Below are 57,671 nucleotides of genomic sequence, written 5' to 3' on the forward strand. Positions count from 1 at the left end.
CAGCGAGGCGTCGCTTGGCAACACGCTGCGGGCTTATGTGCAGCTCGCCTTCAATGGCAAACTGCTGGTTTATGCGGTTTCCGGTGGTTTCTACTATGGTGGTTGTTATGCATTTATTGCTGGCACACCGTTCGCCTATGTCGATTACTACCACCTCTCGCCACGCTACTACGGCCTGATCTTTGGGGCCAACATCATCGGCCTGATGGTGCTGAACTATTTCAATACACGCCTGTTGCGGCGCTTTGGTGCGAACGAAATCTTTCGTTTTGGTACCTGGATCGCAGCTGGCTCAGGCATCGTCCTGGCCATCAACGCCTACTTCGGCTGGGGTGGCATTGCGGGGCTCGCAGTTCCGATCTTCTGCTACATGTCTGTCAGCGGCCTGATCGTGGCCAACTCGGTAGCCAGCGCACTCTCGGCCTTCCCCAAGCAAGCAGGCGCTGCTTCGTCACTGGTGGGTGCCATGCACTACGGCAGCGGCGTGTTTAGCGCGGCCATGCTCGGCTGGTTTGCAGATGGCACACCCTGGCCAATGGGGTGGCTCGTGGCGGTCGCTGGCATAGGCTGCCTGCTAACAGCCCTGATGCAAGCCCGCCTTGCGCCTGCTGCTGACACCGTCAAGGAAACTGTCTTGACTCAACCCGTGCACAGCACATGAACTTGGAGAATCCAAACATGAAACTTATCGTTGCAATGTCATCCTTGCTTTTAGCGACCGTCTCTCAGGCTCAGGAAGCGCCCCGCAGCGCGCCAGCTCCCTCACCGGACGTCAAAATCGTCGCCCCCCAACTCGATACATATACACGGGAATTGTTGTTTGGAGACGTCTGGAAGCGTAAGGAACTCTCACCACGTGACCGCAGCCTGGTCACCCTCTCGTCACTGCTCGCCAACGGCCAATCAGCCCTGATGACGGGCCATCTCAATCTCGCACTCGACAACGGTCTGCTGCCGAAAGAGATCTCAGCGCTGATCACCCATCTGGCCTTTTACACCGGCTGGCCTAATGCCATGTCGGCAGTCGGCGTTGCCAAAGCGGTTTTTGCCCAACGCGGCATCCAGATCGCAACACCGTCCTCGGAACCGGCCAGCCTGCTGACACCGGACGCAGAAAGCGAGAAGCATCGACGTGCGGCTGTCGCAGCGGCCACCTCAGGTGTCGCACCCGATCTCGGGAACTATACGAATGAGGTGTTGTTTGGCGACCTGTGGCGCCAGAGCGACCTTACGCCGCGCGACCGGAGCCTGATCACCATGGCGGCGCTGATTGCACGGGGGCAAGCTGAGCAACTGCCCTTTCATCTCAATCGCGCGATGGATAGCGGTCTTACTCGCGAGCAGGCAGGCGAGGTCGTGACACATTTGGCGTTCTATGCGGGCTGGCCCAGAGCCATGTCTGCGGTGCCGGTGATCAAGGCCGTCTTCGAATCCCGCGAAAAATGAGTCGGGACGGACGGTGATGCAGCAAACAAGATGACCTTCGGAAAACGCTTGAGAACCAGTCTCATGGTCGCATTGGCGGCGCTTGCCCTGTCCTTCGGGCTCAGCCTGGCACGTGCGGCCATCCAGAGCGAGAACATCCAGGGACAGGGCTGGCAGACCGCGCCGCGGCATACCACCGGTTTGGCGCCGGACCCGCTGCAGTGGCGCGACACGGCTATCGTCCAGGTTTATGCCGCGCCCACCTATGGCTGGCGCGGCCTGTTTGCGGTGCATCCGTGGATCATCTTCAAACGTGCGGGGGAAAGCGACTACACGCGCTACGACGTGATCGGATGGGGTGGCGACAATGTTATTCGACGTGATTACGCGCTCCCAGATGGTTTGTGGTACGGCTCACAGCCCACATTGCTGGTTGATCAGCGCGGCGTTGGCGTTAACGGCCTGGTCGATCAGATTGAGGCCGCCATCACCAGCTACCCGTATCCACACAGCTACCACGCCTGGCCCGGCCCCAATAGCAACACTTTCCTTGCCCACATAGGCCGTGAAGTACCCGCGCTGGGGCTGGACCTGCCGGCCAATGCCATCGGCAAGGACTATCGGCCACTCACACAAGTGTTCGGTCGGTCCTCGTCAGGGCGCGGCGTGCAGGTCTCGTTGTTTGGACTTCTGGGCCTGAGCGTTGGGATTGAGGAGGGCATCGAATTCAATGTGCTTGGCCTGGATTTCGGAGTTGACTTCAACAGCCTCGGCCTGCGCCTGCCTTTCATCGGCCGCATTGGGATGGATGACACTACGCGCAAGATGAACAACTAGCCCGACATCAATGCCAATGCTCCTGGCTTGGGATGATTTCGAAAATCAACGACGCCGTTTTGATTTCACCTTTGATGCAGCGACTTGGTTCAATTCTGTTTCGCTCAGCACGTATGTCGGCGTATTCAGCAGACACTGTATGGCTAAGTCAATGAAGGCGCGTACGCGTTTGGGTTGCGCCGTACGGTTGCCATAGTAGATGTGCAGGCCGATGTGTTCACTCATGTGCTGCAACAGCACCGGAACAAGTTGGCCGCTGCGAATATGACCAGCCGCTGACATGTTCGAGATCTGACCAATGACCTGACCGGTCAAAACCGCCTGCATTTCCAACTCAGTGTCATTGCTTGAGAGCGTGGGCGAAACATGCTGATGGACAACTTCACCATTGATGTTGAGGTACCACGGCAGGATCTGACTTGTGGCTGGGTGCCGAAATACGCTACAGCGGTGCAAAGTCAGGTCTTCCAGGGTGTTCGGGATGCCAAAGCGCTCCAGATAGCTAGGTGCGGCGCAAATAATCAATTGGATCGGGAACAATCTGCGGGCAATCACCCCTTCATCTGGACTGGTTCCTATCCGAAAGCCAACATCTACCCTGTCTAGCACCCAGTTGCCGAGTCCATCGTCGAGTAGCACATCTGGTTGGATGTCAGGGTAGAGTCGACAGAACTCGTCGATCACCGGCATCAGGATACTCGCAAACGACGACCTCGGACCAACAATGCGAAGAGGACCCGCGATCTCGTCTTTGGATTCGCGTGCACGACTGAGTGCCCGCTCCAACGTTGCCAAAGCAGGCTGCGTGGCTTCCAGGAAGCGCTGACCCTCGTCTGTCAGTGCCAGACTGCGGGTCGTACGGTGCAGCAGACGCACCCCCAGATGCTGTTCGAGTTGTGCCAGTGACTGGCTGGCCGCTTGTGGTGACACACCTAACGCGATGGCCGCACGGCGAATACTGCCCAGGGCCACAGCCTTGGCGAAAGTGTCTATGGCACGAAGTTCATTGATAGGCATGTTGGCGTAAGTTCTATGAAGCTGGCATCAGTATCAATCCTTTATTGATTCTCGTGCAAGTATTTGCCATCTACTCAATTGACGGCCGTTCCCCTACATTCTGGCCTGTGGATGCCACCAATACAAAGGAATACAAGATGAAAGACGTGATTGTTGTCGTAGGGGCTGGTTCGATCGGCCAGGCCATCGCCAGGCGCGTGGGCGCTGGTAAACATGTGTTGCTTGCCAGCCTGACTGCTCAGGAAGCCAATCTGGCAGCCAAGGCTTTTGAAGACTCCGGATTTACCGTCAGCGTGGCCGCTGTCGATATCACTTCACGGGAATCTGTACAAGCGCTTGTCAACACCGCTACAGACCTAGGCAACGTCACGGGATTGATCCATGCCGCCGGGGTGTCACCCTCGCAGGCATCTCCTGCCACCATCCTGCGGGTTGACCTGTATGGCACAGCCCTGGTACTGGAACTGTTTGGCGAGGTCATTGCGCGCGGTGGCGCGGGGGTGGTCATCTCCTCACAGTCCGGCCATCGACTGCATGCGTTGAAGCCGGCCCAGGACAAGGCTCTCGCGACCACGCCGGTAGAAGAATTACTTCAGCTGGACTTTCTAAAAGCCGAGCACGTCACCGACCCGCTTCTGGCCTATCAGTTGTCCAAGCGTGCCAATTCGCTGCGCGTGATGGCCGAGGCAGTGCGTTGGGGACAGCGCGGCGCGCGGATCAACAGCATCAGCCCTGGCATCATCATCACGCCGCTGGCCAAGGATGAGTTGACCGGTCCACGTGGTATAGGTTATCGCCGAATGATTGAGGGTTGCCCCGTAGGACGCGCCGGTACACCCGACGAAGTGGGCCAGGTGGCTGCCTTGCTGATGGGGCCCGATGGTGCCTTCATCACCGGAAGCGACTTCCTGATGGATGGGGGCGTGACCGCCGCTTACCGTTTTGGCGATCTGGCATCCCCTGCCGCCACTAACGCATGACTTCGGTTGAAGGTTGATCAACGATTTCCGCAGATGGCCAATCGAATTGTCGAAACATTTCAAGGTGAATCCATGAAAGTCCCATACCGTCGCGTCGTAATGCGCACTCTCACATTTTGGACCCTCACTCTGACCGCAGGTTGGGTTATTGCCGAAAGCAATCGGGTCACGTTTCCAACTGCGCTAGACCAATTGGTGCACTACGCCACCGTCAAAAGGGGCCAGTCCACAGAACACATGTTGACCAGCCAAGCCGCCATCGACGCTGTCAAAAAGGGCCAGCCCGTGCCAAACGGCACCCACGTTGTTCTGGTGGATTACCGTGATGCCAAGGTCTTCAGATACTTCGTGATGGAAAAAGGCAGCAACTGGGGTGCCGACTACGAGCCCAAGCGACGCACGCACGACTGGCAGTTTCAGGCATTCAAACCGGACAGAACCATCAATCTGAGCGAGAACTCCGCCCGCTGTCAATCGTGTCACCAAAGCCAGGAAACCGAGCAGTACCTTTACACACTCAATGATCTCAGGCAATCCAAATAAAACCTGCGTCATCCAAGATGAAAACTACATTTCTAATGCGTCTGGGGTTTGATGTCGTGGCAGCTTGCCTGCTGCTGGTCGCACTGGCTTACTACTGGCTGGGCAACCTGTCGCATGAATGGATCGGTACCTGTTTCTTTCTGCTGATCGCCCTGCACAACATGTTCAATTGGCACTGGTATGGCGTCCTGCCCAAAAAGCGGCGTACAGCGTCTGGCAAGTTCGATATGGTGATGACACTGGCCCTCCTGATGGCCATGCTGGTGCTAATGGTCACCAGTGTGGTGGTATCACTCACCGTGTTCAGCTTCCTGCAGATCAAGGACAACTACACGGTCCGACAGATCCATGCGTTCTCTGCCTACTGGGCCATGATCTTTGTGGCCATTCACATCGGCATACGCTGGACAAGGGTCATGAATGCAATCCGAAGTGCGCTCCACCTCTCAGCGGAAAGCTCGACCCGCAAGCTGGTGTTGCGCCTCATCGCTGGTGCCTTTGCCCTCTCCGGCCTGCAAAGCGCAGTGGCCTTGGATATCAGCTCAAAGCTCACTCTTCAGGTAAGTATTGATTGGTGGGACTTTGAGGCGTCGACCGCCGGATTCTTCCTGGGTTGGGTATCGATTGTCGGCCTGTTCGCCTGCGTCTCCCACTACGGCTTCACGGGTATCCAACAACTGAATCGGTATCGCAAAGCGGCCTTGACATCCCGTGTGACAAACCCCTGAAAAAATTCAATCAATCACTTACACCCTAGAGAAGGAATAACACCATGACCTACCCCGTTCGCGCCTACGCTGCCCACTCTCCCACAGGCCGTCTTGGCCTGTTCAACTTTGACCGCCGCAGCCCACGGGAAGACGACGTGGTGATTGAAGTCCTCTACTGTGGCGTCTGCCACTCCGACCTGCACAACGTGCGCAACGATTGGGGCAATGCCAACTACCCGATGGTGCCAGGTCACGAAATCATCGGTCGTGTGATCGAGGTTGGCCCACGGGTGACTCGCTTCAAGGCCGGTGATCACGTTGGCGTCGGTTGCCTGGTGGACTCGTGCTTGCACTGCGGCGCTTGCGGTAAGGGCTGGGAACAATATTGCGAGAACGGCGCCACCTATACCTACAACGGTACCGATCCGGTAGACGGCAGCCGTACGCAAGGGGGTTACTCGGAGAAGGTCGTTGTCAAGCAGGAATTCGTACTTAAAGTGCCTGACGGTCTGGACCTGGCGGGTGCCGCGCCGCTGCTGTGCGCTGGCATAACTACATTTTCTCCGCTGCGCCACTGGAAGGTGAGCGCTGGCAGCAAGGTCGCTATTGTTGGCCTGGGCGGGCTCGGCCACATGGGCCTGAAGCTGGCCAAGGCAATGGGGGCTGAGGTGACACTGTTCAGCCGCTCACCCGGCAAGGAGCTTGACGCGCGCCGCCTGGGTGCCGACCACATCGTCATTTCTACCGACGCGGCGCAGATGGCTGCCGTGGCTGGGCACTTTGATCTCATCATCGATACCGTTCCCTATTTACACGACGTGAACCCGTACGTACCCACGCTGGCCACGGGCGGCACCATGGTGATGGTGGGCTACCTAGGCCCGCTGGAGGACTTCAACACGGGCCCGTTGGTCTTCGCTCGCCGGGCCCTGGCCGGCTCGCTGATTGGAGGCATCGCCGAGACGCAGGAGATGCTGGACTTTTGTGGCCAACACGGCATCACCTCAGACATCGAGGTCATCAACATCCAGGACATCAACGAAGCCTACGAACGGCTACTCAAGGCGGATGTGAAATACCGCTTTGTGATCGACATGGCGTCGCTGAAAGAAGAGGTCCCCGCATGAGTGGTGCGCAGATGAACGTGTTGGTGGTGGGTGCCACCGGCAGCATTGGCCGTCTGGTGGTGGAAGAAGCCATCCGTCAAGGCCATGCGGTGTGCGCTCTTGTGCGCGACCTGCGTGGTGCCAGCCGGTTACACGCTGCGGCACTGAGGGTGGTTGGCGACCTCACCCGGCCAAACACCCTGGTTGCGGCGGTCGATGGTGTCGATGCCATTGTGTTCACCCATGGTGCCGATGGTGGCGGCAAGCTCGGCGCCGAGCAGGTCAGCTACGGGGGCGTACGCAACGTGCTGACTGCACTGGATGGCCACCCGGCACGAATCGCGCTGATGACAGCCATCGGTGTCACCAACCGCACCGGGGCCTACAACCGCAGCACCGAAGCGCACGATTGGAAACGCCGCAGTGAACGCTTGCTGCGCGCCAGTGGACTGCCGTACACCATCGTGCGCCCAGGCTGGTTCGACTACAACAACGCCGACCAGCACAGGCTGGTGATGCTGCAAGGTGACACCCGCCATGCCGGTGACCCCCGTGACGGTGTTGTGGCGCGGGTCCAGATCGCCCAAGTGCTGGTGAACAGCCTCACATCAGCCAGTGCTACCCACAAGACCTTCGAACTGGTGGCCGAGCGTGGGCCTGCCCAAGAGGATTTCGACGGCCTGTTTGCAGACCTGGACGTCGACACCCCAGGAGTGCTTGACGCGGTGCACGACACGCACAATATGCCACTGGCACAGGAGCCCGAGCGCGTTCGCGATGACCTGAGCCGGTTGGCTACGCCTGAACCGCACGAGACCTGAGCGGACATAGAGCCCATTCGTGATTGACCGCGTCCCGTCGACGCATTCAATTTGGTATACCACTGCTGTGGACACGAAGCCAAAATCCGTGAGCTACAGTTGGTCTCACTTCAAACGCATGAAATTGGCTTACCGTGAAGCCGGCGGTCGTTGGTGACTGGTCACGCTGCAATCGAGTCTTTGACCCGAGGGCTCCAGCATTTAGGTCCAAATGAGGGTTTAGATGCCCGATAGCGGTCACTCACCAATGTCGGCAACTGGCCCGATGGAGCCGCTGGTTCCTGTCAGGTTTCGAGCAATTTCACTGAGGAAATTTAGACATCCAGTTAGCTGCCGTTCGTGAGCGTCAGCAACTGGCCCACAGCAGTTACTCCACCCTCCTGCTGAAAAAGACAGATAGTCGATGTTTATACGAACTTTGGAAATCGTCTCCGAGTTCCAAGACTCATCAAACCTGCTTATGTTGGGCTCTGGTTTAGGACTTCATTTGTGCGGACAAATGGTTTTTTTCGACGGACTTTAATCCACATCGACGGACTTTAATACTTGTAACAGGAATTATTCCGTGCAATTAAAGTCGTAAACACGGGCCTAGCATTCATGCGGGTTTGCGGGGTGCTGGATTTTGGAGACGTTATTTAAAGTCGTAAACACACACTGCTTCCCGCTTGAAAAGGCTGAAATTGGGCGTGCTTTAAGCTGTGGATGAAGCCATGTTTGGATGAGTTGATTGGAAGCTGCTGCTCTGGGGCAGCTTTTGGTCGACAGAGATCGCGCTGTTGTTGAGGAACCATAAAGCGGTTACTCAAATGGAATGTTGCAGCCGCACTTACGACATTGAGGCCGGAGAAGTCTGATTCTGGTGTTCGGAGTGCCAAGTCTACGGAGCTGAGATTTCCGATGACTCATGTGGGCCAGTTGCGGTCGTAGGTGAACGACTGGTTTCTGGAAGCCAATCGTGGGACAAGACAGGTCATCAGTCGAGCCCATGCAAAGACTCTGTTTCAGCGGGAGCGGTCATTCAGTCACATCCCACATTTGTGGGATGAGCTTTCATTCCACCGGACTTGCGTGAAGAACCTCGCAGCCCGGTGAATTCAGGCGTCAGCTTGTGCTCACTGACGTTTTTTGTCCATGCAGCTGGTACGCAAAAACTGGCCTGCGACAAAAATATCGCGCTCGATTGCGCGGCGCACGGCGCTGCTGTCGCGTTGTGCCAGGGCGCGCACCAAGTCGTCATGGGCGTCATTAAGCACCGCGCTGGCCTCGGGTGTGTCGAACAGGCGGTTGGAGATGGGCCCCGCACGCAGCCACAAAGTGTCTATCAGCTGAAAAAGCAGTGGTGATCCCGCCGCCTTGTACAGCAGCACGTGAAAGTTTTCGTTAATGCCCAGGTAACGCTTGGAGTCGCCAGCTTGCAAGGCTGCATCCATCTCCTGGCTCCAGCGCTGCATCTGCGCCACCTGCGCGGGCTCCAGGCGCAGGCAGCCGCGCTCGGCGGCCTCCCCTTCTAGCAGCATGCGCATTTGCAGCAGGTCGTCGAACTCTGGCACTGATAGGCGTGGCACCGCTACTCCGGCGTTCGGAATGTTGACCAAGGCCCCTTCCGCAGACAAGCGCTGCAATGCGGCACGTACCGGCATCTGACCCACGCCCATATCCGCTGCCACGGTGCGGATCTTCAGCCGCTCGCCCGGCAAAAAGCGCCCCACCGTGATCCACTGCCGCAAAGTGCTGTAGATCTGATCCTGGTGAGTGCTGGTGGCCGGGGCTTGGTAGGTTGTGGCAAGTAGTTCCGTATCGCTCATGGTGTGAGGATTCTGTAGCCTGCACGCAGGCTAAATTTCAGCATCATATGGGCTAAGGCGGATGCAGCATCGGCACTGAGGTAGAAAGGTCATTGCACGAGCAACTTCTTGGCGGGGTGACAAGTCAGGCTGGCTTAAACCAGAGTCAGGGCCCTTGCGTTCTTGCAGGCAGTGCCCAACGTCCACCACCATCATTTGGCCGGTGATGTAGCTCGCGCCCGGACTGGCCAGAAACGCCACCCTGCAAGCCATTTCAGCGGCGATGCTCGCGCGGCCCATGGGCTTGTGGCAGGAGGCCATGGCCTCTTCTGTGGTTTGTGAACCGGCAGCGCCAACTGGCCATGCAGGGAGAACAGCGGATACGTCGCGTGCAGGCGTTGCAGATCAGACTGCTGTGGTTTCACAGATAAAGCCGTCCACGGCAGCCACCAGCCGGTCCACGTCGTCTGCGGTGGTGTCTGGACACACTAGCATCATGTTGTGGAACGGCGTGATGATCAAGCCACGGTTGAGAAGGTAGAGGTGGATGTTGCGTTCCAGTGCCGGGTCCAATATGGCGTTGGCCTCGCTGCCGTTGCGAGGTGGCGTCGGGGTGAACTGGAACTCAGTGCGCGCCCCGATTTGCGTTACACACCAGCCCAGGCCATGGCGGGCAATCACCTCGCGAAGGCCATTCGCCAGACGTTCGGCCAGGCCAAACATATGTGTGTAGGCCGCATCTGTCATCACTTCCAAAAGATTGGCGCGCATCGCCGCCATGGTCAGCAAGTTGGCAGTCAGTGTGGTGCCAATGCCGCTGTGACCGGGAGGAGCGTTGCGCTTGGCCGCTTCGGCGCGCGCAGCGATCTCTGCGCTAAAGCCGTAGACCGCACAGGGTACGCCGCCAGCCACAGGCTTGCCCAACACGAACAAGTCGGGTTGCAGGCCGTGTGCACGGGTGTAGCCACCGGGGCCGGAGCTGATAGTGTGGGTTTCGTCGATCAGCAGCAAGGTGCCGTGGCGGCGGCACAAGGCTTGGGCAGCTTCCCAGAAACCGGACTCGGGCAGCACCATGCCAATATTGGTCATGGCGGGCTCAGCCAGCAGGCAGGCCACTTGGCCATCGGCCAGGGTAGCTTCCAACGCAGCCAAGTCATTGAACTCCACGCTGCTGGTGGTGCGGGTGATGTCCACCACCTGGCCCAGCAGGCTGTCACGGGTGCGCGGTAGGCCATCCACCAGGTCCACAAACACATCGTCGACGGTGCCGTGGTAGCAGCCGTTGAAGATCAGGATCTGCGTGCGCCCAGTTAGCGCTCGCGCCCAGCGAATGGCGAAACGGTTGGCGTCCGACGCCGACAGCGCAAACTGCCACACTGACATGCCAAAGCGGCGCGTCAGCTCTTCGGACACCCACACGCCGTCTTCGCCAGGCAGCATGGTGGTGATGCCGCGTGCGACCTGCGCCGCTACTGCGCGAGCCACAGGGGCGGGGCTATGGCCGAACATGGTGCCGGTGTCGCCCAGGCAGAAGTCCACATAGTGGTTGCCATCCACGTCGGTGAGGCGCGCGCCCCGCGCTTCGGCCACATGTAACGGATAAGGTGTGGACCAGTCGTTCATCCAGTGCATGGGCACACCGAACATCAGATGGTCTTTTGCACGGTCAGCCAGCGCGCGGGATACGGGGTTGCTCGCCGCATAGTGGGCGCGTTCCCGCGCATGCACGTCATTCAGACGTTGGGGTTCCAAGGTTTTGTAAGTGACGGTCATCGCAGGGCGCAAGAGTCAGAGGAATCAAGAAGAGGAGGCTTGCAATCACACCAGCAAGAGCAAGTGTTCGCGTTCCCACGAGCTGATCACGCGGTTATAGGTGGCGTATTCCAGCTCCTTAACAGCGCAGAAGGCGTCGACAAATCCGGCCCCCAGCACATCACGCAGCGGTGTGCTGGCGCGCATGGACTCGATGGCGTCTTCCAGGTGGCGTGGCAGCTCGTGGTTGACGTTCCACGCGCTGTCGGTGGTGGGCGCGCTGGGCGTTAGGCCCTCGGTCATGCCCAGCAGACCGCAAGCCAGGGTGGCGGCCATGGCCAGGTAAGGATTCACGTCCACGCCGGGCACCCGGTTTTCCACACGGCGGTTGGCTGGGCTGGACTTGGGGACGCGGATGCCGCAGGTGCGGTTGTCATGGCCCCAGCGCACATTGATGGGCGCCGACATAAAGGGAGAAAGGCGTCGGTAAGAGTTCACATAGGGCGCAAACATCGGCATGAGTTTGGGAATGTAGGTCTGCAGGCCTGCAATGCATTGGGCAAAGTGGGAACTGGCAGAACCATCGGGCAAACTAAACAGGTTGTTGCCATCCTTGTCCAAAATGCTTTGGTGGATGTGCATGGCGCTACCTGGCTCTTGTTCCATGGGCTTGGCCATGAAGGTGGCAAAAATGCCGTGGCGCAGGGCTGTTTCGCGTACGGCGCGCTTGAAAAGGAACACGCGGTCTGCCAACTCCAGTGCATTGCCGTGGCTGAAGTTGATTTCCATCTGGCCGGGGCCGGCCTCATGGATCAGCGTCTCCACGCCAAGCTGGTGCTGTCCGCAAAAGTTGGAGAGCTCCATAAAGAAGGGGTCGAAGTCATTGACCGCGTCAATGGAATAGCTTTGGCGGCCAGCCTCGGGCTTGCCGGTGCGACCCAAGGGCGGCTGCAGCGGCTCATGGGGGTTCTGCTGGCGCGCGACCAGATAGAACTCCATCTCGGGTGCAACAACCGGAGTCCAGCCGTGCTCTTCGTATTGCTTGAGCACCCGGCGCAATACGCCGCGCGGGGAAATTTCGACGGTACTGCCGTCCCATTCTTGGCAGTCGTGAATGACCACCGCCACAGGCTCTGCGGCCCAAGGCACGATACGCACGGTGCTTGCATCGGGGATGCAGAGCATATCCGGGTCGGTGTCGCCGACAAATGGGCCGTTGTCGGGTTGCTGGCCATTCACGGTATTGAGCAGCACGCTCTTGGGCAGGCGCATCTCACCCGCAGCCAAAAACAAGTCGCGCGGCAAAATCTTGCCGCGGGCAATCCCAGTCATATCGGGGATCACGCATTCCACCTCGTGGATGCGGTGCGTGACCAGAAAATCTTCAATGTGAGAGGTAGTCGACATGGCCGTATCTATTCATGGAGATACGGGCAATCCTATTCCGAAAGTCATATTTGTGATCACAAATGATATATATAATTCAATTTATATCAATAAAACGACAGTTGTGATCTCAAACTCACTATTGCAAGTCGATATAACCACTTCCAAGCTTCCGGATTTTCCGAATTCTTGTCATGCTGCCCAAGCTACTGCTGATATGGGTACTTGCAATCGCTTGGTGTTCGTTGACTGGCTGTGTCAAAGAGTCCTTTGTTGTCGTCATCCTTGGCGGTTGGGCCAACAACCATCATGGTCGTAAGCCTTCGGAAGTTGAAGCTATAGAGGCTGCAATTTTCTGTGCGGAAAACGATGTGTACCCAGCGACGCTTTTCGGGCGGTAAGCAGCGGTTGCTGACCTTGGACCGATGCTGCCCATAGGCCGCTGTGGGGCCGAAGAAGACGGCCGCAGACACGGTCAACGCTCGCCAGCGCGTTTTCTCGTACTGCTCAGTTAATACCGGAATGAATGGTCAACCGTACCGAAGTATGGATGAGCGCTGGAAAAAGGATGAGTCCTTTCAACAGATTGCCTAGCTATTTGACCGCAATAACTCGTCCGTCAGTCGCATCCTGGCTGAGACTGGAGGCATACGCCCGGCTCAACGCTGTCGTTTCAAATTTGCGTTGAGCCTGGCCGAGCGCGAAGAGATATCACGCGCATTGGCGACGAGACACTCAATCCGTTCAATTGCTTGCCAGCATGAACGTGCTCCCTCAATCGTCAGCAGTTCGCGACCGTGTTCGGTTTGGCGGCCACTGATCTTCTAAATTGAACGGAGCTTCCGGAGATCGCCTTCGTTGCACTGGCCAATGGTCAAGGCTACGTAGGCGTTCGGGTCGAGGTGCCGATACCTGGCGTGATAGGCTGTTGCAGGCGCTGAATTCGCCGGCACCCATTTTGGTTGAGATCGAAGTCGCCTGAACGGTTTGGTTTTTTCGGTGACTGACAGCGGTGTCGTGAATTTGGTACCTATCCATATAAATACAGGAGACAAACCATGAACACCATTTCCCTATTGATCAACGGTGAGCGGATGCAAGCCAGCAGCGGTGCCACTTTCGAACGGCGCAATCCGCTGGATGGCAGCATCGCCACCACGGCGCCGGTCGCGACCATCAGCGATGCGCGCGCGGCCGTTGATGCCGCGGCCAAGGCTTTTCCCGCCTGGTCAGCGCTTGGTCCAGGCGAACGCCGTAGCTTGCTGATGAAAGCATCCCATGCGCTTGAAGCCAAGGGCGCAGCCTTTGCTGACGCGATCGCCGCCGAGACGGGCGGGTCCGGCATGTGGGCGGGCTTCAATGTGCATCTGGCGGCCGGCATCTTGCTCGAAGCGGCGTCAATGACGACCCAGATCAGCGGCGAGGTGATTCCATCGGACGTCCCAGGCAGCTTGGCCATGGGCGTGCGCCAAGCCGCAGGTGTGGTGCTGGGCATGGCGCCGTGGAATGCGCCCGTCATTCTGGGTGTGCGCGCGATTGCCATGCCACTGGCATGCGGCAACACGGTCGTGCTCAAGGCTTCGGAACTGTGCCCGGCGACTCACAGCCTGATTGTGGAGGCGCTGCAGGAAGCGGGCATTCCAAAGGGCGTGGTCAATTTCATTACCAATGCGCCTCAAGACGCGCCCGCCATCGTCGAGGCAATGATTGCGCATCCGGCTGTTCGGCGCGTGAACTTTACGGGCTCCACCCGTGTCGGCAAGGTCATTGCGGCGGCTTGCGCCAGGTATCTCAAACCGGCTGTGCTTGAACTGGGTGGCAAGGCGCCGTTTGTTGTGCTCGATGATGCCGACATGGATGCCGCGGTCAACGGTGCCTCCTTTGGTGCATTTGCCAATTCCGGTCAAATCTGCATGTCGACTGAACGCATCATCGTCGACCACATGATTGCCGATGACTTTGTCGCGCGCCTGGCCGCCAAGGCCAAGGGGTTGCCAATGGGCGATCCGCGTCAGGGGCCGGTAGTGCTTGGCTCGGTGGTCGACATGAGCACGGTAGAGCGCTGTAACGCACTGATCGACGATGCACTCGCCAAGGGCGCGACTCTGGTTTGCGGTGGCAAGGCCAGTTCAACGCTGATGCCGGCCACGTTACTCGACCATGTGACGGCCGAGATGACTATTTATCATGAAGAATCGTTCGGGCCGGTGAAACCGATCGTACGCGTCAAGGGCGTTGAAGAGGCCATTGCTTGCGCCAACGACAACGAGTATGGTCTGTCGGCAGCGGTCTTCGGACGCGACATTGCGAGGGCGCTGAATGTGGCCAGGCGCATCGAATCAGGCATTTGCCATGTCAACGGCCCCACAGTACATGATGAGGCGCAAATGCCGTTTGGCGGTGTCAAAGGCAGCGGCATGGGGCGTTTCGGTGGCAAGGCCGGCATCGCTGAATTTACCGACCTGCGCTGGATTACGGTGCAAACCGCGCCGCGGCATTACCCGTTCTGATGTCGGTCTGAAGACAGGTAGAAAGCGCATCCAAGTTGAACCGTTCCAAAAGGTTCATGCAATTGGGTTGCGGAGATTTCGACGACAGTGATAGGCACGTTGTACCCGGCCATGAATGTGTTCTGACTGGAAGAAAATCGGGCAACCCCAATGCTGCTTGTCGCCAATGCCTAAATACGCCTCGTCCCGGGTATAGGCTTCGCTCTGGACCTGACGTTCAAATTTGACGGTTGACTTCGGGAAAAGTTGGCTGGCTCTTTCAGGCTGTGACACGACATCCAGCGTTAAGTTCGCTACGCCAGGTAACGGACATCAAATACAAAAACTCAACAAACTGACAAGAAAACGCGAGTCGGTCACAACCCTTTCGCATTTGTCCTCAGGCAACGTCGTCACGCGGCACAATTCCCGCATGCCCCCCTCTCGCCACAGCCCACAGAACCTGCCTCCCCGCGCTGACGCACCTGATCGCACCGTAGCAATGTGGGTGCACGCGCTGCGGAGCAAGGCAGATGCAGCCACTTTAAAGACGCTCCCTACCCTGGCCGATGCAGACGCGAGTCGAGTAATGGCCATCCTGCGAATGGACAAGCCGGCTGCGGCTGAACCCTCGCCTGTGATTGCATCCGATGGCAACAGCGTCATCGGCCACTTCCGCCCCCGCATTACCTTGCAAACGCTGGACCGTGGCCATGGGCTGCTCGGCCTCAAGCCCCAAGGCAAACTCGGCCCGCGTGGGGACAGTGTGACCCTGGCCCAGTTCGACTGGACCTATCAGACGCAAGCCGGGGAGCGCTGGCAAACGCCCGCCCCCACCTCCATCCTCAACAACCGTGCGCCTGCCACTGTAGAACTGTTCGACACCGGTGGCCCGGTGGTGCGCATGCAGCGCAATCTGGCCGCCGAAGCCGATGCCATGGACCTCGTGTGGGAGATGGGCTTTGTCCCCTTGGCAGAAAACGCCTTTCAATGGCGCAGTCGTGCTCACAGACCGGTGCTGGGCACGGTGTGGACATTACCGCAAGAGGAGTTCTTTGGCGACTTCTGGGCCGACCAGATACCGCAACTACAGACCAAAGGCTGGTCGGTGGTGGTACAGCCCGGCTTTGCGCACGAAAGCGTGCCGGTGCAACGCTGGAAGCTGGTGCTGAGCCCCGAGACCGGTGAAATACGGGGTAGGGAACTTGACAGCCGTCTGATCAAGCCCGCACGCGGTGTCGACAAGCTGCAACTCCCTGAACGTGAAGGGGCCTGGCTGTTGAGCCTGGGCATCGAGATCGACGGCCAGACACTGGACCTGGTCCCCATGCTGGCCGATCTGCTGCGCCGCGACGCCCGCTGGCTCAACGCGACGCAATTCGCTGCCATTGATGACCTGGCGATCGTGTCCTTGCGCGCGCCGGGTGGCAAGCGCATTGATGCCCCGGCCGCACCACTCAAAGCCATCATCGGCGCCATGGTCGATCTCCTGACCGACCCGACACGCAACCAACACCAGAGCTCGCTGCACTTGGGTGCCTGGGAAGCACGTCGACTCGACGCCTTGCGTGCCAGCCTGCTTGACACTCACCGCGTGGGTCCTCACAACACCTGGCAACTTGAGGGTGAGGCAGGCTTGACCAAGCTTGCCAAGCGCTTGAAGGCGATCGGTACACCTCAACCCGTGACTGCACCGGAAGGCCTGCAAGTGCAACTACGCCCCTACCAGGTCGAGGGACTGGCCTGGTTGCAATACTTGCGTGCCAATAACCTGGGGGGCATCCTGGCTGACGATATGGGTCTGGGCAAAACCGCCCAGGCCTTGGCCCATGTGCTGACAGAAAAGCACGCGGGGCGACTTGACCTACCAGTGCTGGTGGTGCTTCCCACCTCATTGATCTTCAACTGGCAGGCCGAATGCCGGCGCATGGCACCCGATCTGCGCCTGCTCACCCTTCAAGGGCCGCAGCGTGAAGATTTGTTTGCTCACATGTCAGATCACGATCTGGTGCTGACCACCTACTCACTGCTGTGGCGCGACGTGGATGCACTGGCTGCGCAGTGCTTTCACCTGGTGATTTTGGACGAGGCGCAGATGGTGAAGAACGCCGGTAGTCGCAGCGCCCGCGCCCTGCGCCGATTGCAAACCCGGCACAGCCTGTGCCTGACCGGCACCCCCATGGAAAACCATCTTGGCGAGTTGTGGGCGCAATTTGACTGGCTCATGCCCGGCTTTTTGGGCGACTCGCGCCAATTTGCAGCCAACTGGCGCAAACCGATTGAAGAGAACGGCGAAACCCTGCGCGCCGCCTTGCTCGCTCAACGCGTGCGCCCCTTCATCCTGCGCCGGCGCAAGCAGGACGTGGCCAGCGAACTGCCACCTCGCACGGAAATCATCAAGTGGGTGCAATTGCAGGGCCAACAGCGTGAGTTGTACGAGAGTGTGCGCGTAGCGGCCGACAAACAAGTGCGCAGGGTGCTGCAGCGCCAGGATTTCAACGCTGCACAGATCAGTATTCTGGACGCGCTGCTCAAGCTGCGCCAAGTCTGTTGTGACCCGCATCTGGTCAAAGGCAACAAGGCATGCCCCACTATGGAGCGCGCCAAGCTGGAACTGCTGGTAGACATGCTGCCCGCGCTGGTGGAAGAAGGCCGTCGTGTGCTGGTGTTTTCACAGTTCACCGAGCTACTGGACTTGGTTGCAGAACAACTGCAGATGCTGTCGTTGCCGTTTCTCAAGCTGACCGGCAAAACACCCTCAAAGGAACGTGGCAGCGTGGTGCAGCGGTTTCAGGCACAAGAAGCACCCGTGCTGTTGCTCAGCCTGAAGGCGGGTGGCATCGGATTGAACCTGACTGCTGCCGATACCGTGATCCATATGGATCCCTGGTGGAACCCCGCCGTGGAGGAACAAGCGACCGCTCGCGCCCACCGCATCGGCCAGGACCAGCCGGTATTCGTGTACAAGCTGGTGGTGCAAGGCAGCATCGAGGAACGCATGCTTGAACTTCAGGCCCGCAAACAGGCACTGGCCAACAGCGTGCTGGGACACGATGCTTCGGGCGCGCTCAAATTTGACGAAGCCGATCTGCAGGCCTTGTTATCACCGCTGGGGTTCTTGGTGGCCACTTCGCAAACGCCAGAAGAAGCTGCGCGCCGCTGGGGGCGCAGCGGGCGTCGGGCTTGATACCTACACTTCACACCAAGAGAATGTTTTCAAAAAGCTTGCACACAAGATGCCGCTTCTGATCATTGATGCGTTGAACATCATCCGGCGCATCCACGAGGCTGTTCCCGGTGAGGACAGTGAGGTCAAGGTGGCGGACACCATCACCTCCAGCCTGGCTTCATTCAAGCGCGCCCTCAAGACGCACCGACCCAGCCATGCTGTGGCGGTGTTTGACCATGGCGGTCGGACCTGGAAGCATGAACTCTATGCACCCTACCAAGCCAACAGGAAACCCATACCGTCTCTGTTGCGAGAGGGCTTGCAGACCATCAAGCAGGAACTCCAACACTTGGGTTTGCACTGGATTGCCATTGAGGGAATCGAAGCTGATGATTCCATTGCCACGTTGGTGGAGAAATGGTGTCTGGCCAGCCCGGGCCAGGTCACTATTTTGTCGACCGACAAGGACTTTTTGCAGCTGCTCAGTGACCAAGTCTGTATCTATGATCACTTCAAAGGCATTTGGCGTGACCAGGCTTATGTGATTGAGAAATTTGGTGTCAAGCCATCCCAGATTGGCGATCTGCTGGCCCTGATGGGTGATGCTGTGGACGGTGTGCCGGGTGTGAGCAAGGTCGGAGCCAAGACCGCCGCAGAATTGCTTCGCATCAATGGCCATCTTGAACGGGTGATCTCAAATGCCGACAAAGTCACAGGCCAAGTTGGCGCCAATCTGCGCAAAGGTGTTGAGATGGCAAGGCTGTCCAGGAAGTTGGTGTCGTTCAAGACCGATGTGCCGCTCGGACTGACCTGGAAGATGTTGGCACAGAATTCGGGCGTGTCCCACGGTGAATAGTTGCCCAAAATGAAAGACAAATTGGAAGAACGTGCCCAATGTTCGGTCATGCTGCAAATTGGGTGCCCGTTTCAGGCTGGAAGCGGGCCCACAGTTTGCCGATCTACCTGCCACATGCCTGCCGTTCAATCGAGCGACTCTGATTGCCAGCTTTAGACGGTTGTCGCCAACGGCATTTAACTGTGATTCAATCCCGGCCATCAATTGTTTGGGAACTGGTCTGTTTAAGAACACACTGTGCCTCTTACAGAGCATTCAGGTACTCGGAGTTTCATGTGCGTAAGGACAACTAGGGCATGGGCTTGTGACATCACAAACGACGTATCCCCATGCGCAAATTGCCACCGTTTAAAGTCCACCCATGCCGACCACCACTTACCTAACCGCTGCTTTCTACAAATTCGTCACCCTCCCGGACTACGAATCGCGCAAGGCTCCCCTGCTGGCGTTGTGCGAGCAGCGCCAGGTGAAAGGCACCATTCTTTTGGCCCGTGAGGGCATCAACAGCACCATTGCGGGTGCGCCCGACGACGTGCACGCGGTGCTGGCCTATTTGCGCAGCGACCCGCTCTTAGCCGACCTGCAACACAAGGAGTCGTTCGCTGAGACAGCACCGTTCCACCGCATGAAGGTGCGTTTGAAGCAAGAAATCGTCACCATGGGTGTCCCTGGCACCGACCCCACCCACATCGTTGGCACTTACGTCAAGCCGCAGGACTGGAATGCGCTGATTGCCGACCCCGATGTGGTGGTGGTCGACACGCGCAATGACTACGAGGTGGCCATTGGCACCTTTCGTGGCGCGATAGACCCTCAGATCCGTACGTTTTCGGCGCTGCCCGCGTGGACCGAACAGGCGGAACAACTGCGCCCCACAGCCGATGGCAAAAAGCCGAAAGTGGCCATGTTTTGCACCGGGGGCATTCGCTGCGAAAAGTCCACCGCGTACCTGCGCTCCCAAGGTTATGACGAGGTCTACCACCTCGAAGGCGGCATCCTCAAATACCTGGAAACGGTGCCGCCAGAGGAAAGCCTGTGGGAAGGCACTTGTTTTGTCTTTGATGAGCGCGTGTCGGTAGACCACGGCCTGACACCGGGTACCCACAAGCTGTGCCGGGGGTGCCGCATGCCACTGGAGGACGGCGCGCAGGAGTCGCCCTTGTTTGAACTGGGTGTGAGCTGCCCGCGCTGCCATGCCAGCACGAGCGATGTCCAAAAAAACCGGGCCCGGGAACGCCAGCGCCAATGGGTTCTGGCCAAAACACGCGGCAACACCCACATTGGCGAAACCACGCCACCCGTGCGCAGCAAACCCCTCCCATCCGACGTCGTCAGCGCCTGTTCCCCAACCAAAGCCGCTGACTGATGGCGCCATCAGGGCCAACTGCGGTACACCCGCTGCATCCGCCACTGCCCGTTCTGTATTCGTTTCGGCGTTGCCCCTACGCCATGCGCGCCCGCTTGGCACTGGCGGCCAGCGGTATGGTGTGCGAGCTGCGCGAGGTGGTGCTCGCCCGCAAGCCTGCCGCGCTGCTGTTGGCTTCGCCCAAAGGCACTGTGCCTGTTCTGGTGTTGCCAAACGGTACCGTGCTGGAGCAAAGCCTGGACATCATGCTGTATGCCCTGCGCCAAAGTGATCCGTGGCAGTGGCTACCCTCATCCGCACAGGATCTCAGCGCCACGCTCGCCCTCATTGCCCAGTGCGACGGCAGTTTCAAAGCGAATCTCGACCGCTACAAATACCCCAACCGCTATGCGCTGCCTGACGGCCTAGGCGATCGCGCCGAGGGCGCAGTGTTTTTGCAGATGCTCAATGGTGCGCTGGCGACTCAACGTTTTCTGCACGGCACGCACTTCGGTCTGGCCGATGCGGCCATCGCGCCTTTTGTGCGCCAGTTTGCGCACACCGATCTATCCTGGTTTGCCAGCCAGCCGTGGTCCGCGCTTGTCGCCTGGCTGACTGCGTTTGAAACGTCAAAGACGTATTTGCAGGTGATGGACAAGGTGCCAACTTGGTTGGAAGGCCAATCGCCATGGCGATTTCCAGCCCTGTAGCCGATACTTGTTCGATAACCAGGCGTACAGGCCTGACTCGTAACTCAGTGAAGAAGTATCTGCTGACCGATGAGTCTGAGCCCACTTACGCAAGACTGGCCGCCGTATAGGTGATCTAAACTGGGCGTTGCAGCCAGGTCGAGACCGCCACTTGCAGAGTTGAGACTTCCTGCGTTGCGTCCAACACCAAAACGTCGGTTTCTTCAAGGGGCGGTTCAAGCGTTGCAAATTGGCTGTCCACCAAAGTGGCTGAAAAGAAGTGCGCCGCGCGTGCTGCCACCCGCGACTGTGCCTCGTCCCGCGGTACATGCATAAATACAAAACGCAGATTGGGGTCTGCTGACCGCAATCGGTCTCGGTAGGCGCGCTTCAAAGCCGAACACGAGAGGACCAGCCCACCAGTCGCCGCCCGAAGTTCCTGGCCCAGTCGATCCAGCCAACTCCACCGGTCGTCATCGGTCAACGGGACGCCCTGTTTCATTTTGCTTCGGCTTTCAGGGCTGTGAAAGTCGTCACCTTCCAGGAACGGTAGGCCCTGGGCCTGTGCAATCGCTGCGGCCAGCGTCGACTTGCCGCAGCCCGACACCCCCATGACCACCAGTGACGGTTGCATGAACTCGACTCCCCCGTGGTTCAATTGACGTGCCAGCCTGCTTTTATTTGGCAGTAGCACGGAACTTGTCCAGATCAGCGTAGACGCTGCGAACGAAGTCAGCACCAATGGCCTCGGAATTTTTTTCGATCACAGGTTGCACGGCGCTTCGGATCTTGGCGAGCTCTGCGGGAGGCATCTCCGACACCGTCATGCCCTTGGCCTTGAGTTGCGAGACCACATCGCCTGCCTGGCGCAGCTCCTCGGCGCGCTCGAAAGTGCGGGTTTGCTCTGCCACTTTTTGCACCGCTTTCTGCTGGTCGGGTGTCAGGCTGGACCACCATTTTTTGGAGGCGAGGAGTGCCACTGGGGTGTAGACGTGGTTCGTGATGGTCAGGTACTTCTGCACTTCGTACATCTTGTAGGCGAACATATCGACCACCGGGTGTTCATAACCGTCCATGGCCTTGATCTCCAGGGCAGGGTAGACCTCTGGCCAGGCCATGGGGACTGCGTTGGCGCCCATGGCATTGAAGCTGGCCAAAGCCATCGGGCTTTGCATCACACGGAGTTTTAAACCTTTGAGGTCGGCCATCGTGTTGACCGGGCGTTTGCTGTTGGACATGTTGCGAAACGCACCACCGGCCCAGACCAGCCCCTGGAGGTTCATGTCAGCCAGACCGTCCAGAATTTTGCGACCATTGGGACCATCAAGCACATAGGCCGCTTCCGCATCGGTTCCAAAGAGGAACGGAAAATCGAATATCTGCAATTCTTTCTTGCGCGTCGCTATCGGTGCCAGTGCCCCCAGGTACAAGTCTTGTGTGCCGCTTTGCGCCGCAATCAGCATCTTCTCTTCGCCACCCAACACCGAGTTGCCGTAAACATCAATCACGACCTTGCCACCGGTTGCAGCTTTCACACCGTCAGCAAAACGCTTCATGGCGATGGCACGGGGATGGGTGTCGGTAAAGGCGTGTCCGAGTTTGGCGTGTATCGGCTCCTGCGCCAAGACGGGTGTCGTTGCGCACAGCGCGATGCCCGCACAGGCCAAGCTGGCAAGCTTCTGGCCAAAATTTCGTCGAGTGGTTGATTTCATTGAGGTCTCCTAGTTGATGTCACACAGTTAAATAAGTTGTCAGGAATGCGCCATGACAGGCCGGATCACGTGAAGCTCAAAACTACCTTCATCGACTGGGATCGGTCAGAGGCCAACGCGAAGGCCTTGCCAGCGTCCCGGTAAGGCAAGGTCGCGGACACCAAGGGTTTGAGATCCACCAATCGCTGATTGATGAGACTGACTGCAGTGGCAAACTCTTCGTGAAAACGAAATGCGCCGCGCAAGTCGAACTCTTTGGCAACCACGGTGTTGAACGGCAGTGTGAGCTCGCTGCCTGAGAGGCCGAGTTGCACCACGACGCCGCGTGGACGCACCACGTCAAACGCTGCACGCAGCGCGCGCTCGTTACCGCTGGCCTCGAACAACACGTCAAACTGGCCCTTCTCCGCTGCATACTGGGTCAACTCCTGGGGGGACTCGGCCACGTTGATAGCGCGGTCTGCACCAATCTCAAGCGCTTTGCGCAGTGGTTGCGCCACCATGTCGGTGGCCACAATCTGGGTGGCACCGGCACGCCGCGCGGCAATGATCACCATGGCCCCGATGGGGCCGCAGCCCGTTACCAGCACCTTGCGGCCCAACAATGGGCCAGCCCGGTTCACGGCGTGCAATGCCACCGCCAAAGGTTCTGCCATAGAGCCCTCCGCATCGGTGACCCCATCGGCCAGCTTGAATGCCTGACGAACATCGATCACCAGTTCCTGCCGGAAGGCTCCCTGAACGTGTGGCATGCGCATGGCGCTGCCGAAATAGCGCATGTCCAGGCAGTGGTTGTGCAAACCCATCTGGCAGAAACGGCATTGACCACACGGATGGCTGGGGTTGACGGCAATACGGTCACCCGCCGCCAAATGCTTCACATCGGCCGCCACGGCATCCAGTACGCCAGCAACCTCGTGTCCAAGCACCATGGGTTGCTGAATGCGAATGGCACCAAAACCACCGTTGTGAAAGTAATGCAGGTCGGAGCCGCAAATGCCGCCCGCCCGCACCCGGACGCGGACTTGGCCGGGACCGACCTCAGGCGTGGGAACATCTTCGACCCGCAGGTCACCTGGCGAATGAATGACGATGGCTTCCATATGAATAATCCTGGAGATAGAGGAAATAAACCGAGGGGGACGCTGCGCGGGTTAGCGGGTCATCATTTGGAGCGGCCACATGACGATCTGCGGGAACACCACCAACAGGAACATGACGATGGTCTGCGCCACCATGAAGGGCCAGACACCTTTGATGGCACCGCTCATAGGTATCTTGGCAACACTGCATACCACATTGAGCACCGTGCCCACTGGCGGCGTGACCAGGCCGATGGCGTTGTTAATGATGAATAACACGCCAAAGTACACCGGGTCGATGCCGGCCTGACGCAGCACCGGCATCAGCACCGGCGTCATGATCAGCACGGTGGGGGTAAAGTCCAGCGCCGTGCCAACAATCAGCACCAGGATCATCAGTGCAAACGTGAGCAGCATCTTGTTGTCCATCATCGGCGCAACCAACTCAGCCAGTTGCTGCGGAATGTTGGCTGTCGTGATGAGCCAGGCTGACACACCGGCGGCCGACACCAGGAACATGACGACCGCTGTGGTTTCTGCGGCGCGGTAGAACAGGTGGAACAGCTGTGATATTTTGATTTCACGGTAGACCACCAGCCCGACGAACAATGAATACACCGCCGCTATCACGGCCGCTTCAGTCGGTGTGAAGATACCGAACTTCAGACCACCAATAATTACTAGTGGTAACACCAGTGCCCACAACGCCCGGCGGGTTGCGAGACGCCGTTCGGCCATGCTGCATTTGGGCTCCGCCTGCACCTTGTCATGGCCGATGGACCAACGCCAAGCCAGCATGATCGCCACACCCATCAAGACACCGGGCACGATGCCTGCAATGAAGAGCTTGGTGATCGAGACGCCACCGGTCACGCCATACAGGATCATCGCGATCGAGGGCGGGATCACCGGCGCGATGATGCCGCCGCAGGCAATCAGGCCACAGGAGCGGTTCACGTTGTAGCCTGCATTGCGCATCATGGGCACCAGCACAGCGGCCAGCGCCGCCGTGTCTGCCACGGCGGAGCCCGACAGCGAGGCCATGATGACGGCCGCCATGACTGCCACGTAGCCCAGACCGCCACGGATGTGGCCGACCCATGACATCGCCATCAAGATGATGCGCCGCGTCATGCCACCCGCGTTCATGAACTCGCCGGCCAGCATGAAGAAAGGTACGGCAAGCAGTGGGAAACTGTTGGCACCGTCCCACATGTTCTGAATCACGATCTGCGGGTCGGTGACGCCCATGTAGAACATCATGACGATGCCACAGCCAATCAGTGAAAAGGCCACAGGCATGCCCAGCGCCATCAGGCCGAGCAGGGAGGAGATGAAAACAAAGAGGGTCATGATTTGGCTCCCCCGCGGGCTGTGAGTTGGGCGTTTTGCTTGGTCAATTCCCGTTCGGCTCCGAGTGCATCGGCCATGCCCTCTTCGTTCACGTCGATCAGTTCGTCCGCAGATACCTTGCCCGCGAACAAGCGAATCAGATTGGACAGACAAATCATCCCAATGGCCGTGCCGGTCAGGCAGCTCACACCAAACACCCACAACATGCTGAGTTGCGCAACTGGCGAGGCGTTGCCTTCGATGATGTCGTGTTGCAGATAGGTGCCGTAGACGATGTACACGCAACACACCAGCATCACGACTTGGCTCACACCCCAGCAGACCTTGCGTCCAAGTACTGGCAGGGCCTGCACCAAAATGTCCACGCCGAGGTGGGCACGCCGGCGCATGCCAACGATGGCGCCAAGAAAGGTCATCCAGACAAAGGCGAACCTCGGTATCTCCTCCGAGAGGTCGATACCTGTGTTGAAAAAAAGCCGCAGGACGACATTGCCGAACACCATAACCAGCATGACGACCAAGCACAGCACCATCAAAACCTCGAGGGTGCGGGTTAACGCATCAGCCAACGCCTTGAGTACTTTTCCCATGGGTATCCTGAGTTGTGTGAATTTGAGCAAGCCGGGCAGGCCACTTGGTCCACCCGGAATGCTTGACCTTATTTGGCCGCGCGAGCCTTGTCGATTTCGGTGTAAAAGCCCTTGACAAAGTCTTCGCCGATGATCGGCGCGAACTTGGCCACCACGGGCTTGACCTTGTCTTGGATGCGCGCCAGCTCTGCTGGGCTGACGGTGTTCACCGTCACGCCAGCCGCCTTGAACTTGCTGACCACATCAATGTCGCCTTCGTCAAGTAGCTTTCTCTGGTACAGCCCGGCTTCGGTGGCTGCTTTCTGGACGCCTGCCTGGTCGGCGGGAGAGAGCGTGTCCCAGAACTTCTTGGACGCCACGATCGCCACAGGCGTGTAGACGTGGTTGGTCACTGAAATGAATTTCTGCACTTCCTGCATCTTGTTGGAGTACATGTGCACCAGTGGATTTTCCTGTCCATCCAGTGCCTTGATCTCCAGCGCCGGGAACACCTCGGCAAACGCCATCGGTACGGCGTTGGCGCCAATGGTCTTCCAGGTTTCCAGCGCTACCGGGTTGGCCATCACGCGGATCTTCAGGCCAGCCACGTCTTCGAGTTTGGCGACACTGCGTTTGCTGTTGGAGAGGTTGCGAAAACCCATGCCGGTCCAGGTCAGACCCACCAGCCCAGCGGGTTCAATCTTCTCGAAAATCTTCTTGGAAGAGGCGCCGTCCAACACCGCATAGACCTCTTTTTCGTTCTGGAACATGAACGGCAAATCCCAGACCTGCACTTCTTTCACTCGGGTGGACAGTGGCGACAAGGTGCCGATGTAGAACTCCTGCGTGCCCGATTGCACAGCCTGCAACTGCTTCTCGTCGCTGCCCAGAACACCGCTGTGGTAAGCCTGAATCTTGACGTTGCCCTTGGTGTAGATCCCGGCAAGTTCGGCAAACTTGTTCATGGCGGTCGCCTGCGGATGTGTGTCCGGCATGGCGTGACCGATCTTGGCCTTGATTTCGGCAAAAGCGACGTTGGACGACAGTGCAACTGCGGCCACGGCAGTGAGGGCTAAACGGCGAAGGTTATAGCGGGTGGACATGAATGAAGCTCCTTTGCCGGGCTTATGGAATAAATCACCAACGCAAGCCCGAACTGTTGCGTTGTAGATGGGGAGGTCGCCCAAACACCCACAAGACCGGGTGGCAGCGGAGACCAAAAAGGCAATTGCGCACCTACATAGGGCCTCAGGGGGTTTGCAGAGTGCCGTCAATCAGGCGTGTCTGGGTCCAGGTGGTCACGTCGTTGGAACAGGGGTACTTGGCCGCCTCCACCTCATTGAGGTCCACACCCAGGCCAGGCTGGTCATTGGCGTACACGTAACCTTGGCGGAACGCAGGCAGACCAGGGAACACGTCGAGCAGCGCTTCGCGTGGGCCCTTGAGCTCCTGGATCACGAAGTTCGGCGGCTCGGTGCCCGACCATTCCTGCACGCCGAAGTTGCGCGCGGCCAAGTCGATGTGGATGTTGGCCGCGTGCGCCAGCGGCGACATGTCACCCGGGCCGTGCCACGCGGTGCGTACGCCGTATTGCTCGGCAAACAGCTGCAGCTTGCGCCCCGGCGTGATGCCGCCCACTTGGCTCAGATGCACGCGGATGAAATCGATCAGTCGTTCGGCGATCAGGTTGCGCCACTCGAACGGGTGGTTGAACAGCTCGCCCTGTGCCAGTGGAATGCTGGTTTTGTCGCGCAGTTGGCGAATCCATTCACCTTCTTCCAGCGCAATCGCGTCTTCCAGGAAGAACAGCTCAAATGGCTCCATTGCCTGGGCGAAACGGATCGCGTCGCTGGGTTTGAGGCGTTCGTGCACGTCGTGGCACAGCGCCACGTCAAAGCCCACACGGCTACGGATGCCGTCAAACAGCTTGACCGTTTCGCGCATGTACTTTCGCGCGTCCAGGTACACACCGGCTGGCGCGCGCTCGGGCGCACAGTCGGGCGCAGCGCCAAAGCCACTGCCACCGTACCCGCCGCTCTGACAGCGGATGTGGGTGATGCCCTGGTCGCGGTACTTCTGAATGTTGTCGCACAACTCGTCGAGGCTGTTGCCATCGGCGTGCCGATAGATGGGCACACCTTCGCGGACCTTGCCGCCGAACAACTGGTACAGCGGCATGTCGGCCAGCTTGCCCTTGATGTCCCACAAGGCCATGTCAATGCCGGAGATGGCGTTGTTTTCAATGGGGCCGTTACGCCAGTAGGCGTTCTGGTGCATCAGTTGCCACAGTTCCTCGATGGCATGCACGTCGCGTCCGACGATCAGTGGCTTGAGGTACTCCTCAATCAGGCACTTCACCGCCAGATGACGGTAAGCAAACGTGCCACAGCCTAAGCCGTAGAGACCGGGCTGGTTGGTCTCGACCTTGACTACCAGCAAATTGATGCCTTCGGGCGCAGTCAGGATGACCTTGATGTCAGTGATGAGCGTGGACATGGTGTTGTTTGATCAGAGGCTTGAATTAGTAGGTGCTAGCCGACATCGACTTAGAGCACGGACAACCAGCCACCATCCACGTAGATGATTTGGCCGTTGACGTAGTTGGATGCAGCTGATGCCAGGTAAATGGCGGTGCCAACCAATTCCTCGGGCTTGCCCCAGCGCTGCGCTGGGTTGCTGGCCTTGACCCAGGCATCGAAGTTGGGGTTGTTCACCAGCGCCTGGTTCATGTCGGTCAGGATGTAGCCCGGCCCGATGGAGTTGGCTTGGATGTTGAACTGCGCCCACTCAGCAGCCATCGCCTTGGAGAGCATCTTGATGCCGCCTTTAGCGACGGTGTAGGGCGCCACTGTGGCTCGTGCTGCCTCGCTGGTGAGTGAGCCGATGTTGATGATCTTGCCGCCTTTGCCGCGCGCGATCATGCGCTTGGCCGCCGCCCGCCCGACCAGGAAGGCCGCGGTCAGATTGGTGTTGATCACCCGGTTCCAGTCCCCCAGGCCCAGTTCCAGCATGGGTTGTCGGTGTTGAATACCGGCGTTGTTGATCAGTACATCGATGCCAAGCGCCTGCTTGTCAAAGACCTCAAACGCCGCCTCGACTGAGGCTTCGTCTGCGACATCGAAAGCCGCGCCATGCACATCGATCCCGAGCGCTGTGAGCTTGGCCACCGCCTCGTCAACAGCCGACTGCTGGCGACTGTTGACAATCACGCTGGCACCGGCATGTCCCAAACCCTGGGCGAGTGCGAGGCCGATGCCACGCGTAGATCCTGTAATGAGCGCCGTATGGCCATGGAGGTCAAACAAAGGAGATGTGTTGTTGGTGTTCATGGTTGTTAATTTATATGACGTATGATGTTTGAATGATCAGAGTAAACCCTAATAATCTGAAAAAAATCAACTGGAAAAGCACCAATCATGGGCAGAAAAGAGAATGACATGGTTAGTCATACGTGATATAAATAAACCATGATTGCACGCACCTCACCGCCACGCGCCACTTTTCAGGAACAAGTGCGGGAAAAGCTTGGGCGAGACATCTGTTCTGGTCGCTATCGACCAGGGGAGGTACTGCCGTCTGAGACCGATTTGTGCCAGCAGTTTGGCTTCAGCCGGATCGTGATCCGCGAGGCCATCAAATCATTGGTGGCCAAGGGCATGCTAGAAGTTGGCCGACGCGTCGGCACCCTGGTGCTCGAACCCACCCAGTGGAACTTGTTTGACCCCAACGTCATCGCGTGGCGCGCTGAATCGGCTGCCATGGACCCGACGATTTCCCGCGATCTGATGGAGTTGCGGCGCATCGTTGAGCCAGCTGCTGTGCGTTTGGCGGCCTCCCGCGCCAGTGAAGAAGACCGCCGAAAACTGCGGGCAGCCTACATGGCCATGGTCCGCGCCGTCTCCGGTAAAGGCGACTATGTACAAGCGGATCTGACGTTTCATGCCACCATCCTGTCTGCCTGTGGCAACCAGTTTGTGCGGCAGATGCAGGAGGCGATGTCAGCCATTTTGCGGGCCAGTTTTGAGATCATCACCGAGAAGCCAGGCGGGCCAGCCCATTCCTTGCCGATGCACGAGGCGGTCTGCGTGGCCATTGAAAAGGGTGATCCCGTGGCGGCAGAGCGTGCAGCGATCATTCTGATCGAACAGGCAGAAGCAGACCTCAATGACCTGATGATGCCGCGTCATGCAGGGGAAACAACAGCCTCACCGGTTGCCTCTGAATCGGAAACTGAACCTGAGACTGCGGTTTGACACAGCGGATGGGGCTGGATTGAGGTCCCCGCTCCTGCACGCCTATCTGATGGGTGCCGGGGGGAGTGGTGCCGAGTTCATCCTGTGGCGTGATCGCCTGCTAACCGTTTTTTAAATCATGAAAATTACCCGACTGACAACTTTTATCGTACCGCCACGCTGGTGTTTCCTGAAAATTGAGACTGATGAAGGCATCTGTGGTTGGGGCGAACCGGTGCTGGAAGGGCGGGCACAAACGGTGGCGACTGCCGTCAAGGAACTGTCAGACTACCTTATCGGCAAAGACCCTCGGCACATTGAAGATCATTGGACGGTGTTGTACCGCGCTGGTTTTTACCGTGGTGGTGGCATCCACATGAGTGCGCTGGCGGGCATTGATCAGGCTTTGTGGGACATCAAGGGTAAAGCGTTGGGCGTGCCTGTGTCCGAGTTGCTGGGTGGCAATGTGCGCAATCGCATTCGCGTCTACAGCTGGATTGGTGGTGACCGTCCCAGTGATACCGCTGCTGCTGCGAAGGCTGCCGTCGAACGCGGCTTCACCGCGATCAAGATGAACGGCACGGAAGAACTTCAGTACGTCGACAGTTTTGAAAAAGTGGAGCGTTGCCTGGCCAGCGTGGCCGCAGTGCGCGAGGCCGTCGGCCCGCATGTGGGCATTGCGGTCGATTTCCATGGCCGGGTCCACAAACCCATGGCCAAGGTGCTGATCAAGGAGCTTGATCCATACCGTCTGATGTTCATTGAGGAACCGGTGCTCAGTGAGCACTATGAGGCCCTCAAAGAACTGGCGCCGCTGTCGTCCGTGCCGATTGCGCTGGGTGAGCGGCTGTATTCGCGCTGGGATTTCAAACGGGTGCTGTCAGAAGGTTATGTCGACATCATCCAGCCCGACCCCTCCCACGCTGGTGGCATCACCGAGACGCGAAAGATTGCCTCCATGGCCGAGGCTTACGACATGGCACTGGCCCTGCACTGTCCGTTGGGTCCCATTGCCCTGGCTGCTAATCTGCAGCTTGATGGTGTTTGTTACAACGCCTTCATTCAGGAGCAGAGCCTGGGCATCCATTACAACGCTGCCAACGACTTGCTCGACTATGTCAGCAATCGTGAGGTTTTTGCCTATCAAGACGGCATGGTGAGCATCCCGACCGGGCCAGGTCTTGGCATTGAGGTCAATGAAGACTACGTGCGCGAACGCGCTGCCATCGGGCACCGCTGGCGCAATCCGGTCTGGCGCCATGCCGATGGCAGCTTTGCCGAGTGGTGAAAGTCAATCGCTGCCTTTTGAAAGTTCGACTTTGGTGAAGCAGAGGCTGACTATTTTGACAATATGAAACGAGATGGTTCATCTGCGTGACACGCAGTCTTTCGTGTTGTTCGGCGCAATTGACCTCGGGTTTGAGTGAGCGCCTTGAGACGACCCAGTGTCTCATGTGAATTTTCGTTATGGGTCGGTTGCTGCTATCGTTTGGGGCCAGTTGCCAATGGCTGGGGTCGGGCGTAGGCGGGGCCGCGCTCAATCCTTGATGCTCACTCCTAATGTTTCCAGCCTCTTTGCATACGAGTTCCTACGTTTGGCTGCCTTTGCAGCTGTTTCTGTGGCCGCGTGGACTGCCTTGGGTCCCTTTTTCGCAGCAGCTTTGATCAATCCGAACTTGTGCGCAGCATCTGCCTGCGCCCGCTTGAACGTGGCAATGAGTTCGGCATGGGCAACGGACGGATTCACAGGTGCTCCCTTATCTGATAGCGCATTTTCTGGACTTTTTCGCACCCATCGCCGTGCAAGGCAGGATGACGCCATGGGGCTTCGAGTGATTGGCTTTAAAGTTTGACGTTGGTGCGCAGCAAGGCTGTTCTCAATTCGCGAGTAGCAGGTTTTGAAACATCCACCAGTTGAACAGCCAGGTCGAATGGTGAACCTGGCCTGATGCTGGTTGGCAGTATCTTTTTGGTGGGATTCGCAGCGGGGTAGGTGCCCTGACCCGGACACATGCGAACGGAAAACCCGAATTCTTCGAGTACGCCTTTTGCATACAACTCCGCCAATTGTTGAAACGTCACGAAGGTTGAGCGTTTAACTTCTTTGAACCCTGGCTCACGAATGTCACGAACAATCTCGAATTTGCCCAGCGTATCTCGCTGCGTATCGGTAAACGGATGCAGCAAGAAGGTCTGACGAACCCCATTCTGTTTGGACACCCGTGTGTGCTCGACCGCGATATCAGTTAACAGCATCTTGTTTTCCTTTTTTGAAAGCCACAGCTTGCCCAGCCGCCATCCCACACAAAAGCCCATGTCATGGCTTGTTCAAACCAAGCCACTGGGCACGCCTCACTCTGAGGGCAAGGACTGTAACTGAACGACAGCACATGGCATGTCCAGCTTGCCATGTGACAGTCCGCCTGGAGTCACGCGAAACAACGCCCCGAATTACTCCACTAACCATAGCTATACACCCTTTTCTCATAGGGGCTAGAGGCTGTTTTTGCATATAAGGAAGGTGAGGTAACAAGTGATCTTGCCCTCAAAAAACGGACTCCATAGCTGATGGAAAATTTCAGACATTGGAGAAACCGAAATGAGCAAGAGAGACGATGGACAGCCGCCCTGTTGGACGCGCAGCGGTGCGCCGTGCCTTTGTTGCTGCCTGGCAGGCCGATCCCGATGTGCAGTGGCTCAAAGGCCAGCACTTTGTTCAGGGTGAGTTTGCTATCTCGCAGTGAACCCTTGTGGGCACGGGGCCTGCTGGCCCTCACATCAAGGTCGACGCCAAACGTGCATCTGGCGAAAGCCCCAGAACAGACCTGGCTCTGAAACAGGCTTGCACTGGAAGACCCTCGTTGGGTCTTGTATCGAGGTGGTTATCGCGATATCTGCGATGCCGCAAAGGTCTAGCGCTTCAGCGCGAACTGCAAAAAAAAGGGAGCCGTCGGGCTCCCTTTAACTTGCAACCAAAGAATCAGGCCAGCACAGTCTTCAGGTAGGCCGCGATGGCATCATCCTGGCAATTGGCGAAGAAATACTCTTGGAACTTGTCGCCAGCGATGGCAGCCTTCAACAGGTCTTGGTCGATTTCTTTCAGGACGGTCAACATGTCTTTGCAGGAGACGGCTTTCACTTGCGACAGGATGCCCCGGTTTTTTGCCATGATGGCTGCACGCTCTTTCGGGTAGCCCAGACCGCGTTCGCCTTCAAAAAGTTTGCGATAACAATCTTGCAGGTTCAGTTCGGCAGCCCAGCCAAAGCCTTTGGCGTAAGGCATCGAGATGGCATTGCCATCGTTGATCTGGCCAAACAGAAATGCGTCCGTCGGGTCGATCACCAGACCACACTGCACGCCGGGCATGGCGTTACAGGCCAGCATGGCTCCCATACCGGTACCACAGCCAGTTACCACAAAATCAGCCGCTTTGGAGTTGAGCAAAATGGCGGCCAGTACACCGTTCATCACGTAGGTGAGCTGAGCCTTGTCATCAGCCGCGTACATGCCATAGTTGAAAACGGTGTGCCCCATTGGCTCGACGACAGTCTTGAGTGCATTGAAGATGATCTCGTTCTTGGCGGCTTGGCTGTTTTCATTGATCAGGGCGATTTTCATTGTCATTGCTTTCATGCAGATTAAATAGCAGCTGATTTTACGCGGCCTCACCTTTTCCCAGATCAACAAAGACGCTGTTCTTTGCAAGTACCCGAGGGGCCGATGCGATTACCGAGCGTTTTTCGGTCGGACCGCCAAGGCCACAACCGCCACACCTGCAGCGACCACCAAGGCGTCTTCGATCAAACCGCTGCGAGTCTGCCCGATGCGTGCCATTTCGTGCTTACGGCTTGCCAGCGTCACATAAGCAAGTGGTACGGCGGTTGTAATCGCTACGAAAGCGCCTACCCGCTCGCGACCACGGGGAGCCAAGGCGGCGCCAGCGATGCCGGCGCTGACCACTCGCGCCAGCAGACCCAGAAATACCGTACGGTCGGGCGCGCTCTTCATTTTGTCTCCGAACAATTCGGCAACACCCATGGCCAAGGCGCCATTCCTGAACAGTGGTCGATCCAGCAGTAAAAGTTGCCCTGGTGTTCGGGTGCCCAACAGCCGCGCTGCCGAGAGCGTGGCCATTGGCGTCATGGACCGCGCGCTGGCAACAGCACCAATTAGGGCGGGAAGAATCAGATTGCTAAGTTTTTTCATAGTGGGGCGTACCGAGTGAAACGAAAGGAGACCTGCATCAAGAGCACTGGCAAGATGATTGCTGCCAGCCCTATTCCTTCAGATGGGTTGAAGCCAACTCCTTGCAGTGGCTGGATGGTCAGAACATGAGCCAATGAACTGAGAGTCTCAAATTGACGCAGCCGGGTCTGTGCGCTGGGCTACCTTAGGCTGTCCGACTGACCGGCATTGCGTGAAGAGTTGACCACTGCGCGAATGGGCTATCCCACCCGCAGAACATCCCGGAATGCCTGGGGGGCATCCTGAGGCGCAAATTACACCGGTAGCGCAGCAATCATCTGGAAGCTGCCAGTTTCCAGCGTTGTGTGCGACGGGACAAAAACTCAAATGCGCAGTCAGTGGTAATTGCAAGAAGACCCGTGAGCAGGGCGCCTTGAAGAACGTAGGGCGTATTAAAACCACTCAGACCAATGATGATCGGCGAACCCAGGTTTTGGGCACCCACAGTAGCGGCTATGGCCGCTGTACCAATATTGATCGTGACCGAGGTGCGTATCCCCGCCAGAATCACTGGCGCGGCCAGCGGCACTTCGACAGATCGAAAGACCTGCCACGGGCTCAAGCCGAGGCCCCGGGCTGCATCCACCACAGCTTCCGGTGTGGAGTCCAGGCCCGCGATCACCGCTTGCAACATCGGCAACAGACCGTATAAAGCCAGTGCAATGTAGGCAGGCCGTTCGCCAAATCCGATCAGAGGGACTGCCAATGCCAGCACGGCCACTGGCGGGAAGGTTTGGCCCATGGCCACCAGTGACTCCACCGTGCTTTGGTACTCGCGCCCACCCGCTCGAGTGACCCATATGCCTGCAGCCAGCGCCAATACCAAGGCAGAACCGCTAGAAACCAGCACCAGCGCCACATGGGCGCCCAGCAGGTTGATGAAAGACTCTTGCCGGTACATGGGCCGTTCTTGCATGGCAAACAATTGGTGAAAAACCGGCTCCAACTCCGTCATGAACAGCGCAAGCAGGATGAGCAGCGTGACAAGAGTGACCGTCGTTCTCAGGCTGTTGTCTTTTGCTGGCCGTTTGTTCATGCGGACTGATCCTTGGGTGGATCGGCATCTTTTCGGGGGAGCAATAGATCGGAAAAGTGCATTTCTCCGGCGTGACTGCCGTTGGTGTTGATCACTGGCAGGATCGGCGTGCCTTGCACGATGAAGGCAGAAAGTGCCTCTCTCAGACTGGCATCAACGGAGATCGCTTTGCCACCCGTTGGGCGTCCTGGACGCAGATGCTCGCGAACAGACCCGAGCCCCAATCGCTTGATGCCCAACTCTGCCCGACCCAAGAAGTCCACCACAAAATCACTGGCCGGGTGTGAGAACAATTCAAGCGGTGTGCCATCTTGAACAATTTGCCCGTCCTTCAATAGCACCACGCGGCTGGCAAGAAAGAGCGCTTCATCGATGTCATGGGTGACCATCACAATGGTTTTGCCTGCGAGCGCATGAATGCGCTTGAGTTCTCGCTGCATCACGATGCGGGTCACTGGGTCCAGTGCGCCAAAGGGCTCATCCATCAACAGAATCTCTGGGTCAGCAGCCAGGGCACGGGCGACACCTACACGCTGTTGTTGACCACCCGACAGTTCATGCGGGTAGCGCTTGGCGAACTCGGTGGGTGGCAACTGCAGCAGCTCCAAAAGCTCATGAATCCGAGCTCTGATTTTGTCTTTGGGCCAGGCCAGCAAGCGCGGCACCGTACCGATATTTTTTTCGACAGACCAATGCGGGAACAACCCCACCGACTGAATGGCATAACCCATGCGCCTGCGCAAATCTTCGGGTGTGAAATCACGGATCTCGCGGCCTGCGAAGCGGATGCGGCCCAGGTCATGTTCAACCAATCGGTTGATCATGCGCAAGGTGGTGGACTTGCCCGAGCCCGACGGCCCAATCAGGACCACAAACTCGCCTTGTCCCACCGATAAATTCAAATTGGCAACGGCAGGGCGTTCACCATAAGCCTTGCTCACATTGTCAAATTCAATCATGGCCTAAGCTCGCATCCAATGGCGGGAGAGGGCCGTCAGCATGGTGAAAACACCGTTGGCCAGCCAGGTCAACACCAAGATGGGGATCACGGCCAGTACCACCAGATCCAGTGCGCTGCTAAACAAGCCCTCAAACATCAAAGAACCGAGTCCGCCCGCACCAATCAAGGCGGCAACTGCGGTCAAGCCAATGGTCTGGATCAGCATCACTTTCAGGCCCGACAGAATCACCGGAAACGCCAGCGGTAACTCCACCTGCCAGAACAATTGGCTGTTCGACAAGCCCATGGCTTTGCCGGATTCGGTCAAGGCCTGTGGCAGTTGGCTGAGTCCTTCGCTGGTGCTACGTGTCAAAGGCAGCAGCGAGTACAAGGTCAATGCCATCACAGCGGGTGCCAGTCCTATTCCCTGTAAACCCCAGGCAGGCAGCAAGGGGAACAACTTTCCCAACCACGCCAGCACAGCGATCAACAGGCCGAACAGGGCAATGGAAGGAATGGTCTGGACAAGGTTCAACAGGGGAAAGACGCGGCTGGCCCAAGCGGGATGCCGGTGAATGGCCACCCCCAGGGGCAAACCTATCACCAAGGTGAAAAAGGTGACGAGGGCGATGATATGAATGTGTTGCCCAAGTGCTCGCCAAAAATCGTCTTGGCGGTTGGCGAATTCTTTGAGTAGAGACAGGCTGTCAAGTGTGCCGTGGGCCAGCAGCCCCAACAACACCGCAAGCACCGTCAACCAGTAGAGGTAGCGCGCCCATGTTGTGGCCTGAACACGCCGCAAGGCGTCGTTTGCGGCTAGCCACGCGATCAGTACCGTCAGCCAGTAGCCACTCGACAAAGCAATGCGGCCCAAACCGTCGGTCTGTGTGTTCGCTACGGCCGCAAATTGCCCTGACATGGCCGTCACATACCACCAACCAGAAGCAAGAGCCACCAATACAAGGGCAGAAAAAAATCTCTGCCAAGACCTGTGGCAGAGTCCAACAATGGCGACGACGAAGACCAAGCATAGCGCCAGCAGGCTCTCTTTCCAGAGAGAGCCCGTTGATTCAGAAACTGTCCAAAGACTCAGCCCGTGGCCGCTAAGCAAACGGTTTGGGGCTGCACTGACCAGCGGCAGGCCAGTCGGAACCAGCAAGGCAAGCAGCACCAAAATCACCAGGGAAGACGGTTTGGAGAAACGCGACATGGGTGCAAACGTTGGCCATGCTCAGCTCTTGAGAAGGCCTTTGGCTTTCAAGTAATCGGCAGCAACTTTCTTGGCATCCTGGCCTTCAAGCGCAATCTTCGCATTGAGGGACTGAAGTGTTGGGCCGTCCAAGGTTTTGAAGACAGGCGCCAATATGTCTTTTATTTTTGGGTTCTTTGCAAGGACGGACGCGCGAATGATGGGAGCCGGTGCGTAAACAGGTTGGATGCCCTTGGGGTCGTCAAGAATCACCAAGCCCAGTGCGGCAACGGGCCCATCGGTTCCATAGGCCATTGCCGCGTTCACGCCAGAGGTGTTTTCTGCGGCCGCCTTGATCGTCACAGACGTGTCACCGCCCGCCAGGGTCAGCAACTGATCCTGACTGAGCTTGAAACCGTAGGCAGTCTGGAAAGCGGGGAGGGCGTCTGAGCGTTCAATGAATTCAGCCGATGCTGCAAGCTTGAACTTGCCGCCACTGGACAGCCAGCGGCCCAAGTCTGCCAGCGTCTTGAGCTTGTTGGTGTTGGCCACGTCTTTGCGAATCGCAATGGCCCAGGTGTTGTTAGCTGGTGCCGCAGCCAGCCAGGTAATCTTGTTGACCTCAGAGTCGAGTTTGTTGACCAGATCAAAACCAGCTTGGGCATTTCTCCAGGCAGGATTTTTCTCGTCCGAAAAAAAGAAGGCTCCATTGCCGGTGTATTCGGGATAGATGTCGATCTCCCCGGCGACGAGAGCACTGCGCACTATTTTTGTATTGCCCAGACGTACCTTGTTTTCGGTTTTGATGCCATGCGCTTCCAGCACCTGAACAATGATGTTGCCGAGTAAGGCACCCTCTGTGTCGATTTTGGAGCCGACGCGCACTGGTGTTTCTTGTGCCCAGGCAGACGTTATGAGCAGCGCTGACGTCAACGAAATCAAGGTCAACGCCCGACGTGAAATTGAAGCTGTCATGTTGTGTCCTTGTTGAAGTGAAATACATCGGAATCGAACCAGGTCGCCGCAAACGGTAGCGAATCCACCAAGCGTAGCCGGGTATCCAAAAACCCCCGTTTTGATCTAAATAACCAGTACGGCCGGCGTGGCAATGGGTAGAGATCTGGTACCAAGGCAACTCCGGACGCGCGTGGTGTACCGCATGGTAGTTGTTATTGTGATGGCGCAGGCACCACGGCCAAGATGCTTCATTCACAACATCTGATGTGAGTGTTAATCGGTCGACCGATGCGCATACAAAGACCTCAGCGTGCTGAGAGCCTCCTCAATTCCCGGGGTGATTCAGACGGTCTCCGCTGTTTGTTCTCGTTGTGCATTTGTGGGCATGACCACCGATGACTCCCTATCCGCTGTCCATGCGCTGCACATCTCTGGGGGCAAAGAGCTTTTGCGGTTCATCAAATCATGTTGGGCAAACAACTCGGCAATCCAGTCCACAAATACGCGCACCTTGTTGCTGAGGTGCCGGTTGGGCGGGTAGACGATGTAGACGGGCTTGACCTCGGTGCACCAACTTGTAAACAACGGCTCCAGAGCGCCGCTGCTGATGTCATTCTGGACCAGAAATGTTGGGGCAAACAAGACACCCAGCCCCGACAGCCCTGCCACCACTGCCGCGCGGGAATCATTGACTGCGAGTTGGTGATGCCCACCAACTTCGACCACTTCGCCATCTTTTTGCATCTTGATTGAAAACAGTTTGCCGTTGCGCGGCGACATAAAGCCAATCGTGTGATGTGCGTTTTCAAGTTCACGCGGATGCTGCGGCACACCGTGACGCTTGAGGTAGGCCGGTGAAGCGCAGGTCACGATGTAAAACTCAGCAACTCGTCGTGCCACCAACGACTGGTCTGTGATGTCACCTCCGCGAACAACGCAATCCACGTTTTCAACCAACAAATCGACCGGTCGGTCGCTGACACCCAGTTGCAGTTGAATGTCCGGGTAGCGTGCATAAAAGTCCGGCAGCGCTGGAATGATGACGGCCAACCCCAGAGATGAAGGAACATCCACCTTCAATTTGCCGCGTGGGCTGGCCTTGGCGCGTGACATGCTGGCCTCAAGCTCATGCACCTCGTCCAGCAGGCGGCAGGCTTGCTCGTAGTAGGACGCGCCATCAACGGTCACGGTGACTTTGCGGGTTGTCCGATTGAGCAACTTGGTGTCCAGCTCTTTTTCCAGATCCTGGATCAGACGGGTGACCGTGGCTTTGGGCAGGTGCATCGAATCGGCGGCTTTGGTAAAGGTGCCTGCCTCCACGACACGTACAAAAGCCTGCATGGCAGAGAACTTATCCATGGAAATCCTGTTGGGTTGAGGACTCACCTCAAACGGTTGAACGGTCAGGCCGCTACCAAGGTGAGTTAATTGTTTCTTTGGTGAAACAAAGTATAAGTAAATGGGCTATTTATTGTTTAGTCTGGTGACTTTACATTCTGCCGCATCGCAACAAATGGGTGCCGCCTGACGGCTTAACCGGATGCAAAGCCTTCACACCACCTCTCCAGAGGCGTCTGCCGACCAGCTGCAAGAGGTGGACACACAGATCAACATTGTGCTGAATCGGCCCTTAGCTGTGCGCATCTACCGCCTGCGCAAGGTGATGGCCGCCACTGTGCCAACGCCCTTGGTGATCCACTTTCATGGCGGTGCTTTTGTGGCCGGTTCGCTCGATACCGGCTCCTGCATCGCACGCTTGCTGGCTCAGGCCGGGGCGCTTGTTGTGTCGATCGACTATCCGTTGGCACCAGCCCAGCCCTTTCCTCATGCGGTCGAGACCGGTTATGCGGCGCTGTTGTGGGCCTGGAAAACCCGCAACAAGCTGGTGGGCAAGGATGCGTTGGTTTTTGTCGCGGGTGAAGAAGCTGGGGGCAACTTGGCTGCCGCAGTCGCTCTGATGGCGCGCGACCAGCTGCATCCCGCCCTGACCGGTCAGATTTTGCTGTCTCCCATGCTGGACCCATGTATGGCCACCGCATCTTTGCGACGGGCAGATGCCGGCCCGGTCGGCTGCCCTTGGGCCGATGGCTGGCATCAGTACCTATCTCGCTTGGACCAGGCCTGCCATCCCTATGCAGCACCGGGTACCGCATTGCGGCTGTCTGCGTTGCCGCCTACTTTGTTGCTGACCGCGCAAGATGACCCCCTGCGTGACGAATCGCTGGCCTATGCCAAACGCCTGCGTGGCGCCGGTCGCCTGGTGCATGCCGCTGTGTTGCCTGGCCCAACCGGTTGGCCGAGCAGCTGTTTGCAGCCCACCAGACATGAAGCGAGTTGGGCGTCTGCCGTGCAGCAACAGTTTGGCGATTTCTTCCAGAGTTTTTCAGGTCGTGTGGCGGAGGAATCCTCATACAAGCCCGTTTGTTCGCTCCCTGTTTCAGTTTCTTAATTTCACTTTTCGAGGATATTTACCATGCCAAACCTTCCACTCACTACTTCCCGACACCGTGTGCTGGCCGTTGCTTTGGCCGTTCTGGCCGTGGTGGGCGTTGCTGCCACCGTGCTGGGTGTCTCCAGCTCCCAAGCCCAATCCGGTGCACCGGCCCAGGCGCCAGCAACACCGGTTTCTGTGGCCACTGTCGTGCAAAGCGAGGTTGGAGCCTGGGACGAGTTTTCCGGCCGACTCGAAGCTGTGGAGCGGGTTGACATCCGCTCGCAAGTGGCTGGAACACTCCAGGCCGTGCACTTTCGTGAAGGTGCATTGGTCAAAAAAGGAGACTTGCTGCTGAGCATTGACCCGGCACCCTACGCCGCAGAAGCGCAGCGCGCCGAGGCACAGGTGATGGCCGCCCAGGCCCGGGTTGCACAAGCCAGGGGTGAGCAGGAACGTTCACAACGTCTCTGGAGTGAACAGGCGATCTCCAAACGTGAACTTGATGAACGTGTCAACGGCCAGCGTGAAGCCGATGCCAATTTGCGTGCGGCCCAGGCGGCCCTGCAAGCCGCCCAACTCAGCTTGGGTTACACGCAGCTTCGGGCCCCTGTGGCGGGGCGCGTCGGCAAGCTGGAGGTGACGGTGGGTAACCTGGTTGCAGCCGGCCCGGGCGCGCAGGTGTTGACCACTCTGGTATCGGTCAGCCCGATTTATGCGAGTTTTGACGCCGACGAGCAGGTGGTCGCCAAAGCATTAAAAGACGTTGGTGTGAAGGGTGTGCGCAAGCTCGACCGGATCCCCGTGCAAATGGGCACGGCGGCCAGCACCGACACACCGTTTGAAGGTCGTCTGCAACTGGTGGACAACCAGGTTGATCCCAAAAGCGGCACGATCCGCGCCCGTGCCGTGTTCGACAACCCGGACGGCCAGTTGATGCCCGGTCAGTTTGCACGCATTCGCATGGGCCAGTCCACACGGGGGGTGGCGTTGTTGATCAATGAACGTGCAGTGGGCACCGATCAGAACAAGAAATTCGTGCTGGTGGTCGGTGCCGACAAAAAGGCGATGTACCGCGAAGTCACGTTGGGCGCGTCTGTCAACGGCCTGCGTATCGTCAAACAGGGGCTGGAGGCCAACGAGCGCATTGTTGTCAACGGCCTGCAGCGTATTCACCCGGGCTCGCTGGTTGCGCCACAGCTCGTGGAGATGAGTGCCAAAGCTGAGCTGAGCAAGCCAGTGTTGGTGGCAGTGAAGTCATGAACGGACATCTGAACCTGAGCTCGCCATTTGCCCGAACAAGAAACACCCCATGAATCTTTCCAAATTTTTTATCGACCGCCCCATTTTTGCTGGCGTGTTGTCATTGCTGATCTTGCTTGCCGGTTTGGTCGCGTTGCGCGGCCTGCCGATCTCGGAATATCCGGCGGTAGCACCGCCAACGGTGGTGGTGCGCGCCCAGTACCCAGGCGCCAACCCGAAAGTGATTGCCGAGACCGTGGCTACCCCGCTGGAGGAGTCCATCAACGGTGTGGAGGACATGCTCTACATGAACAGCCAGGCCACCACCGATGGGGTGATGACGCTGTCTGTCACCTTCAAGTTGGGAACCGATCCCGACAAAGCGCAGCAGATGGTGCAAAACCGCGTCGCGCAGGCCGAGCCGCGTTTGCCCGAAGAGGTGCGCCGACTGGGAGTGAGCACGGTCAAGAGTTCACCCAACATCACGATGGTGGTTCACCTGGTGTCGCCCAATGACCGCTATGACATCAACTACCTGCGCAATTACGCTGTGCTCAACGTCAAGGACAGGCTGGCGCGTATTCAAGGTGTGGGCCAGGTGCAGGTTTTTGGCGGTGGTGAATACGCCATGCGGGTTTGGCTGGACCCCCAAAAAGTCGCACAACGTGGTCTCTCGGCCAGCGACGTGGTGGCCGCCATCCGTGGCCAGAACATCCAGGCGGCGGCTGGTGTTGTGGGTGCCTCCCCCGGCTTGGAAGGTGTGGACATGCAACTGTCAATCAACGCTCAAGGTCGTTTGCAAAATGAAGAAGAGTTTGGCGACATCATCGTCAAGACGGGTGCGGACGGCGCCGTCACGCGGTTGCGCGATATCGCGCGCCTGGAGCTGGGGGCGGCTGACTACGCGCTGCGTTCTCTTTTGAACAACAAGCAGGCCGTTGGTATGGGCGTGTTCCAGGCGCCGGGCTCCAACTCGCTGGATATCTCCGCTGAAGTCCGCAAAACGATGGAAGAGCTTGGCAAAAACATGCCAGAAGGGGTGGAGTACCGCATCGCCTACGACCCAACACAGTTTGTGCGTGCATCGATCACCTCGGTGATCCACACTTTGCTCGAAGCGATTGCACTGGTGGTGCTGGTGGTGATTTTGTTTTTGCAAACCTGGCGTGCGTCCATCATTCCGCTGCTGGCGGTGCCGGTGTCGGTGGTTGGCACGTTTGCGGTGTTGCACCTGCTGGGTATTTCCATCAACGCGCTCAGCCTGTTCGGGCTGGTGCTGGCCATTGGTATTGTGGTGGATGACGCCATCGTGGTGGTCGAAAACGTGGAGCGCAATATCGAAAGCGGCTTGACCCCGCGCGAGGCCACCTACCGTGCCATGCGCGAGGTGTCGGGCCCCATCATTGCGATTGCCTTGGTGCTGGTGGCGGTGTTTGTGCCGCTGGCGTTTATCAGTGGATTGACCGGTCAGTTCTATCGCCAGTTTGCGGTGACGATTGCGATCTCGACCGTGATCTCGGCGATCAACTCGCTGACCTTGTCGCCCGCGCTTGCGGCCTTGTTGCTCAAGGGCAACGACGCGCCCAAAGATGCGTTGGCACGAGGCATTGACAAGGTGTTTGGCCGTTTTTTTGCCGGATTTAACCGTTTGTTCAAGCGGGGCGCTGAGGGCTACAGCACGGGGGTGACGGGCGCCATTTCGCGCAAGACCTTGATGCTGGTCGTGTACATGGTGCTGGTTGGCGCAACGGTTGGCATCTTCAAACTGGTGCCTGGTGGTTTTGTGCCTGCGCAAGACAAGCAGTACCTGATTGGGTTTGCGCAGTTGCCTGACGGTGCGACGCTGAACCGTACCGAGGATGTGATCAAGCGCATGGGCGATCTCATGAAGCAGAACCCGAATGTGGAAGACGCCATTGCCTTCCCGGGTTTGTCGATCAACGGTTTTACCAACAGCTCCAACTCGGGCATTGTGTTTGCCACGCTCAAACCCTTTGCCGAACGCAGCCGCCAAGACCAGAGCGGTGGTGCGGTTGCGGGGCAGCTCAACCAGGCCTTTGGCAGCATCCAGGATGCCTTCATTGTGATGTTCCCGCCACCACCGGTGGAGGGCCTGGGGACAACAGGCGGCTTCAAGTTGCAGCTGGAGGACCGAGCCTCACTCGGTTACGACGCGATGGATACGGCGGTCAAGGCTTTTATGGCCAAGGTCTCGCAAGCGCCCGAGCTGGCTGGCAGCTTCACCAGCTGGCAGGTCAATGTGCCGCAGTTGTATGCAGACATTGACCGCACCAAGGCGCGTCAGCTGAACGTGCCGGTGACGGACATTTTCGACACCATGCAGATCTACCTCGGCAGCCTGTATGCCAACGACTTCAACAAATTTGGCCGCACCTATAGCGTGCGTGTGCAGGCCGATGCCGGCTACCGGGCGCGCGCTGAAGATGTGGGCCTGCTCAAGGTGCGCTCCACCACCGGCGAGATGGTGCCGCTATCGGCGTTAATGAAGGTGCAATCCAGTTTTGGGCCTGAGCGTGCCATGCGTTACAACGGCTATCTTTCGGCCGACGTGAGCGGTGGCCCGGCGCCGGGTTATTCGTCGGGCCAGGCCCAGGCAGCGGTGGAGCGTATCGCTGCCGAGACCTTGCCCCCTGGCATCGGCTTTGAATGGACGGAGCTGACCTACCAGGAGATCCTGGCGGGTGACTCTTCCGTGCTGGTGTTTCCTCTGGCCATTTTGCTGGTGTTCCTGGTGCTGGCGGCGCAGTATGAAAGCCTGACCTTGCCTATTGCAATCATTCTGATTGTGCCGATGAGCTTGTTGGCGGCGATGACCGGTGTGTGGTTGTCCGGTGGTGAAAACAATGTGTTCACCCAGATCGGGCTCATGGTGCTGGTTGGGCTGTCTGCCAAAAACGCCATTCTGATTGTGGAGTTTGCCCGCGAGCTTGAGTTTGCCGACCGGACACCAGTGCAGGCCGCCATTGAAGCCAGCCGCCTGCGCTTGCGCCCCATTCTGATGACCTCCATGGCCTTTGTGATGGGTGTGTTGCCACTGGTGTTGTCCACCGGGGCGGGTGCAGAAATGCGCTCGGCCATGGGTGTGGCGGTGTTCTTCGGGATGATTGGTGTGACAGCGTTTGGTCTTTTTCTCACCCCTGTTTTTTACGTGGTTCTGCGCCGTCTTGCGGGCAACCGTCCGCTCAAATTACATGGCGAAGTGCCCCATTTGGACGGTTTTGCAGGCAGCCATGCCGCAGGCGGGCCAGCCGGACATGCCCAGCCCGCAGCAGCCATCGGATACCACGAATAACAAGACATGACACCCAAGGAGTTCCTCATGAACCAGTTCCCCTTAAAGCGACATCTTGCACTGCTGCCGCTGCTTGCCGCACTGGTGCTGGCTGGCTGTGCCACTGGCACGGTTGTCCCGCCATCCAGCCTGCCAACCGCGCCCGCCGCGTTCAAGGAAAACGGCGGCACGGTCACCTCAACCCACACGCCAGCCACCACGGTGACCGCGCCAGGACAGACGCAAGGCTTGTGGTGGCAGGTCTTCGCCGATCCACTGCTTGACCAGCTGGTTGAACAAGCCAACCGCAACAACAACAGCATCCAAGTTGCGGCCGCCAGGCTGGCACAGGCGCGTGCTTTGGCTGGCCTGACCGATGCCAGCCGCGCGCTCCAGGTGGGCCTGAGCACCGGCGTGGCGCGCCAGAACAACAGCACAACGGGCAACACACCGCAGACGCTGGTCAGCACCGGCCTCAACCTGTCTTACGAGGTAGACCTGTTTGGCAAGCTCTCGGCGGCATCGGATGCCGCCTCGCTGGACGCCACCTCGCGCGATGCACTCTTGCGCAGCACACAACTGCTGGTCCAAGCCGAAGTCACCCAGACCTATCTGAGCCTGCGTGCCACGGACAGCGAGCGTGCCTTGGTGCGCGATACCTTGCAGGCCTACCGCAACACCTTGCAGCTCACCGAAGTGCGTTACAGGGAAGGGGATGTGGCCGAGCTGGATGTGGCGCGTGTGCGGTCCGAAGTGGCATCCACAGAATCCGACGTGCTGGCCTTGGACCAGCGCCGTGCCCAGCTGGAGCACGCCCTGGCTGTTCTGGTCGGTGAGCTTGCCTCCAACTTCTCTGTGCCGCCCACCCAATGGGCAACGGCCTTGCCCGCCATACCCGCGGGTGTGCCCAGTACCGTGTTGACACGCCGGCCCGATATCTCTGCAGCCCAAAGCAGTATGCAGGCAGCCCAAGCACGCGTTGGTGTGGCCAAAGCCGCCTGGTTCCCGAGTTTTTCATTAACGGCCAATGGCGGCTATGCCGCGCCCGAGATCAAGGACTTGTTCTCGCTGTCTACCCGGGCCTGGGGTGTGGGCGCACTGCTCTCGCTGCCTGTGTTTGACGGCGGCAAGCGTGAGGCGGGTCTGTCAAGCGCCAATGCCGAACTCGACATGGCGCAGGCCAGCTACCGTGAGCAGGTGCTGGTGGCGTTTCGGGAGGTGGAAGACCAGTTGTCTTCATTGCGGCTGCTGGCCGAGCAGTCTGAGGCGCAGTCGCGCTCGGTGGCATCCAGCAGCCGCGCCACCCAGCTGTCGGACGCGCGTTACCGCAATGGCTTTGTCAGTCAACTTGAACTGCTGGACGCGCAGCGCAGTGAACTGCGCAACCGCCGCCAGGCACTGCAAGTGCGTGCGGCGCAATACCAGGCCACGGTAGGGCTGATCCGCGCATTGGGTGGGGGCTGGGTTTGACGAACCCGTTGGGGTCTTGCGATGGTTCGGTAGCAAGGGGCCGTCACTTCGCCGCGCTCCTGGTGCCATACAAACCAAGGCCCCGGGAGACTCCTTAAGTAATAGCTGTAGGCCATTGTTATAAAAGGGCTAGAGGCTGTTTTTTCACTTAAAGAAGGGGTGTCTGGAACCTCGGTGCCAGAAGGCCATCTGCGCAAGGTGAGCATCCTGTGTGCCTGCCGCTTGGGTTCGCGGCGACCGGCTGCAAGGGTTAGAAGCCCGTCATCCACCACCCGTGAGTCCCAGCGCATCCTGACAGGGCTCCAGCTCCGTGCCTCTTACCGGCGTTGCTTTCGCCAAGGCCATCCACACCGCAAACGGCAGTTGGCTTACCGTGCGCTTGGGCGCCATACGCAGCACCTCCAGCTGGCTGTTCTGGAACACCATCACGCCACACTCCAGCGGAATTTCATTGGCCTTGGCAATCGGGTAACCGCTGCGGTCACAGCCCAGCACATACCAGCACTGGCCACCCACATCCAGATAAGCCGACCGTTTGTCCAAGCGTTTGATGTCGCCGAGCAGATCAGCGCGGCTGACCTTGATCTCGTGAACGATGGGCTCCAGGTACTCTTGCCGTGAGCTGTTGCGGATTGAGAAAACATCGGGCTGACACATCTTCCAGCGTGACAACTCGTCCGATTCGCCTGGCACCCGGGCTCGAAGGTTCAGCCCGGTCCAGACCAGGCGGCCATCACGCAGCATGGCCTGCACCACCTTGTCCACCAGTGCCTCGTGTGCCGAGCGGGCCTGGCGGTTGCCCTGGGTGGCCTGGGCCAGGTGAGTGATGCCCGCATCGGTGAGTGCAATCAGGGGGTGCCCTGCGTCGCTGCTGGTGCGCCTGAGCAGCCCGGCTGCCAGCAGTTCAACTTCCACCACATCTTGATACGGCCAACCCGCTGAGCGGTACACCTCCCGCAGGCGCTGGGTGTGGATCCGCTTCAGGGGGATAGGCAGATCTGCCGCTGCTGCCGGGTTGGGGCTGTTTGACGGGGCCGCGGCCTGGGTGCCGGTGTCGGCTTTGGGCTTGGCTTTGACTCTGGTTTTGCTGGAGGATTTGACAGGTGTGTCAGCGGCCGTGCCGGCCTGCGGGCCGCTTTCCTTGGCCGTCTCTGCCCCTGGGGCCTGGCTCAAAGCGGTGTTCGGGTTGGGGGTGGATGACGCGGGGCGCATACAAATACTGTTAATGTGTACAGTATAAAAGAAAGCCCGCTGTGTTGATCAGCCCGCTGCCTATGTTTTAAGCAGTCCCCGCCAGCTCAAGCGGGGCGCGGCTTTGGCGACTTGTTCCCGTCCTTATCCACAGCTTTGGGCCCAGTCTGCGGGGACAACTTGTCAGAGCAGAGGTTCAGCCGCGTTGCCGTGACGTTTACGGCGCTTCGTCCGGCTCAGCATTGCTCACCAGATACTGCTTCACCAGGTCAAAAAAGCGGTCGTAAAAAGCGTCTGAAACAATGGTTTCACTGCCGACCTTGACCATCGACTCATTGCTGGAGGTGAATGGCAGAGAGACGGAGCCAATGGCACTCACGCCGACACTGGCCGAGTTATTGCTTTTCTTGAGCGCATAACGGTCTTGCAAAGCGGTGACGAAACCAAGGCTGATTTGCCCGTCTTTGCTGTCGGGCACACACACCACCCGGATTTCCAGCTGCAAGTGTGATTCGCCATCGGGCTGAAAACTCTTTTGACCCGTCACCAGGTCGTCGCGGGTGATGTTGGTGATGTAGCCCTGGCTCAGCAAGGCCCTTCTGGCGGCCTCGCAGGTGTGCGCCGGGGTGCTGTCAAACAGCCGTGAGTAGGTCGAGGTGGAGCCGAATTTCTCCTGCAACGGGAACTTCTTCAAGGACGTGCCACACGCGGTCAGCACACTTGACAAGCTCACCAGGCCCACCAGCCAGAGGGTAGGGTGGCGTCGTATCCATGCAAATTTCAAAGCCAGGCACTCCTTTGGGCATCAAAGATCGGATTCGGGACGGTTGTGTCAGGTCCTATTTTCGCTCCAGAGGACAGAGACAGTCCGCCCCCGACGCGCTGGTGGTCAGCGATGGCTTCGTTGCAACCACTTGGGTTTGGTGCGGGGCCGCATCTCGGGTGTGAGGGGGTGGGTGAGCGCCTGCGTCGCCCCGGCCGCGAAACCACGCAAGAATTCCGCCACACCAGGCTCCAGCGCCAGCCTGGCCACCAAGGTGTTGATGTGAGCGGTATCGCGTGATGCACCGATGCTGCTTTGAAGGCTGGTTGCGCGTTCCAGACTGAGCTTGACCAGGCGCGGGGGCATCAAACCTTGCAAGTTCTCGGTGCCATACCTCAATCGTTTGGCCAAGATGCGTACCTGATGCCACTGCGCTGGGGTGTTGGCAACCTGGCAGGCCTTGTCCAGCTGACGGTTCAAGCGCTGCATACGTTGTTTGACCCAGCTGCGCAATCGCATGGGGGGTGCTGACCTTGACTGCCCGTCAGCAGGAAGGTTTTCCAACCATTGCTGGATGGTCAGCAGACTGGCTCCCACATTCGTTTCTTGCAAGGCCTGGCGCACCGTTTCGCGTTGCTGGTCGCTCAGCTGCGTCAGAAGGGTCATCATGGTTTGCCAGGATTGGGCCCGCCGAGGGGCGCCCAGGATGAAAGCCTCGGCCAGGGCTGGCAAGGTTTCCGTGCGGGCCACATCCAGATTGCGCAGTTCACCCAGATGGGTCAGAAGACCGTGCAAGGCAGCATCGGATTGTGGTGCAGCCAGGGGCATCAGCTTCCTGAACATCTGTCGGGCACTTTTGAAGCGGCGCCAGCCTACCCGGGCCTGGTGCAGCACTTCGGGATCGTCAGAACAGAGCAAACTCTCCAGATTGGTGGTGAACTGGGTAAATGCATGGCGTAGCACCTGCTGTGCCATCAGCAGCACGGGCACGTCTTTGCTGAGGTTTGGCAATGGCGCGCGGTACGGCCGGTTCAAACCAGCTTGCGCCAGTGAATAACCGCGCTGACCTTTGCTCATGCTGGACGGCAGCACAGCGACCGAGCGGGCAATTTCATGGGCTATGTCGAACAAAACGGAGGGCTCTCCGGCCTTCAATTCCAGCTCCAGTTCACAAATGGGCGTGGTTTGGCCATTGGCCTCAATGTGACCCAGGTCCAGCGCCACTTCTACTATGCTGTTGTCGTGTTGTTGCACCAGCCAGAGGGTGCGGTCGAAGTGGGTCACAAAACAGGGTGTTAAGGCCGCAAAGAGGCGGCCGTCGGCGTCAATCTCTGACCATGTTGTGGTCTTGAGCACCTGATGGGACAAGGTGGCCGCATCGACGGGGGTTTCCCATTCGCTGCGCCGACTTAAGGCCGATGGCTCACTACTCCCCATTTTGAATGTCTGTAGCCATCGCGGGGAGCTGTTACTGCCAACACGTCGCAGCCTTAGGACGGCGTGTTGTTCGCGAAGCTGCTGGTCGGGTGTGTCGTAATAAATGTTGTGCAAGGTCTGGTGTGTGGCCTGATGTCGGGACAACACCGGGACCTGCGCCAACTGTTTTGCCAATCTGGCAGGATCAGCCATGGGCAAGCTCAGTTTGAGCTCAATCTCTTGGGGTGCGGGTGCTTGCCTGGAATGTGATTTCATGCGCTGGCCTGTGATCTGGTGGGCCCTTCCGTCCTGGCGTCCGGGAAAAGCAGGGCAGTCTTGAATGCGTTCGCATCATATGGCCAGCTTGGCCAACAGCTGTGGCACCTCAAAAACGGCCCGATTTTGCATCTGGCGGACGTTGTTTTGCCATCTGGGCAGATCTCGCACCATCTCATACACGGCCGAGCGCACACCGCGAAAACTGTTTAACACCAGCCCCAGCCCGTTGTGGCGAATCCACTGGGTATTCCACCGCTCTTGAGGCATGGTCCAGGCATTGCAGGTGATCACAACGGGCAGTCCCATATGCACCGCCTCACTGAGGCTACCCGGCCCGGGTTTGCCAATGAAGAAGTCCGCCAGACGCATCCAGTACGCCATGTCATCGGTGAACTCGACCACCACATGGGGCGCTTGGGTGGCCATGGCGCGCAGGGATTGGGCCAGCGCTGCATTTTTGCCGCAGACCAGAATCAGCGGTGTGTCGATCAGACGGGTCGCGATGCTCTTCATCACTTCCGCGCCATATCCGCCAAACATCACCAGACCGACAGACTGTTTGTCAGCAAAACCATGTTTGAACCGTTCTACCCAGCGGTCTGCGGCAGAAGGTTCGTAAAACCGGGGTGACAGGATCATGCCGGAACTCTGATGAACACGCTGGGCTGAACAACCTGCCGACATCGCCTGTTGGACCGCATAAGCTGTGCCGCACACCAGCTGCTGGGGCTGGTCCGGCTCGACCCAGAATGCCGGTGGATGGTCTGCCATGTCGGTGAGCACGGTCACGTAAGGCGTGCTGGGCACGGCCAATTTCAAGCTTTCACACAAGGCACGATTGAAGTTGGGTATCACTGACACGACCATGTCAGGCCGGGCATCGCGCCAATAAGCACACATCCGCTTGACCATCGCCTGGTGCCCCAGTCTGATCAACATCTGCAGCAACTTGAGCTCCAGCGACATGCCCAGGGTCATGCCGTGCGCCAGTTGTTTGTTGTAGATGTCTTCCGGCTGGAACCCCAGTGTTTTGGCAAACAGGCTGCAGGGGTCAAGGATGTCGAACAAGTGCACCAGCCGCACCTGCCAGCCTTGGCCGTGCATGACCTGCTGCAAGGCTGTTGCGGCGGCGCGGTGCCCACCCCCGGCATTGAAGTAGATCAGGTCGACGCGGGTCTTGGCTGACCCGGGGTGGGCCGTATCAAGGTCAGAGGCAGTCAGCAATGGCTTGTTACCCATCACGTCGCCGACCCGGGGCGACGCCTTGCAGTTGGCCTAAGCTCATCTTTGCCATGTTTGCGGATGTTGAGCCGCCTCTGGCCAGTCAGCGTAGGCAATTTCTGTCGAGGTGATGAACCCCATGGTCAAGTGATTGCTGAAAGCCCCGAGCCAGCTGAGACACAACATCACAAAGTCGGATCGATCACGCATGGGAAGTCTCGGTGCACAACAAGGTGATCAGTGTCCCTCTTGCCTGTGAAGCTTGTGTGACAGCTTCCGGTAGGCGGTGCCCGTGTTCGCCCCAAGCTGGCAGAATCGCCCGTCCTGACTTTTTCGCCCATCCTGGTGCCCGTCCATCGGGATGGGCTGGTTTCTTTTCACCCACCTTGTTTTCCCCATGACTTCTTCCCCCCAAGGCACCCTTGGCATTGACTTCGGCACCTCCAACTCTGCCATGGCCTGGGCCGATCCGCTGGGTGAGGCCCGCCACCTCTGCCTGGAGGGCCAGGCCACCGCCATGCCGACCGCCGTGTTCTACAACTCAGAAGACCTGAGCACCCACTTTGGTCGCGATGCGGTGGCGCAGTACCTCGGTGGCACACCCGGGCGGCTGATGCGTTCTCTCAAAAGCCTGCTGGGCAGCCCTTTGCTGCAGGAGACCACGGTGATCAACCACCGGCAGGTCAGCTTTCAGGACATCATCGCCACCTTTTTGGCGACTTTGCGCGAGCGCGCCACCGAGTCACTGGGGGCACCACCCCAACGTGTGGTGATGGGCCGCCCGGTGCATTTTGTCGATGATGACCCGTTGCGTGATGCCCAGGCCGAGGCCTCACTGCGGCAGGCGGCGCAGTCCGTCGGCTTTGACGAGGTGACGTTCCAGCTGGAGCCGATTGCCGCCGCGCTGGACTACGAGCGCCGCCTGCAGCGTGAGTCGGTGGTGTTGGTGGTGGACATTGGCGGCGGCACCTCGGATTTCACCGTGGTGCGGCTGGGTCCGCAACGTGTCACGCGGCCGGAGCGGGTCAGCGACATCCTGGCCACCACCGGTGTGCACATCGGCGGCACCGACTTTGACCAGAAGCTGAGTCTGGAGCAACTGATGCCGATGCTGGGTTACCGCCATCTGGGGCCGCAGCAGCGCGAGGTGCCGAGCCGCATCTTCTTTGACCTGTCCACTTGGCATCTGATCAACTGGCTGTACCAGTCGCGCGCGCTGAGCCAGGCGCGTGAGTTGCGCAGCAACTATGCCGACCCACATTTGCACCAGCGTCTGATGAAGGTGCTTAACCACCGGCTAGGCCACCAAATGGCGCATGAGCTGGAGCTGGCCAAGATCCGCTGCTCAGACCTCAACAACAGCACGGCGGTGGATCTGTCGTTTGTGGAGCCCGGCTTTGCTGTGCAGATGGCGCCTAAGGACATGCGAGATCATCTGGCCACCTTGCTAGGTAAGGTGGTGGCCTGTGCACGAGACTGTGTGTTGCGTGCCGGTATCACCGACGCTGCGCTGGACGCGATTTACCTGACCGGGGGCTCGTCGGCCCTGCGGCCATTTCAGGCAGCGTTGCGGGCCGAGTTTCCCGGTGTGCCCCTGGTCGAGGGGGATCTGTTTGGTGGGGTGGCGGCCGGTCTGGCCTATTCACAGTTCCGGGCTTGAGAGGGCAGGGGCACATCAGCCACTGGTTGGTGTGATGTGAGGCAAAAAAACGGCGAGCCCAAAGCTCGCCGTGTGCAGATATCGCCCCGCTGGTTAGCCGGGGCGTCAAGGAGCGCTTACTCGTGCGCCAGTTCCCAGCGGTCGGGTGAGCGCCACAGGCGAGAGCGCAGCAACTCGCGCTCAAAGGTGAACTCCTTGGGCAGGCGGTCGCGGAAGCGGTCAAACAGCTCTTCGTGGGCATGGGCTTCGGCGGTGCCAGCTTCGCGGCCCACGGCCATCAGGTCGTAAAAGCTGTCGCTGGAGAAGTCCAGACCGGTCCAATCCAGGTCCTCAAAGCGGGGCATCCAGCCAATCGGGCTTTCCACCGCACAAGCCTGGCCATGCACGCGCCCGGCAATCCACTTCAGCACCCGCAGGTTGTCGCCAAAACCAGGCCAGATGAACTTGCCTTCGTCGTTCTTGCGGAACCAGTTGACGCGGAAGATGCGTGGTGGGTTGCTGACGTTGCGCCCCACATTGAGCCAATGTGAGAAGTAGTCGGCCATGTTGTAGCCACAGAACGGCAGCATGGCCATCGGGTCACGCCGGGTGGCCACCACCCCAATCGCCGCAGCGGTGGCTTCCGAGCCCATTGTGGCGGCCAGGTAGACACCATGCGCCCAGTTGAAGGACTGGAACACCAGCGGCATTTCCTTGCTGGCACGGCCACCAAAGATGAAGGCCGCGACCGGCACCCCTGCGGGGTTTTCCCAGTCGGGGTCAATTGACGGGCATTGGCTGGCAGGCGCGGTGAAGCGTGAGTTGGCGTGGGCGGCGGGGCGGCCACAGCCAGGGGTCCAGTCCTTACCTTGCCAGTCGATGCAGTGCTCGGGTGCCGGGCCGTCCATGCCTTCCCACCAGACATCGCCGTCGTCGGTCAGCGCCACATTGGAGAAGATCGAGTTCTTCGTCATGGTCAACATGGCATTGGCGTTGGACGAGTAGTTGGTGCCAGGGGCCACACCAAAAAAACCGGCCTCAGGGTTGATGGCGCGCAGGGAGCCGTCAGGGCCTTTTTTGATCCAGGCGATGTCGTCACCCACGGTGGTGACTTTCCAGCCTTCCATGCCCTTGGGTGGGCGCAGCATGGCCAGGTTGGTCTTGCCACAGGCGCTGGGGAAGGCTGCCGCGATGTAGGTCTTCTGGCCATCGGGGGCTTCCAGGCCCGAGATCAGCATGTGCTCGGCCAGCCAGCCTTCCTTGCGGGCAATGGCCGAGGCAATACGCAGGGCCAGGCATTTTTTGCCCAGCAGCGCGTTGCCACCGTAGCCCGAGCCATACGACCAGATCTCGGTGGTGTCCGGGAAATGGGCAATGTACTTTTTGGCGATATCGGGCTCACATGGCCAGGTCGAATCCTTTTGGCCCGGAGCCAGCGGTGCGCCGACCGAGTGCATACACGGGATGAAGCTGCCGTTGCCCAGCACGTCCAGCACCTTGGCCCCCATGCGCGTCATGATGCGCATATTGGTCACCACATAGGGACTGTCGGTGATCTGCACACCAATCTTGGCAATCGGTGAGCCCAGCGGTCCCATGCTGAACGGGATCACATACATGGTGCGCCCGGTCATGCAGTTGGTGAACACGTTTTTCAGGGTGGCGCGCATCTCCTCTGGTGCGGCCCAGTTGTTGGTGGGGCCAGCCTCGTCTTTGGTGGCAGAGCAGATGAAGGTGCGCTCTTCGACACGGGCCACATCGGAGGGATGGGTGCGAGCGAGGAAGCAGTTGGGACGTTTTTCGGGGTTGAGACGGATGAAGGTGCCTGCCGCCACCATTTCTTCACACAAGCGGTCGTATTCTTCTTGCGAACCATCACACCACACCACGCGGTCAGGTTTACACAATGCGGCCATGTCACTGACCCATGTGAGAAGTTTCTCGTTGCTCGTATTCGCCGGGGAACCCATGGACTTGCCACTCATTGAACGACTCCTTGCAGTTAAAAAAACTTGTCTCCCGGAGGTCGTACCCGTGTGCGGCTCCAGGTCTCTGATGCGCGACGTTATTAATTAATTGTTAATAATTATGACGCAGGCCTCATCTTTGCACAAGTCCAGCATTTTGTGCAGTATGGTTTTGATCCAAGTCAGATGGATGACAAACCGGTACTCACCAAACCGACCCGGTCAAGCGCTGTGTCGGTTCGAAGAGGGTGCCGTCCGTGTACTGGAGCACAGACTGCCCCGTCATCGGCCCCTAGCATGTGCGGCATCCATGAACGACGATCTGCCATCCGCCCCAAGCGCCGCCCAGCCCCCATGGGGAATGTTGGCGCGCCTTGGCCGTTGGTCGTGGAATATTCAGGCGCAGGTATTGGCTGTGCTTGGTTTTTTGGGCCAGAACGTGATGGCATTGCTGGGCTGGGTGGTGTTCCCCCGGCGCATTCGCTGGCGTCCCATCCTGTTTAACCTGCGCAGCGCGGGGTTTGACGCGCTGCCGATTGTTGGGCTGCTGTCATTCCTGCTCGGTATTGTGGTGGCGTACCAGGGGGCCGACCAGCTGCGGCAATACGGTGCCAACATCTTTGTTGCGGATCTGGTGGGTCTGTCCATGCTGCGCGAATTTGCGCCCTTGATGACGGCCATCATCATTGCCGGGCGCTCCGGCTCGGCCTATGCGGCTCAAATTGGCACCATGTCGGTGACGCAGGAGATTGATGCCATGCGCACCATTGGCATCGCGCCGCTGGAGATGCTGGTGCTGCCCAAACTCCTGGCGCTGCTGCTGGCCCTGCCGCTGCTGACCGTGTTTGCCGATGTCTCAGGTGTGATGGGCGGCATGTTGATGGCCCGCGCCCAGCTGGGGGTGGGTTTTGCTGAGTTTCTGGACCGTTTTTCCAAAGCGGTCAGTGTCACCACCTACCTGGTGGGTATTGGCAAGGCGCCGATTTTTGCCGCCATCATTGTCATGGCCGGCTGTTTCCAGGGTTTTCGCACGCGGGGTGGTGCGGACAGTGTGGGCATACACACCACCCGCGCTGTGGTGCAGTCCATTTTTGTGGTGATTGTGGCCGATGCCCTGTTTTCGGTGGCCTTCAGTTTGCTGGACCTGTGACATGAGCAACAAGACGCCCGAGACGGTGCTTGAAATGCAGCAGGTGGTGACACGTTTTGGCCAGCATGTGGTGCACAAGGACATCAACCTGGCCGTGCGCCGCGCCGAAGTGTTTGCCGTGATTGGCGGCAGCGGCACCGGCAAATCAACCTTGCTGCGCGAAATGATCTTGTTGCAGACACCTAATGCGGGTCACATCCGGGTGCTGGGGGTGGACCTGGCCAACGTCAGCGACGCCGCAGCGCTGGCACTGCGCCAGCGTTTTGGGGTGCTGTTTCAGCAGGGCGGTCTGTTTGGTTCACTCACGGTGCTTGAAAACATCGGCTTGCCGCTGCGTGAACATCGCCAGCTGGACAAGCGCCAGGTGGATGCCCTGGCCGCCGAGAAGCTGGCCGCTGTTGGCCTTGCCCCAGAGGTGGCCAACCAGTATCCATCGGAACTCAGTGGCGGCATGTTGAAACGTGCCGCGCTGGCCCGGGCCCTGGTGCTGGAGCCCGAACTGCTGTTTCTGGACGAGCCCACCGCCGGGCTGGACCCGCAAAGCGCCGCTGGTATTGATGAGCTGGTGCTGCGCCTGTGTGACACCCTGGGGCTGACGGTGGTCATGGTCACCCACGATCTGGACTTGTTGTGGCAGGTGGCGGACCGGGTGGCGGTGTTGGCGGATGGCAGGGTGCAGGCCATTGGCTCAATGGCCGAGCTGGCTGCGATGAGCGACCCCGCCATTCGCCCCTTTTTTGACGGGCCGAGGGCGCGCGCCGCTGCCGCACAGGCCTGTTTTACCCGACAGGAGACATCATCGAAACCAAAGTGAACTATGCGCTGGTAGGCGCTTTTGTGCTGTTGCTGGGTAGCCTGCTGGTGGCCGGTGTTCTGTGGCTGGCCTCGGGCGGCGCCTGGCAGAAAAAGTACGCGCTGTACCAGGCGGTGCTGGCGGAGTCGGTGGCCGGGCTCAATCTCAACGCGCCAGTCAAATACAACGGTGTCGATGTGGGCAAGGTGCAGGCCATCCAGCTTGACAGCAGCAACCCCCAAAACGTCAACCTGCTGTTTGCCATCGAAGAAGGCACCCCCATCAAGGAAGACACCCTGGCGGTGTTGAAGACCCAGGGCCTCACCGGCATTGCTTATGTGGAGCTCAGTGGTGGCAGCCTGGCCTCGCCAGTGTTGCTGGCCAAGGCGGGCGCGCGTTACCCGGTGATCCGCAGCTCGCCGTCGTTGTCGGCCCGGCTGGAGAACGTGCTCTCCAGCGTGTTGGCCAAGCTCGACAGCACCTCCACCAACCTCAACGCGATCCTCAGCAAAGACAACCAGGCCGCCTTTCACACCATGCTGACCGACATGGCGACCATCACCCGCACCCTGGCTGCACGCAAGGACAG

50 protein-coding genes and 2 pseudogenes (1 of these 52 running past the window's edge) are annotated in these 57,671 nt (G+C 58.7%); 25 read left to right on the top strand and 27 right to left on the bottom strand.

From position 1 onward, the window contains the following. The 3 genes and pseudogenes from KKO72_RS14830 to KKO72_RS14840 form a co-directional block, all read left to right on the top strand. Window positions 1-661: pseudogene (locus KKO72_RS14830) on the top strand (Bcr/CflA family drug resistance efflux transporter); the annotation flags it as partial. Window positions 662-678: 17 nt separating this feature from the next. Continuing rightward, window positions 679-1,446, top strand: a complete 768-nt coding sequence (locus KKO72_RS14835) for a carboxymuconolactone decarboxylase family protein (RefSeq protein WP_251140681.1) — start codon at window positions 679-681, stop codon at window positions 1,444-1,446. A gap of 30 nt (window positions 1,447-1,476) precedes the next feature. After that, window positions 1,477-2,262, top strand: coding sequence for a DUF3750 domain-containing protein (locus KKO72_RS14840; protein ID WP_214940015.1), 786 nt, complete (start codon window positions 1,477-1,479; stop codon window positions 2,260-2,262). A gap of 45 nt (window positions 2,263-2,307) precedes the next feature. Here the strand turns inward: KKO72_RS14840 and KKO72_RS14845 are convergent, their stop codons facing one another. Next, complete coding sequence (locus KKO72_RS14845; protein ID WP_214940019.1) at window positions 2,308-3,279, bottom strand: LysR family transcriptional regulator; 972 nt, start codon at window positions 3,277-3,279, stop codon at window positions 2,308-2,310. A gap of 137 nt (window positions 3,280-3,416) precedes the next feature. On the opposite strand from KKO72_RS14845, the gene KKO72_RS14850 reads away from it, so the two are divergent. The 5 genes from KKO72_RS14850 (at window position 3,417) to KKO72_RS14870 (ending at window position 7,439) form a co-directional block, all read left to right on the top strand. Further along, on the top strand, window positions 3,417-4,259 hold the full coding sequence (locus KKO72_RS14850) for an SDR family oxidoreductase (protein ID WP_214940190.1): 843 nt from the start codon (window positions 3,417-3,419) through the stop codon (window positions 4,257-4,259). A 72-nt stretch (window positions 4,260-4,331) separates the two neighbouring features. Next, window positions 4,332-4,802 carry a cytochrome P460 family protein gene (locus KKO72_RS14855; RefSeq protein ID WP_214940022.1) on the top strand — a complete coding sequence of 157 codons (471 nt, stop codon included), beginning with the start codon at window positions 4,332-4,334 and terminating at the stop codon, window positions 4,800-4,802. A gap of 17 nt (window positions 4,803-4,819) precedes the next feature. Then, a complete protein-coding gene (locus KKO72_RS14860) occupies window positions 4,820-5,530 on the top strand; it encodes a DUF4405 domain-containing protein (protein ID WP_214940025.1) in 711 nt (236 codons plus the stop codon). 44 nt (window positions 5,531-5,574) lie between these two features. After that, entirely contained in the window at window positions 5,575-6,639 is a 1,065-nt protein-coding gene (locus KKO72_RS14865) for an NAD(P)-dependent alcohol dehydrogenase (protein WP_214940028.1), read from the top strand. Then, complete coding sequence (locus KKO72_RS14870; RefSeq protein ID WP_214940031.1) at window positions 6,636-7,439, top strand: SDR family oxidoreductase; 804 nt, start codon at window positions 6,636-6,638, stop codon at window positions 7,437-7,439. Before KKO72_RS14865 ends, KKO72_RS14870 begins: the two co-directional genes overlap by 4 nt. 1,115 nt (window positions 7,440-8,554) lie before the next feature. Here KKO72_RS14870 and KKO72_RS14875 read toward each other — a convergent pair. From KKO72_RS14875 to KKO72_RS14890, 4 genes are all read right to left on the bottom strand, one after another. Beyond that, window positions 8,555-9,247, bottom strand: coding sequence for a GntR family transcriptional regulator (locus KKO72_RS14875; RefSeq protein WP_214940034.1), 693 nt, complete (start codon window positions 9,245-9,247; stop codon window positions 8,555-8,557). Between the two features lie 30 nt (window positions 9,248-9,277). Beyond that, the gene (locus KKO72_RS14880) at window positions 9,278-9,547 is read right to left on the bottom strand and encodes an SDR family oxidoreductase (protein ID WP_214940037.1); all 270 of its coding nucleotides are present in this window, start codon (window positions 9,545-9,547) and stop codon (window positions 9,278-9,280) included. Between the two features lie 84 nt (window positions 9,548-9,631). Continuing rightward, a complete protein-coding gene (locus KKO72_RS14885; RefSeq protein WP_214940040.1) occupies window positions 9,632-10,999 on the bottom strand; it encodes an aspartate aminotransferase family protein in 1,368 nt (455 codons plus the stop codon). 45 nt (window positions 11,000-11,044) lie between these two features. Beyond that, complete coding sequence (locus KKO72_RS14890) at window positions 11,045-12,385, bottom strand: glutamine synthetase family protein (RefSeq protein ID WP_214940044.1); 1,341 nt, start codon at window positions 12,383-12,385, stop codon at window positions 11,045-11,047. 501 nt (window positions 12,386-12,886) lie between these two features. Here KKO72_RS14890 and KKO72_RS21065 point away from each other — a divergent pair. The 6 genes and pseudogenes from KKO72_RS21065 to KKO72_RS14915 form a co-directional block, all read left to right on the top strand. After that, a pseudogene (locus KKO72_RS21065) lies at window positions 12,887-13,150 on the top strand (IS30 family transposase); the annotation flags it as partial. A 272-nt stretch (window positions 13,151-13,422) separates the two neighbouring features. Continuing rightward, entirely contained in the window at window positions 13,423-14,874 is a 1,452-nt protein-coding gene (locus KKO72_RS14895) for an aldehyde dehydrogenase (protein WP_214940046.1), read from the top strand. Window positions 14,875-15,286: 412 nt separating this feature from the next. Continuing rightward, window positions 15,287-18,040: a DEAD/DEAH box helicase gene (locus tag KKO72_RS14900; protein ID WP_214940049.1), complete on the top strand. Its 2,754-nt coding sequence runs from the start codon at window positions 15,287-15,289 to the stop codon at window positions 18,038-18,040. A gap of 49 nt (window positions 18,041-18,089) precedes the next feature. Beyond that, window positions 18,090-18,878, top strand: a complete 789-nt coding sequence (locus KKO72_RS14905; RefSeq protein ID WP_214940052.1) for a 5'-3' exonuclease H3TH domain-containing protein — start codon at window positions 18,090-18,092, stop codon at window positions 18,876-18,878. A gap of 361 nt (window positions 18,879-19,239) precedes the next feature. After that, the gene (locus tag KKO72_RS14910) at window positions 19,240-20,244 is read left to right on the top strand and encodes a rhodanese-related sulfurtransferase (RefSeq protein ID WP_214940055.1); all 1,005 of its coding nucleotides are present in this window, start codon (window positions 19,240-19,242) and stop codon (window positions 20,242-20,244) included. An 83-nt stretch (window positions 20,245-20,327) separates the two neighbouring features. Next, on the top strand, window positions 20,328-20,933 hold the full coding sequence (locus KKO72_RS14915; protein WP_251140683.1) for a glutathione S-transferase: 606 nt from the start codon (window positions 20,328-20,330) through the stop codon (window positions 20,931-20,933). 115 nt (window positions 20,934-21,048) lie between these two features. Here KKO72_RS14915 and KKO72_RS14920 read toward each other — a convergent pair whose 3' ends face one another. The 8 genes from KKO72_RS14920 to KKO72_RS14955 form a co-directional block, all read right to left on the bottom strand. Continuing rightward, window positions 21,049-21,546 carry a gluconokinase gene (locus KKO72_RS14920; protein ID WP_251140684.1) on the bottom strand — a complete coding sequence of 166 codons (498 nt, stop codon included), beginning with the start codon at window positions 21,544-21,546 and terminating at the stop codon, window positions 21,049-21,051. Between the two features lie 43 nt (window positions 21,547-21,589). Then, window positions 21,590-22,624, bottom strand: coding sequence for a DctP family TRAP transporter solute-binding subunit (locus KKO72_RS14925; RefSeq protein WP_214940060.1), 1,035 nt, complete (start codon window positions 22,622-22,624; stop codon window positions 21,590-21,592). 65 nt (window positions 22,625-22,689) lie between these two features. After that, complete coding sequence (locus tag KKO72_RS14930) at window positions 22,690-23,727, bottom strand: L-idonate 5-dehydrogenase (RefSeq protein ID WP_214940063.1); 1,038 nt, start codon at window positions 23,725-23,727, stop codon at window positions 22,690-22,692. 51 nt (window positions 23,728-23,778) lie between these two features. Beyond that, a complete protein-coding gene (locus KKO72_RS14935; RefSeq protein ID WP_214940066.1) occupies window positions 23,779-25,059 on the bottom strand; it encodes a TRAP transporter large permease in 1,281 nt (426 codons plus the stop codon). Next, window positions 25,056-25,649, bottom strand: a complete 594-nt coding sequence (locus KKO72_RS14940) for a TRAP transporter small permease (RefSeq protein WP_214940069.1) — start codon at window positions 25,647-25,649, stop codon at window positions 25,056-25,058. The genes KKO72_RS14935 and KKO72_RS14940 overlap by 4 nt, the downstream gene beginning before the upstream one ends. Window positions 25,650-25,717: 68 nt before the next feature. Further along, window positions 25,718-26,731 carry a TRAP transporter substrate-binding protein gene (locus KKO72_RS14945; protein WP_214940072.1) on the bottom strand — a complete coding sequence of 338 codons (1,014 nt, stop codon included), beginning with the start codon at window positions 26,729-26,731 and terminating at the stop codon, window positions 25,718-25,720. A gap of 145 nt (window positions 26,732-26,876) precedes the next feature. After that, window positions 26,877-28,124 (bottom strand): enolase C-terminal domain-like protein, encoded by a 1,248-nt coding sequence (locus tag KKO72_RS14950; protein ID WP_214940075.1) that lies wholly within the window; start codon window positions 28,122-28,124, stop codon window positions 26,877-26,879. Window positions 28,125-28,174: 50 nt separating this feature from the next. Next, window positions 28,175-28,957 carry an SDR family oxidoreductase gene (locus KKO72_RS14955; RefSeq protein WP_214940077.1) on the bottom strand — a complete coding sequence of 261 codons (783 nt, stop codon included), beginning with the start codon at window positions 28,955-28,957 and terminating at the stop codon, window positions 28,175-28,177. A gap of 138 nt (window positions 28,958-29,095) precedes the next feature. On the opposite strand from KKO72_RS14955, the gene KKO72_RS14960 reads away from it, so the two are divergent. Beyond that, entirely contained in the window at window positions 29,096-29,881 is a 786-nt protein-coding gene (locus tag KKO72_RS14960; RefSeq protein WP_214940080.1) for a FadR/GntR family transcriptional regulator, read from the top strand. Between the two features lie 118 nt (window positions 29,882-29,999). Continuing rightward, window positions 30,000-31,148 carry a galactonate dehydratase gene (dgoD, locus tag KKO72_RS14965; protein WP_214940082.1) on the top strand — a complete coding sequence of 383 codons (1,149 nt, stop codon included), beginning with the start codon at window positions 30,000-30,002 and terminating at the stop codon, window positions 31,146-31,148. A gap of 249 nt (window positions 31,149-31,397) precedes the next feature. On the opposite strand, the gene KKO72_RS14970 is transcribed toward dgoD, so the two are convergent. Continuing rightward, window positions 31,398-31,607 (bottom strand): hypothetical protein, encoded by a 210-nt coding sequence (locus tag KKO72_RS14970; RefSeq protein ID WP_214940085.1) that lies wholly within the window; start codon window positions 31,605-31,607, stop codon window positions 31,398-31,400. 95 nt (window positions 31,608-31,702) lie between these two features. Continuing rightward, the gene (locus KKO72_RS14975; protein ID WP_251140685.1) at window positions 31,703-32,176 is read right to left on the bottom strand and encodes a hypothetical protein; all 474 of its coding nucleotides are present in this window, start codon (window positions 32,174-32,176) and stop codon (window positions 31,703-31,705) included. A 299-nt stretch (window positions 32,177-32,475) separates the two neighbouring features. On the opposite strand from KKO72_RS14975, the gene KKO72_RS21190 reads away from it, so the two are divergent. Next, window positions 32,476-32,604 carry a hypothetical protein gene (locus KKO72_RS21190; RefSeq protein ID WP_256445105.1) on the top strand — a complete coding sequence of 43 codons (129 nt, stop codon included), beginning with the start codon at window positions 32,476-32,478 and terminating at the stop codon, window positions 32,602-32,604. Window positions 32,605-32,840: 236 nt separating this feature from the next. On the opposite strand, the gene KKO72_RS14980 is transcribed toward KKO72_RS21190, so the two are convergent. From KKO72_RS14980 to KKO72_RS15010, 7 genes are all read right to left on the bottom strand, one after another. Then, window positions 32,841-33,548, bottom strand: a complete 708-nt coding sequence (locus KKO72_RS14980; protein WP_305849454.1) for an RpiB/LacA/LacB family sugar-phosphate isomerase — start codon at window positions 33,546-33,548, stop codon at window positions 32,841-32,843. Window positions 33,549-33,587: 39 nt separating this feature from the next. Beyond that, window positions 33,588-34,067 (bottom strand): hypothetical protein, encoded by a 480-nt coding sequence (locus KKO72_RS14985; RefSeq protein ID WP_214940089.1) that lies wholly within the window; start codon window positions 34,065-34,067, stop codon window positions 33,588-33,590. A 313-nt stretch (window positions 34,068-34,380) separates the two neighbouring features. Then, on the bottom strand, window positions 34,381-35,142 hold the full coding sequence (locus KKO72_RS14990; RefSeq protein WP_305849455.1) for an ABC transporter permease: 762 nt from the start codon (window positions 35,140-35,142) through the stop codon (window positions 34,381-34,383). Then, the gene (locus tag KKO72_RS14995; RefSeq protein WP_214940092.1) at window positions 35,139-36,101 is read right to left on the bottom strand and encodes an ABC transporter ATP-binding protein; all 963 of its coding nucleotides are present in this window, start codon (window positions 36,099-36,101) and stop codon (window positions 35,139-35,141) included. The genes KKO72_RS14990 and KKO72_RS14995 overlap by 4 nt, the downstream gene beginning before the upstream one ends. A 3-nt stretch (window positions 36,102-36,104) precedes the next feature. Continuing rightward, window positions 36,105-37,001: an ABC transporter permease gene (locus KKO72_RS15000; RefSeq protein WP_214940095.1), complete on the bottom strand. Its 897-nt coding sequence runs from the start codon at window positions 36,999-37,001 to the stop codon at window positions 36,105-36,107. A 312-nt stretch (window positions 37,002-37,313) separates the two neighbouring features. After that, on the bottom strand, window positions 37,314-38,246 hold the full coding sequence (locus KKO72_RS15005) for an ABC transporter substrate-binding protein (protein ID WP_214940098.1): 933 nt from the start codon (window positions 38,244-38,246) through the stop codon (window positions 37,314-37,316). Window positions 38,247-38,570: 324 nt separating this feature from the next. Next, on the bottom strand, window positions 38,571-39,587 hold the full coding sequence (locus KKO72_RS15010; protein WP_214940101.1) for a LysR family transcriptional regulator: 1,017 nt from the start codon (window positions 39,585-39,587) through the stop codon (window positions 38,571-38,573). Window positions 39,588-39,768: 181 nt separating this feature from the next. Between KKO72_RS15010 and KKO72_RS15015 the strand changes: the two genes are divergently transcribed. The 4 genes from KKO72_RS15015 to KKO72_RS15030 are packed head-to-tail and all read left to right on the top strand — an operon-like array spanning window position 39,769 to window position 46,663. Then, window positions 39,769-40,677 (top strand): alpha/beta hydrolase, encoded by a 909-nt coding sequence (locus tag KKO72_RS15015; protein ID WP_214940104.1) that lies wholly within the window; start codon window positions 39,769-39,771, stop codon window positions 40,675-40,677. A 24-nt stretch (window positions 40,678-40,701) separates the two neighbouring features. After that, window positions 40,702-41,922: an efflux RND transporter periplasmic adaptor subunit gene (locus KKO72_RS15020; RefSeq protein WP_214940107.1), complete on the top strand. Its 1,221-nt coding sequence runs from the start codon at window positions 40,702-40,704 to the stop codon at window positions 41,920-41,922. 49 nt (window positions 41,923-41,971) lie between these two features. After that, a complete protein-coding gene (locus KKO72_RS15025; protein ID WP_214940110.1) occupies window positions 41,972-45,214 on the top strand; it encodes an efflux RND transporter permease subunit in 3,243 nt (1,080 codons plus the stop codon). Window positions 45,215-45,241: 27 nt separating this feature from the next. Continuing rightward, the gene (locus KKO72_RS15030) at window positions 45,242-46,663 is read left to right on the top strand and encodes an efflux transporter outer membrane subunit (RefSeq protein WP_214940113.1); all 1,422 of its coding nucleotides are present in this window, start codon (window positions 45,242-45,244) and stop codon (window positions 46,661-46,663) included. A 261-nt stretch (window positions 46,664-46,924) separates the two neighbouring features. On the opposite strand, the gene KKO72_RS15035 is transcribed toward KKO72_RS15030, so the two are convergent. The 4 genes from KKO72_RS15035 to KKO72_RS15050 form a co-directional block, all read right to left on the bottom strand. Beyond that, window positions 46,925-47,875, bottom strand: a complete 951-nt coding sequence (locus KKO72_RS15035) for a hypothetical protein (protein WP_251140686.1) — start codon at window positions 47,873-47,875, stop codon at window positions 46,925-46,927. 196 nt (window positions 47,876-48,071) lie between these two features. Next, window positions 48,072-48,638 carry a DUF2242 domain-containing protein gene (locus KKO72_RS15040; protein ID WP_078364306.1) on the bottom strand — a complete coding sequence of 189 codons (567 nt, stop codon included), beginning with the start codon at window positions 48,636-48,638 and terminating at the stop codon, window positions 48,072-48,074. Between the two features lie 105 nt (window positions 48,639-48,743). Next, window positions 48,744-50,309: a CYTH and CHAD domain-containing protein gene (locus tag KKO72_RS15045; protein ID WP_214940116.1), complete on the bottom strand. Its 1,566-nt coding sequence runs from the start codon at window positions 50,307-50,309 to the stop codon at window positions 48,744-48,746. A gap of 75 nt (window positions 50,310-50,384) precedes the next feature. After that, entirely contained in the window at window positions 50,385-51,551 is a 1,167-nt protein-coding gene (locus tag KKO72_RS15050) for a glycosyltransferase (RefSeq protein WP_214940118.1), read from the bottom strand. 379 nt (window positions 51,552-51,930) lie between these two features. Here KKO72_RS15050 and KKO72_RS15055 point away from each other — a divergent pair, with 379 nt between their 5' ends. Continuing rightward, complete coding sequence (locus KKO72_RS15055; protein ID WP_214940121.1) at window positions 51,931-53,193, top strand: Hsp70 family protein; 1,263 nt, start codon at window positions 51,931-51,933, stop codon at window positions 53,191-53,193. A 116-nt stretch (window positions 53,194-53,309) separates the two neighbouring features. Here KKO72_RS15055 and KKO72_RS15060 read toward each other — a convergent pair whose 3' ends face one another. Next, window positions 53,310-55,157, bottom strand: a complete 1,848-nt coding sequence (locus KKO72_RS15060; protein WP_214940124.1) for a phosphoenolpyruvate carboxykinase (GTP) — start codon at window positions 55,155-55,157, stop codon at window positions 53,310-53,312. Between the two features lie 292 nt (window positions 55,158-55,449). Here KKO72_RS15060 and KKO72_RS15065 point away from each other — a divergent pair, with 292 nt between their 5' ends. The 3 genes in view from KKO72_RS15065 to KKO72_RS15075 are tightly spaced (at most 1 nt apart) and all read left to right on the top strand, a layout consistent with a single transcriptional unit that may run on beyond the window. After that, window positions 55,450-56,289: an ABC transporter permease gene (locus KKO72_RS15065; protein ID WP_251140687.1), complete on the top strand. Its 840-nt coding sequence runs from the start codon at window positions 55,450-55,452 to the stop codon at window positions 56,287-56,289. Between the two features lies 1 nt (window position 56,290). Then, a complete protein-coding gene (locus KKO72_RS15070) occupies window positions 56,291-57,103 on the top strand; it encodes an ABC transporter ATP-binding protein (protein WP_214940130.1) in 813 nt (270 codons plus the stop codon). After that, window positions 57,100-57,671, top strand: the 5' portion of a protein-coding gene (locus tag KKO72_RS15075; RefSeq protein ID WP_214940133.1) for an MlaD family protein. 358 nt of this gene lie beyond the right edge of the window; the window shows 572 of its 930 coding nt (coding positions 1-572); it begins with the start codon at window positions 57,100-57,102; its stop codon lies beyond the right edge, outside the window. Before KKO72_RS15070 ends, KKO72_RS15075 begins: the two co-directional genes overlap by 4 nt.

This window comes from Rhodoferax sp. U11-2br (genome assembly GCF_018619435.1).
GTDB lineage: Bacteria > Pseudomonadota > Gammaproteobacteria > Burkholderiales > Burkholderiaceae_C > Rhodoferax.

Excerpts from the sequence above, each read along its gene's own strand:
- KKO72_RS14835 (WP_251140681.1), top strand. The coding sequence starts at position 679 with ATGAAACTTATCGTTGCAATGTCATCCTTGCTTTTAGCGACCGTCTCT.
- KKO72_RS14840 (WP_214940015.1), top strand. The coding sequence starts at position 1,477 with ATGACCTTCGGAAAACGCTTGAGAACCAGTCTCATGGTCGCATTGGCG.
- KKO72_RS14845 (WP_214940019.1), bottom strand. The coding sequence starts at position 3,279 with ATGCCTATCAATGAACTTCGTGCCATAGACACTTTCGCCAAGGCTGTG.
- KKO72_RS14850 (WP_214940190.1), top strand. The coding sequence starts at position 3,417 with ATGAAAGACGTGATTGTTGTCGTAGGGGCTGGTTCGATCGGCCAGGCC.
- KKO72_RS14855 (WP_214940022.1), top strand. The coding sequence starts at position 4,332 with ATGAAAGTCCCATACCGTCGCGTCGTAATGCGCACTCTCACATTTTGG.
- KKO72_RS14860 (WP_214940025.1), top strand. The coding sequence starts at position 4,820 with ATGAAAACTACATTTCTAATGCGTCTGGGGTTTGATGTCGTGGCAGCT.
- KKO72_RS14865 (WP_214940028.1), top strand. The coding sequence starts at position 5,575 with ATGACCTACCCCGTTCGCGCCTACGCTGCCCACTCTCCCACAGGCCGT.
- KKO72_RS14870 (WP_214940031.1), top strand. The coding sequence starts at position 6,636 with ATGAGTGGTGCGCAGATGAACGTGTTGGTGGTGGGTGCCACCGGCAGC.
- KKO72_RS14875 (WP_214940034.1), bottom strand. The coding sequence starts at position 9,247 with ATGAGCGATACGGAACTACTTGCCACAACCTACCAAGCCCCGGCCACC.
- KKO72_RS14880 (WP_214940037.1), bottom strand. The coding sequence starts at position 9,547 with ATGGCCTCCTGCCACAAGCCCATGGGCCGCGCGAGCATCGCCGCTGAA.
- KKO72_RS14885 (WP_214940040.1), bottom strand. The coding sequence starts at position 10,999 with ATGACCGTCACTTACAAAACCTTGGAACCCCAACGTCTGAATGACGTG.
- KKO72_RS14890 (WP_214940044.1), bottom strand. The coding sequence starts at position 12,385 with ATGTCGACTACCTCTCACATTGAAGATTTTCTGGTCACGCACCGCATC.
- KKO72_RS14895 (WP_214940046.1), top strand. The coding sequence starts at position 13,423 with ATGAACACCATTTCCCTATTGATCAACGGTGAGCGGATGCAAGCCAGC.
- KKO72_RS14900 (WP_214940049.1), top strand. The coding sequence starts at position 15,287 with ATGCCCCCCTCTCGCCACAGCCCACAGAACCTGCCTCCCCGCGCTGAC.
- KKO72_RS14905 (WP_214940052.1), top strand. The coding sequence starts at position 18,090 with ATGCCGCTTCTGATCATTGATGCGTTGAACATCATCCGGCGCATCCAC.
- KKO72_RS14910 (WP_214940055.1), top strand. The coding sequence starts at position 19,240 with ATGCCGACCACCACTTACCTAACCGCTGCTTTCTACAAATTCGTCACC.
- KKO72_RS14915 (WP_251140683.1), top strand. The coding sequence starts at position 20,328 with ATGCGCGCCCGCTTGGCACTGGCGGCCAGCGGTATGGTGTGCGAGCTG.
- KKO72_RS14920 (WP_251140684.1), bottom strand. The coding sequence starts at position 21,546 with ATGCAACCGTCACTGGTGGTCATGGGGGTGTCGGGCTGCGGCAAGTCG.
- KKO72_RS14925 (WP_214940060.1), bottom strand. The coding sequence starts at position 22,624 with ATGAAATCAACCACTCGACGAAATTTTGGCCAGAAGCTTGCCAGCTTG.
- KKO72_RS14930 (WP_214940063.1), bottom strand. The coding sequence starts at position 23,727 with ATGGAAGCCATCGTCATTCATTCGCCAGGTGACCTGCGGGTCGAAGAT.
- KKO72_RS14935 (WP_214940066.1), bottom strand. The coding sequence starts at position 25,059 with ATGACCCTCTTTGTTTTCATCTCCTCCCTGCTCGGCCTGATGGCGCTG.
- KKO72_RS14940 (WP_214940069.1), bottom strand. The coding sequence starts at position 25,649 with ATGGGAAAAGTACTCAAGGCGTTGGCTGATGCGTTAACCCGCACCCTC.
- KKO72_RS14945 (WP_214940072.1), bottom strand. The coding sequence starts at position 26,731 with ATGTCCACCCGCTATAACCTTCGCCGTTTAGCCCTCACTGCCGTGGCC.
- KKO72_RS14950 (WP_214940075.1), bottom strand. The coding sequence starts at position 28,124 with ATGTCCACGCTCATCACTGACATCAAGGTCATCCTGACTGCGCCCGAA.
- KKO72_RS14955 (WP_214940077.1), bottom strand. The coding sequence starts at position 28,957 with ATGAACACCAACAACACATCTCCTTTGTTTGACCTCCATGGCCATACG.
- KKO72_RS14960 (WP_214940080.1), top strand. The coding sequence starts at position 29,096 with ATGATTGCACGCACCTCACCGCCACGCGCCACTTTTCAGGAACAAGTG.
- dgoD (WP_214940082.1), top strand. The coding sequence starts at position 30,000 with ATGAAAATTACCCGACTGACAACTTTTATCGTACCGCCACGCTGGTGT.
- KKO72_RS14975 (WP_251140685.1), bottom strand. The coding sequence starts at position 32,176 with ATGGGCTTTTGTGTGGGATGGCGGCTGGGCAAGCTGTGGCTTTCAAAA.
- KKO72_RS21190 (WP_256445105.1), top strand. The coding sequence starts at position 32,476 with ATGGACAGCCGCCCTGTTGGACGCGCAGCGGTGCGCCGTGCCTTTGTT.
- KKO72_RS14985 (WP_214940089.1), bottom strand. The coding sequence starts at position 34,067 with ATGAAAAAACTTAGCAATCTGATTCTTCCCGCCCTAATTGGTGCTGTT.
- KKO72_RS14990 (WP_305849455.1), bottom strand. The coding sequence starts at position 35,142 with ATGAACAAACGGCCAGCAAAAGACAACAGCCTGAGAACGACGGTCACT.
- KKO72_RS14995 (WP_214940092.1), bottom strand. The coding sequence starts at position 36,101 with ATGATTGAATTTGACAATGTGAGCAAGGCTTATGGTGAACGCCCTGCC.
- KKO72_RS15000 (WP_214940095.1), bottom strand. The coding sequence starts at position 37,001 with ATGTCAGGGCAATTTGCGGCCGTAGCGAACACACAGACCGACGGTTTG.
- KKO72_RS15005 (WP_214940098.1), bottom strand. The coding sequence starts at position 38,246 with ATGACAGCTTCAATTTCACGTCGGGCGTTGACCTTGATTTCGTTGACG.
- KKO72_RS15010 (WP_214940101.1), bottom strand. The coding sequence starts at position 39,587 with ATGGATAAGTTCTCTGCCATGCAGGCTTTTGTACGTGTCGTGGAGGCA.
- KKO72_RS15015 (WP_214940104.1), top strand. The coding sequence starts at position 39,769 with ATGCAAAGCCTTCACACCACCTCTCCAGAGGCGTCTGCCGACCAGCTG.
- KKO72_RS15020 (WP_214940107.1), top strand. The coding sequence starts at position 40,702 with ATGCCAAACCTTCCACTCACTACTTCCCGACACCGTGTGCTGGCCGTT.
- KKO72_RS15025 (WP_214940110.1), top strand. The coding sequence starts at position 41,972 with ATGAATCTTTCCAAATTTTTTATCGACCGCCCCATTTTTGCTGGCGTG.
- KKO72_RS15030 (WP_214940113.1), top strand. The coding sequence starts at position 45,242 with ATGAACCAGTTCCCCTTAAAGCGACATCTTGCACTGCTGCCGCTGCTT.
- KKO72_RS15035 (WP_251140686.1), bottom strand. The coding sequence starts at position 47,875 with ATGCGCCCCGCGTCATCCACCCCCAACCCGAACACCGCTTTGAGCCAG.
- KKO72_RS15045 (WP_214940116.1), bottom strand. The coding sequence starts at position 50,309 with ATGAAATCACATTCCAGGCAAGCACCCGCACCCCAAGAGATTGAGCTC.
- KKO72_RS15050 (WP_214940118.1), bottom strand. The coding sequence starts at position 51,551 with ATGGGTAACAAGCCATTGCTGACTGCCTCTGACCTTGATACGGCCCAC.
- KKO72_RS15055 (WP_214940121.1), top strand. The coding sequence starts at position 51,931 with ATGACTTCTTCCCCCCAAGGCACCCTTGGCATTGACTTCGGCACCTCC.
- KKO72_RS15060 (WP_214940124.1), bottom strand. The coding sequence starts at position 55,157 with ATGAGTGGCAAGTCCATGGGTTCCCCGGCGAATACGAGCAACGAGAAA.
- KKO72_RS15065 (WP_251140687.1), top strand. The coding sequence starts at position 55,450 with ATGAACGACGATCTGCCATCCGCCCCAAGCGCCGCCCAGCCCCCATGG.
- KKO72_RS15070 (WP_214940130.1), top strand. The coding sequence starts at position 56,291 with ATGAGCAACAAGACGCCCGAGACGGTGCTTGAAATGCAGCAGGTGGTG.